Here is a 56,037-nt window from a genome sequence, read left to right as displayed (position 1 = left end):
CTGCTGGTACGTGCCGTAGGCGTCGGGCTGCTGCTGGTAGGCCGCGTACTGGTCCGGCTGGACGGCCTGCTGCTGGTAGCCGCCGTAGCCCTGGTCGTAGGCGAAGGCCGGCTGCTGCTGGGTCTGCCACTGCTGCTGTTGCTGGACGTTCTGGTCCCAGGCCTGCTGCTGCGGGGCGTCGTAGCCGGCCTGGTAGGCCTCGACGTACGGGTCCGGTTGGGCCTGCTGCGGCTGCTGCACCTGCTGCTCGTAGTACCCGGGCGCGTAGACGCCGTCCGCAGCGAGTTCCTGCATCTCGAAGGCGGCGGTCTGCTCGACGGCGGGGGCGTCCTCGGCGGCCGGTGCCGGCTCGGGGCTGCTCTCCTCGACCGCGCTGACCGTGCCGATCCGGTCGACGGCCACCGCGGTGGCCACCACCGCCCCGCCGGTCAGCGCTCCGAGCAGCGGCACCTTGGCGAGCGGGCCGGGCAGGCTGCCGTCGGCGCTGCGCAGCGACCAGCCGGCGGCGTAGCCGCGCTTCACGGCGAGGGTGACGAGGGTCTGGCCGAGCGCGAAGAGGGCCGCGCCGGCGCCGATCACCACGACCGAGCCGAGCGCCATCCCGGCGGGCACCCCGAGGAAGCCGGCCAAGGCCAGGGCCCGCCAGTGCACCGGGGCGCGGTTCTGCAGCAGCAGCTCGGCGACCAGCCAGAGCGCCACCACCGCCAACGCGGCGTACAGCAGCAGGTATCCGATGCCCATCCGCCCGCTACCTCCAGTCGCGTGCCCGCGCGCGCCGCGCGTGTGCGGCGACTGTACCGGTTCAACGGCCGGGGTACCGCATCGCGTTCCCGGCGGCTCCCGCCCGTGCGGGGTGCCGCCGGCCGTCGGCCCGGCCCGGCCGGCGGCGCAGCTCAGCGCTGGTGCAGACCGAGGTTCTGGTAGATCTCCAGGGTCGCGGTCGAGTGGTTGAGCGTGATGAAGTGCAGGCCGGGGGCGCCCTCCGCGAGCAGCCGCTCGGACATCGCGGTGGCGTGCTCCATGCCGACCTCGCGCAGGGCGGCCGGGTCGTCGACGGCCGCGCGCAGCCGGGCCTCCAGCTCGGCCGGGAAGGCCGAACCGCTCAGCTGCGGGAACCGGTCCAGCTGCTTGGCGTTGGTGACCGGCATGATCTCCGGGATGATCGGCGTCTCGCAGCCGGCCGCCGCGACCCGGTCGCGCAGCCGCAGGTAGTCGTCGACCTCGAAGAACATCTGGGTGATCGCGTAGTCGGCCCCGGAGCGGATCTTCGCCACGAAGTGGCGGATGTCCTCGTCCCAGTCGGTCGAGCGCGGGTGCATGTTCGGCGAGGCGGCCACGCCCACGCAGAAGTCGCCGATGCCCTTGATCAGCTCCACCAGCTCGTACGCGTAGGTCACCCCCTGCGGGTGCTTCACCCACTCGCCCATCGGGTCGCCGGGCGGGTCGCCGCGCACCGCGAGGACGTTGCGTACGCCCTGGTCGGCGTACTGGCCGATGATGTTGCGCAGCTCGGCGATCGAGTGGTCGACGGCGGTCAGGTGGGCGACCGGGGTCAGCGTGGTCTCGGTGGCGATCCGGCCGACCATGTTGACGGTGCGCTCGCGCGAGGAGCCGCCGGCCCCGTACGTCATGCAGACGAAGTTGGGGTCGAGCGGTTCGAGCCGGCGGATGGCGTCCCAGAGACGCTGTTCGCCGACCTCGGTGCGCGGGGGCATGAACTCGAAGGAGAAGGATCGCTTGCCGGCCGCCAGAAGCTCGCGGACCGTCAGCGCGCGGTCTGTTCTGGTGGAAGCGACGCCGAGTGCCATGCTGGCAGGTTAACCGCCGGTCGAAGGGCACGGACAACTCGGTCCCACCAATTGAGACAAGTGGTGGACGGGATTCCGCTTCCCAGCCCTGCCGCCCCGGGAGGCCCCGGAGGCTCGTCCGTACAGCTGTTCCCGGCCGCCCGGCTAGGCTTGTTGCACCCCCTGCCAAACTCCCGGAGCCTCATCGTGACCTCGTCCAGCAACCGGCCGGCCAACCCCATTGACGTGGAGGACGTGCGCGGGCGCGTCAACGCGGCCCTCGCCGGCTTCATGGACGGCCAGGCGGCCCTGCTCGGGAAGATCTCCCCGCAGCTGGCGCCCGCGGTCGAGGCGCTGCGCGACTTCCTGCTGGACGGCGGGAAGCGACTGCGCCCGGCGTTCTGCTACTGGGGCTGGCGCGGCGCCGGCGGCCCGGCGGCCGGCGGGGGCATCGCCAACGCGGCGGCCGCCTTGGAGCTCCTCCAGGCGAGCGCGCTGGTCCACGACGACCTGATGGACCGCAGCGACACCCGCCGCGGCCTGCCCTCGGTCCACCGCCGCTTCGAGGCCCTGCACCGCGACAGCGGCTGGCGCGGCGACCGCGAGCAGTACGGCGCCTCGGCCGCGGTGCTGCTCGGCGACCTGCTGCTGATCTGGTGCGACGAGCTGTTCCTGCGCTCGGGCCTGGACCCGGCGGCGGTGCTGGCCGCCAAGCCGATGTTCGACCTGATGCGCACCGAGGTCATGGTCGGCCAGTACCTGGACGTGCTGGAGCCGGTCGCCGGTGACTCCACCGACTCGGGCGCGCTGGACCGGGCGCAGACGGTGCTCCACTACAAGTCGGCCAAGTACACGATCGAGCGGCCGCTCCAGGTCGGCGCGCTGCTGGCCGGCGCGGGGCCGGAACTGGTCGAGGCGTACGGGGCGTTCGGCCTGCCGCTGGGCGAGGCTTTCCAGCTCCGGGACGACCTGCTCGGCGTCTTCGGCGACCCGGCGGTCACCGGCAAGCCCGCCGGGGACGACCTGCGCGAGGGCAAGCGGACCCTGCTGGTCGCGCACGCGATGCGCGGTCTGTCGGCCGCCGACGCCCGCCACCTGGACGAGCGCCTCGGTGCGCCGGACCTCGCGCCCGAGGAGGTGGCCCGGCTGCGGGCCCTGGTCGGGCGCAGCGGCGCGCCCGAGCTGGTGGAGCGGCGGATCGAGGAGCTGATGCGGCAGTCGCTGACCGCGCTGGAGGCCGCACCGCTGGCCGACGGACGGGCCCGCGAGGTGCTGCTGGCGCTGGCCGAGGCCGCCACCGTCCGCAAGTACTGAGGAGTACCCGGGGGCGCGGCGGCGGCCTCGTCCGGCGTCTGTGCGTCCGTACGTCTGTGCGTCTGCTGCGTCAGGCCTGGCGCAGCCGCCGGGCGAGCGCGGCCGCGGCCGCCCGCGGGTCCTCCGCGGCGGTGATGGCGCGCACCACGACGACCCGGCTCGCGCCGGCCGCGAGCACCTCGTCCAGGTTGCCGAGGTCGATGCCGCCGATGGCGAACCACGGCCGGTCGGCGGCCCGCCCGGCCGCGTACGAGACCAGGCCGAGGCCGGGCGCGTGGCGGCCGGGCTTGGTCGGGGTGGGCCAGACCGGGCCGGTGCAGAAGTAGTCCACGCCGGGCTCGGCGATCGCCGCGTCCACCTCCGCCTCGGCGTGGCAGGAGCGGCCGATCAGCACGTCCTCGCCGAGGATCGCCCGGGCGGCCGGCACCGGCAGGTCGCCCTGGCCGAGGTGCAGCACCTCGGGGCGGGCGGCGTGCGCGACGTCGGCGCGGTCGTTGACCGAGAGCAGCTTGCCGTGCCGGCGGCAGGCGTCGGCGAAGACCTCCAGCGCCGCCAGCTCCTGCTTGGCCTCCAGCCCCTTGTCACGGAGCTGCACGATGTCCACCCCACCGGCCAGCGCCGCGTCCAGGAACTCGGCGAGGTCGCCCTGCTCGCGCCGGGCGTCGGTGCACAGGTAGAGCCGGGCGTCGGCGAGCCGCCGGCGCAGCGTTTCCGCGGCCATCAGATCAGCATCGCCTGGGCGCGGCGCTTCACCTCGGTGCCGCGGTTCTCCCGGAGCGCCTGGATCGGGCTGCCCGGCAGCGACGGGTCCTCGGTGAAGAGCCACTCCAGGATCTCCACGTCGTTGTACCCGCAGTCGCGCAGGACGGTCAGGGTGCCGGACAGGTGCTTGACCAGGCCCGGGCCGTCGATGAACGCCGCCGGGACCTGCAGCGACCTGTTGGGGCCACGCCGGATCGCGATCAGCCCGCCGTTCTTGACCAGGTCACGCACCTCGGTGACCCGGACCCCCCACTGCTCCGAGATGTCGGGCAGGTACATCCACTCGGGGACCAGGGCTTCAATCTTGCTTTCGATCTCACTCACGCCACCAGACTGCCACCTCTGCGGCCCGCCGCGCACCAGCCGGCCGCCCGGGGGCTCGTCCGGCGGCCCCCGGCGCTACCCCGCGGCGGCCGACTTGAGCGGTACCGCCGGGTCCGCGGCCCGGGCCCGGTCCAGCACCGTGGCGCGTTCGACCAGCCGGCGGCCCTGGGTGAGGTCACGCGGACGGTCGACGGTGAGCAGGGCCCGAAGCGCGCCGTCGCGCAGCCAGAGCACGGCCCAGGTCGGGTCCGCCGGCGAGCCGCGCCAGACCAGCTCGTCTCCGTCGTCGTGCCGGCCGACGTACTGGACCATCCGGCCGAACTGCTCCGACCAGAAGTACGGCACCGGGTCGTACGGGGCGTCCGCGCCGAGCACCGCGGCGGCCGCGGCCTCGCCGGACTGCAGCGCGTGGTCCCAGTGCTGGACGGTCAGCCGGCCGCCCGTCCGGGCGGAGGGGTAGCTCGCGCAGTCGCCGGCCGCGTAGACGCCGGGCAGGCCGGTGCGCAGCCGCTCGTCCACCAGGACGGCGCCAGCCGCGTCCAGCTCGACGCCCGAGCCGGCCAGCCAGTCCGTCGCCGGGCGGGCACCGATGCCGACCACCACCTCGTCGGCCGGCAGGTGCGAGCCGTCCGCCAGCAGCACCGCACCCGGCTCGACGGCCGCGACGGCGGCGCCGCAGCGCAGCTCGACCCCGGCCTCGGCGTACCAGGCGGCCATCGCCCGGCCGATCTCGGTGGGCAGCGCGCCGGGGACGGGCGCCGGACCCGCCTCGACGACCGTCACCTCGCAGCCGGCCGTGCGGGCGGCGGTGGCGACCTCGGCGCCGATCCAGCCCGCGCCGACCAGCACCAGGCGCAGGCCCGGGCGGAGCAGGGCGCGCAGGGCGAGCGCATCGTCCAGGGTGTGCAGCAGGTGCGCGCGCTCGGCGCCGGGCAGGACGCGCGGAGTGGCGCCGGTGGCGATCACCAGGGCGCCGTACGGCAGGTCGCCGCCGTCGGTGTGCAGGAGGCCGGGGGTGAGGCCGGTGGCGCGGCGGCCGGTGAGCACCTCGATGCCGAGGTGCGCGAAGTCGATGTCCAGGGTGGTGGCGTCGGCCTTGCCGAGCAGCACCTCCTTGGAGAGCGGCGGCCGGTCGTAGGGCACGTGCGGCTCCTCGCCCACCAGCACGATCCGCCCCTGCCAGCCGCCCCGCCGCAGGCCCGAGGCGCACTGCGCCCCGGCCAGCCCGGCCCCGACCACGACCACCTGATCCGTCCCGCTCAGCTCTGCCACGCCGTCACTGTACTGGCGCCCGCCGGGCGCGCCAGGGGGCTTCCCACCTTTCGTACCCGCCCCTCGGCGGCACCGGCCACTCCCGCTCCTCCCGGCCCCGCGGCCCACTCCCGCCCCACCCTCGTGCGCGCCTTCGGCGCCCCGGCCGCCCCGGACTGCTCGGGCCCCGGCCGCCCGCGTCCCACCCTTCGTACGCGCCTTCGGCGGCTCGGACGCCCGGAGTTAAGGTGGGGGCACCATCACGGGAGCCCGGCGGACCGGGCTGAGAGGCGGGCTGACACGGCCTGCGACCGTCCGAACCTGATCCGGGTCATACCGGCGAAGGGAGAGCAGCGACTTTGACACGCTTGGCACCGGACGCCCACGCCGGCGTGCTGGTGATCGGCGGGGGCATCATCGGCCTCGCCGTCGCCTGGCGCGCCGCCCAGCGCGGGCTGGAGAACATCGTGGTGGCCGACCCGCGGCCCGGCGGCGGCGCCGCCCAGGTCGCGGCCGGCATGCTCGCCCCCGTCACCGAGCTCCAGTACGGCGAAGAGCCGCTGCTGCGCCTCGGCATGGCCTCCAACGAGCGGTACGCGGCCTTCGCCGCCGAGCTCACCGAGGCCAGTGGCGGCCAGGACACCGGCTACCGCCCGTGCGGCACCCTCGCCGTCGCCCTCGACTCGGACGACCGCGAGGAGCTGCGCGAGCTGCACGCCTTCCACCGTCGGCTCGGCCTGGACTCGCAGTGGCTCACCGGCCGCGAGGCCCGCCGGCTCGAACCGATGCTCGCCCCGGGCGTCCGCGGCGGCCTGCACGTCACCGACGACCACCAGGTCGACGGCCGCCGGCTCGCCAAGGCGCTCGTCCTCGCCTGCGAGCGGGCCGGCGTCCGGCTGCACCGCGCCGAGGCGACCGAGCTGCTGGCCGAGGGCGGCCGCGCCACCGGCGCCCGGCTCGCCACCGGCGAGACCGTCACCGCCGATCAGGTCGTCCTGGCCGCCGGCCCGTGGAGCCACCAGCTGCCCGGCCTGCCCGAGGGCGTGCTGCCGGCCATCCGCCCGGTGAAGGGCCAGATCCTGCGGCTGCGGATCCCGGAGGCGTACCGGCCGTTCCTCTCCCGCAACGTCCGCGCGGTGGTCCGCGGCCGGCACCTCTACCTGGTGCCCCGTGAGAACGGCGAGCTGGTGATCGGCGCCACCAGCGAGGAGCAGGGGTACGACACCACCGTCACCGCCGGCGGCGTGTACGAGCTGCTGCGCGACGCCCACGAGTTGGTCCCCGGCATCACCGAACTGCCGCTGGTGGAGACGTCGGCCGGGCTGCGCCCGGGCTCGCCCGACAACGCGCCGCTGCTCGGGCCGACCTCCCTGCCCGGCTTGGTCGCAGCCACCGGCCACTACCGCAACGGCGTGCTGCTCACCCCGGTGACCGCCGACGTGGTCGCCGAGTACCTGGCCACCGGCACGACGCCGGACCTCGCCGCGCCGTTCTCCCCCACTCGCTTCACGACGAAGGTCCCCGCATGAGCGACATCCCCCTCACCGTCAACGGCGAGCCCCGCCAAGTGCCCGCCGCGACCACCCTCGCCGAGGTGGTGGCCACCCTCAGCCGGGCCAACTCCGGCGTCGCCGCCGCGCTCAACGAGGCCGTGGTCCCGCGCAGTTCGTGGCCGCTCACCCAGCTCTCGGCCGGCGACCGGATCGAGATCCTCACCGCCGTGCAGGGAGGCTGACCATGGCTGACGACCTGCTCACCATCGCCGGCACCACCTTCGACTCGCGCCTGATCATGGGCACCGGCGGCGCCCCCAGCCTGGAGGTCCTGGAGCAGGCGCTGCGGGTCTCCGGCACCGAGCTGACGACCGTGGCGATGCGTCGGGTCGACGCCACCACCCAGGGCTCCGTCCTGGACGTGCTCACCCGCAACGGCATCCGCATCCTGCCCAACACGGCCGGCTGCTTCACCGCCGGAGAGGCCGTGCTGACCGCCCGGCTGGCCCGCGAGGCGCTCGGCACCGACTGGGTGAAGCTGGAGGTCATCGCCGACGAACGGACCCTGCTGCCCGACCCGATCGAGCTGCTGGACGCCGCCGAGACGCTGGTCGACGACGGTTTCACCGTCCTCCCCTACACCAACGACGACCCGGTGCTGGCCCGGAAGCTGGAGGACGTCGGCTGCGCGGCGATCATGCCGCTCGGCTCGCCGATCGGCTCCGGCCTGGGCATCCGCAACCCGCACAACTTCCAGCTGATCGTGGAGGGCGCCAACGTCCCGGTGATCCTGGACGCGGGCGCCGGCACGGCCTCGGACGTCGCGCTGGCGATGGAGCTGGGCTGCGCCGCCGTCATGCTCGCCTCGGCGGTGACCCGCGCCCAGGACCCGGTGCTGATGGCCGAGGCGATGCGGCACGCCGCCGAGGCCGGCCGGCTCGCCCACCGGGCCGGCCGCATCCCGCGCCGCTTCCACGCCGAGGCCTCCTCGGCGATGGCGGGCCTGGCCGACCTGGACACCCGCGAGCGCCCGGCGTTCTGACCCCGAAGGGCCCGGACGGTGTCACAACCCGGGTACAGAGAGCCCCGGGAGCGGTGCCGCCCGGGGCTGAGGGCCCGTCTGCGCCACTAGACTCGCCGGGTGGACAAGGCGGACATGGCATTGCACGACCCCCTGATCGGTTCCCTGCTCGACGGCCGGTACCGGGTCGAGCAGCGCATCGCGGCCGGCGGGATGTCCACCGTCTACCGCGCCACCGACACCCGGCTCGACCGGGTCGTGGCGCTGAAGGTGATGCACCCCTCGCTGGCCGGCGACGAGGGCTTCACCGGGCGGTTCATCCGCGAGGCCAAGGCGGTCGCCCGACTCGCGCACCCCAACGTGGTCAACGTGTTCGACCAGGGCGCGGACGGCGGAAACGTCTTCCTCGCCATGGAGTACGTCCCCGGCCGCACCCTGCGGGACCTGCTCCGCGACCGCGGCGCGCTCTCCATCCGCGCCGCCCTGGACATCCTGGAGCCGGTGCTCGCCGCGCTCGGCGCCGCCCACCGGGCCGGTCTGGTCCACCGCGACGTCAAGCCGGAGAACGTCCTGATCACCGACGGCGGCCTGGTCAAGGTCGCCGACTTCGGCCTGGTCCGGGTGCTGAACGCCGCCGACGGCGCGGCCACCTCCACCACCGCGACCACCGGCACCGTCCTCGGCACCGTCTCCTACCTGGCCCCCGAGCAGATCCGCCCCGGCGACGGGACCGACCAGCGGGTGGACGTCTACGCCGCCGGCATCCTGCTGTACGAGATGCTCACCGGCCACCGCCCGCACACCGGCGAGAACCCCGTCCAGGTGATGTACCGCCACCTGCACGAGGACGTCCCCGCACCCTCGCTGACCGTGCCCGGCGTCGTCCCCGAGCTGGACGCCATAGTGGCCGGCGCCTGCGCACGCGACCCGCGGGCCCGCCCGTACGACGCGGTCGAGCTGCTGGCCGCGCTCCAGCGGGTGCGCCGCACGCTCACCCCGGCCCAGCTGGACGCCGAGCCGCCCGCCTCCACGCTGGCCAGCCCGCAGTACCCGACCAACGAGCCGACCTCGGTGATCCGGCCCGCCGTCACGGCCCGGGCCGTCTCCGCGCAGGCCGTCTCCGCACAGGCCCACGCGACGGACACCGCGACGGACGCCGCGACGGACGCCGCGCCGCCGGTCGAGCGGACCAGCGTGCTGGACGTCCCGCCGGAGGTCATGGAGCAGCTGCTCACCGAGCCGCGCCCGTACGACGAGCCGCCGCCGGTGCGCACCGGCCGCCCCGGCCTGCTGCGCCGCCTCCCCCGCAAGCCGCTGGTCTGGGCATCCGTCCTGGCCGCCTTGGTGCTGCTGGTCGGCGGCACCACCTACGCGCTCTCCGGCGCCCTGTACACGACGGTGCCGGGCGTGCTCGGCAAGGACCGCGCCGAGGCGCAGCGGATCCTGGACGGCGCGGGCATGCACGGGCGGTTCACCGAGGTCTACAGCGAGACCGTCCCCGCAGGGCAGGTGATCTCCACCGACCCGGGGGTCGGCGCCCGGGCCCGCAAGAGCGACGCCGTCGGCGTCACCGTCTCCCGCGGCCCGAAGCGGATCGCCGTACCGGAGCTGGCCGGAAAGCCGGCCGACCAGGCCGCCGCCGCACTGGCCGGCGTCCAGCTGGCCCGCGGCAACGTCACCGAGACGTACAACGACACCGTTCCCGAGGGCGCGGTGATCAGCAGCTCGCCGGCGGCCGGGCAGCAGCTGGCGGAGAACTCGCCGGTCTCGCTGGTGGTCAGCAAGGGCATGGTGCCCGTCCCGGACGTGACCGGGATGTCCAAGGACGATGCCGCCAAGGCGCTCCAGGCCGCCGGCTTCGCGATGCAGAGCAGCGGCGTCAACCTGTTCGGCACCGGCAAGGTCTCCAGCCAGTCCCCCGCCCCCGGCGAGCGCCGCCCGCAGCACACCGTGGTGACGGTCAACTTCCCCTTCATCTAAGGACTTTGCCAGGCGCCTTGGGGACATACGGCGTAGCGTGGAGCCAGGCCTGCCCGGCCCCGCCCGCCGTAGTCGGGAGGGCTGCGGCGCCGGGACCTCCGGACGGGGCTGCGCGGCGGCCGGTATCCGAGGATGTGGTCGTCATGGGCGGACCCACCGTCGACGGCTTGAGGGAGCGCGTGCGGGGCGCGGTGATCACCCCCGCGGACGAGGGGTACGAGGAGGCCCGCCGGGTCTACAACGGCATGGTGGACCGCCGGCCGGCCGTGATCGTCCGGGTGGCCAACACCGGCGACGTGATGTCCACGGTCGACTTCGCCCGGGACAACGCGCTGGACCTCGCGGTGCGCGGCGGCGCCCACAGCGCGCCGGGCTTCGGCACCTGCGACGACGGCGTGGTGATCGACTTCTCCGGGCGGCGGGGCGTGCGGATCGACCCGGAGCGCCGGACGGCACACTGCGAGGGCGGCGTCACCTGGGGCGACCTCAACGCCGCCGGGTACGCCTTCGGCCTCGGGGTCACCGGCGGGATCATCTCCACCACCGGCATCGCCGGGCTGACCCTCAACGGCGGCTTCGGCCACCTGGCCCGCGGGCTGGGCCTGAGCTGCGACAACCTGCTCTCGGCCGACGTGGTCACCGCCGACGGACGGTTCCACACGGTGAGCGAGGAGAAGGAGCCGGACCTCTTCTGGGCGCTGCGCGGCGGTGGCGGCAACTTCGGCGCGGTGACGTCCTTCGAGTACCGGCTGAGCCCGGTGGCCGACGTGATCGCCGGGCCCATGGTCTACGAGCTGGAGCACACGGCCGAGGTGCTGCGGTTCTACCGCGAGTACATCCGGGACGCCCCCGAGCAGCTGGGCCTCTTCCCCGGGTTCCACCTCGCGCCGCCGCTGCCGTTCATCCCGGAGGACCGGGTCGGCGACCCCTTCATCCTGCTGGTCCCCTGCTGGGCCGGGCCGCCGGCCGATGCGGAGAAGGTGCTCGCCGCGCTGCGGGACGCGGCGCCGGTGGTGGCCGAGGGCGTCGGCCCGGCGCCGTACCCGGCGTTCGCCGCCGTCTTCGACCCGCTGCTGCCGCCGGGCCTCCAGCAGTACTGGAAGGGCCTCTTCGCGACCGAGCTCACCGACGGGGCGATCGCCGCCCACATGGAGTACGGCCCGCGGGTGCCGGCGGTCAACTCGGCGGTGCACATCTACCCGATCAACGGCGCCTGCCACCGCGTCCCCGCCGACGCGACGGCCTTCTCCCACCGGGACGCGACCTTCGCCACCGTGATCGCCGGCGTCTGGCCGGACCCGGCCGACAACGCCGCGAACACCGCCTGGGTCCGCGACTACTACGCCGCCCTCGCCCCGCACTCCGACGAAGCCGGCTACATCGGCTTCATGGACCACGACGACCAGCACCGGATCGAGGCCAACTACCGGGGCAACTACGACCGCCTGGTGGAGCTGAAGCGGCGGTACGACCCCGGCAACCTGTTCCACCTCAACCAGAACATCCGGGCCTGACCTGCCGACGACCTAGCGCAGCGGCCCGTCGCCCGGCTCCTCCTGGTAGGAGTAGCGCTGCTCCTGCCAGGGGTCGGCGAGGTTGTGGTAGCCGCGCTCCTCCCAGAAGCCGCGCCGGTCGGCCCGCATGTACTCGACCGCCCGGACCCACTTGGGCCCCTTCCAGGCGTACAGCTGCGGGACCACCAGCCGGACGGGGAAGCCGTGCTCGGCGGTGAGCGGCTCGCCGTTGCGGTGGGTGGCGAAGACGGTCCGCGGGTCGGCGAAGTCGGCCAGCCGCAGGTTGGCGCTGTAGCCGTACTCGGCCCAGACCATGACGTGGGTGACGTCGGGCGCGGGGGGCACCTGCTCCAGTACGGCGGCGGCGGACACGCCCGTCCACTCGTTGCCGAGCATCGAGAACTTGGTGACGCAGTGCAGGTCGGCCCGGACGGTGGCGCGCGGAAGGGCGCTGAAGCCGGCGAAGTCCCAGCTGTGCTTCTCCGCCGAGGCGGTCGCCCCGAACACCTGGAAGTCCCAGGTCAGCGGCTTGAAGCGGGGCACCGGGCCGTAGTGCAGGGCGGGCCAGCCGCGTTGCGGGCGCTGCCCCGGAGGGAGCCTCGGGTCAGACGGGGGAAGCGGTTCTTGTTCGGACTGACCCATGGGTCCATGGTGACAGACGGCGGACAACGCCCGGTGCGCGCCCCTTTCCGGCGCTGCACGCCCGCCCGTACGGGTCAATAGCCGACCGAATCGGATATTCCGACACATGTCCTACTGAGTGTGAACTTACTGGAATTTCGTCCCATCGCGATGCCAGGATGCGTGCAGCCGCAGGCACGGCCGAGGTTCCCGGACGCACAGCAGGAAGGCAGCGCCATGAAGGGCGACGCAGAGGTCATCGAATTCCTCAACGAGCAGCTCACCGCCGAGCTGACCGCCATCAACCAGTACTTCCTGCACGCGAAGATGCAGGAGAACTTCGGCTGGACCAAGCTCGCCAAGTACACCCGGCACGAGTCCTTCGACGAGATGAAGCACGCCGAGGTGCTCACCGACCGGATCCTCTTCCTGGACGGACTGCCCAACTACCAGCGGCTCTTCCACGTCCGGATCGGCCAGACCGTCAAGGAGATGTTCGAGGCGGACCGCCAGGTCGAGGTCGAGGCGATCGACCGGCTCAAGCGCGGGATCGTGGTGATGCGGGCCAAGAACGACGTCACCTCGGCGAACATCTTCGAGTCCATCCTGGCGGACGAGGAGCACCACATCGACTACCTCGACACCCAGCTCGAGCTGCTGGAGAAGCTCGGGGAGGCGCTCTACATCGCCCAGCTGGTCGAGCAGCCGGAGTCCTGAGGGCGGCGGGCGCCCCGAACCGTCAGGCTGCGCGCAGCGGCGCGAGCGGGGTTGCTTCCGACGGCGCGGCCTCCGAGGGGGCGGCCTCCGGGTCGGCCAGCCCCAGCCTGGCGGCCAGCCGGGCGGTCGGGCAGGGCCGCGCGCCGTGCTCGCCCAGCAGGGCCTGGATCCGCCGGACGCAGGAGCCACAGTCGGTGCCGGCCTTGCAGCCCTTGGCGATCTGGCGCGGGCTGTTGGCACCCGCGTCGATCTCCTTCTTCACCTGGGCCTCGGTGACCGCATGGCACATGCACACGTACATCGCGGTCTCTCCCGGGGGTGCGGCGGAGTGGATCTTGACTAAGGCATGCCTTAGCTCACTAAGCCTCACCTTACCCGGCGATCCGGGCACGAAAAAGCCCCTCCGGGCTCGGGAATCCCGAATCCGGAGGGGCCTTCGTCACATCAGGGGCCGGCCGGGGCCGGTCCGAGCCTCGCGGGCTCAGTGGCCGCCGCGGTACATCTCGGCCACCAGGAACGCCAGGTCCAGCGACTGGCTGCGGTTGAGCCGCGGGTCGCAAGCCGTCTCGTAGCGCTGGTGCAGGTCGTCGACCAGCACCTCGTCGCCACCGCCGACGCACTCGGTGACGTCGTCGCCGGTCAGCTCCACGTGGATGCCGCCCGGGTGGGTGCCGAGAGCGCGGTGCACCTCGAAGAAGCCCTTGACCTCGTCGAGCACGTCGTCGAAGCGGCGGGTCTTGTGGCCGCTGGAGGCCTCGAAGGTGTTGCCGTGCATCGGGTCGCAGATCCAGACCGGCTGTGCACCGGAGGCCGTGACCTTCTCCACCAGGGTGGGCAGGTGCTCGCGGATCTTGCCCGCGCCCATCCGGGTGATGAAGGTGAGCCGGCCGGGCTCGCGCTCCGGGTCCAGCTTCTCGATCAGGGTGAGCGCCTCGTCGACCGAGGTGGTCGGGCCGAGCTTCACGCCGATCGGGTTGCGGATCCGGGAGGCGAACTCGATGTGCGCTTGGTCCAGCTGGCGGGTGCGCTCGCCGATCCAGACCATGTGGCCGGAGACGTCGTACAGCTCGCCGGTGCGCGAGTCCACGCGGGTCAGCGCGGTCTCGTAGTCGAGGATCAGCGCCTCGTGCGAGGAGTAGAACTCGACCGTCTTGAACTCCTCCGGCGCCACGCCACAGGCGTTCATGAACGCCAGCGCGTTGTCGATCTCGCGGGCGAGCTGCTCGTAGCGCTGGCCGGCCGGCGAGTTCCGCACGAAGTCCTGGTTCCAGGCGTGCACCTGGCGCAGGTCCGCGTAACCACCGGTGGTGAACGCGCGCACCAGGTTGAGCGTCGCGGCGGACGCGTTGTACATCCGCTTCAGCCGCTCCGGGTCCGGGATGCGGGACTCGGGGGTGAAGTCGAAGCCGTTCACCGAGTCGCCCCGGTAGACCGGCAGGGTCACGCCGTCACGGGTCTCGGTCGACTTGGAGCGCGGCTTGGAGTACTGGCCGGCGATCCGGCCGACCTTCACCACGGGGACGGAGGCGGCGTACGTCAGCACGGCCGCCATCTGCAGCAGGGTCTTCAGCTTGTTGCGGATGTGCTCGGCCGAAACGCCGTCGAAGGCCTCGGCGCAGTCGCCGCCCTGCAGGAGGAACGCTTCACCACGCGCCACGGCAGCGAGCCGGGCGCGCAGCTGGTCGCACTCGCCGGCGAAGACGAGCGGCGGATAGGCGGCGAGCTCAGCAAGGGTCTTGCGCAGAGCCTCTTGGTCCGGCCACTCAGGCTGCTGCGCCGCGGGCAGGGACTGCCAGGGGTGATTTGTCACGGTCACACGGCAAGGCTACGGGGTGCGACAACCGATTTGTGACCACTGCCCGAGGGGTGAGACACCTGCCGGACATCCGTGTGACGGCCCCGCCCGGTCCTCCGCATCCGCTACGCTCGACGCATGAACGCGCCGCACACCTACTCCTGGTGGTGGGCCGACCCCCCGGGTGGCCCGCAGATCCCGCGTTCCTAGACGAACACGACGGCCGCCCCTCGGGGCGGCCGTCGGCGTATGAGCAGACGGCCCTCCCGGGAGCGGAACTCCAGTACCGCCCCCCGCCTCCACCCGGAAGGAAGCCGCCACCGTGACCACCGCCACCGACCTGCTCGCCCGACTGACCGGCCCGGACGCCCCCGCGTTCGCCCTGCTGCACCGCCGCACCCCCCGGCTCGCCCCGGACACCGTCGAGGTGCTGCTGGGCACCGTCGGCAGCTACGAGCGGCTGGCCGACCTGCCGGTCCGCGAGGGCGTCCCGGCCGGCGGCCCGGTGCACGACCTGCTCGCCCTCGTCCCGTACCGGCAGATCCGCGAGCGCGGCTTCGAGGCGCACGACGACGCCACCCCGCTGCAGGCCCTCGCGGTGACCGAGCAGTACGCCCTTCCGCTGGCCGAGCTGACGCCCGCCCTCCCGCAGCTGCCGGTGTCCCTGTCCGGCGGTGCGTTCGACATCGACGACCAGGAGTACGCCGGCATCGTCCGCCGGGTGATCGAGGACGAGATCGGGCGCGGCGAGGGCGCCAACTTCGTGATCCGGCGGGACTTCACCGCCACCCTGGAGGCCCGCGACGGAGCCGCCGACGGACATTGCTCCCCCGCCCTCGCGCTCGCGCTCTTCCGCCGGCTGCTCCAGCAGGAGCGCGGCGCCTACTGGACCTTCCTGGTGCACACCGGTGACCGCGTCCTGGTCGGCGCCTCCCCCGAGGTGCACGTGCGCCAGAGCGGCGGGACGGTCGTGATGAACCCGATCTCCGGCACCTACCGCTATCCGGCGGGCGGCGCCGACCTCGACTCGCTGATCGCCTTCCTCCACGACCCCAAGGAGCTGGAGGAGCTCACCATGGTGGTCGACGAGGAGCTCAAGATGATGTGCACCGTCGGCGACCTCGGCGGCCAGGTGCTCGGGCCGCGCCTCAAGGAGATGTCCCACCTCGCGCACACCGAGTACGAGCTGCGCGGGCGCACCTCGCTGGACGTCCGCGAGGTGCTGAAGGAGACGATGTTCGCCGCCACCGTCACCGGCAGCCCGGTGCAGAACGCCACCCGGGTGATCAGCCGGTACGAGCGCGGCGGCCGCGGCTACTACGCCGGCGCGCTCGCCCTGATCGGCCGCTCGGCCAGCGGCGGCCAGCAGCTGGACTCCCCGATCTGCATCCGCGCCGCCGACATCGACCCCGCCACCGGCCGTCTGGTCGTCCGGGTCGGCGCGACCCTGGTGCGCCACTCCGACCCGGAGTCCGAGGTCGCCGAGACGCACGCCAAGGCCGCTGGGGTGCTCACCGCGATCGGTGCCCGCCCCGCGCCCGCCCGGCTGCCGAACCCGTCCGGCCCGCGGCTCGCCGACGACCACCGGGTCCAGGCGGCGCTGGACGCCCGGCGCGCCAACCTGGCCCCGTTCTGGCTGCGGATGCAGGAGCCGGCCAGGATCACCCAGGCCGAGCCGACCCTGGTGGTTGACGGCGAGGACACCTTCACCTCGATGCTCGCCCACCTGCTGACCTCGCTCGGCCACCAGGTCACCGTCGTCCGCTTCGACGAGCCCGGCCTGCGCGAGCGGGTCGCCGCCCACCGCGGCCCGCTGGTGCTCGGCCCCGGCCCGGGCGACCCGGCCGCGGCCGACGACCCCAAAATGGCCGTGCTCCGCCCGATCGTCGCCGACGCGCTGGCCGCGGCCCGCTCCGGCGCCCGCACCGCGCCGCTGCTCGCCGTCTGCCTCAGCCACCAGCTGCTCTCGGACGTCCTCGGGCTGCCGCTGGCCCGCAAGGCCGTGCCGTTCCAGGGCGCGCAGGAGAGCGTCGACCTGTTCGGGGTGAAGCGCACGGTGGGCTTCTACAACACGTTCACCGCGCGCTGCTCGGACGTGGACGCCGCCCGGCTGGCCGCCGAGGGCGTCGAGGTCTCGCGCGACCCGCTGACCGGCGACGTCCACGCGCTGCGCGGCCCCGGCTTCGCCGGCCTGCAGTTCCACCCGGAGTCGGTGCTCACCCGCGACGGGGTGGACATCGTCGCCGGGCTGCTCCGGGAGGCCTCCGCCGTCCGCGGCTGAGGTTCCCCGCAGGTCCCCGAGCGGTGCGCCGCCCGTGCGGCGCGGCGTACCGCTCAGATCTCGTCGTCCAGGCCCTGCTCTATCGCGTACCGGACCAGCTCGACGCGGTTGTGCAGCTGGAGCTTGCCGAGGGTGTTCTGGACGTGGTTCTGCACCGTGCGGTGGGAGAGCACCAGCCGGTCGGCGATCTGCCGGTAGGACAGCCCCTTGGCGACCAGCCGCAGGACCTCGGTCTCCCGGGCCGTCAGCTGCGGGACGGCGGGGGCGGTCGGCGCGGCGGGCTCGGCGGCCAGCCGGCGGAACTCGCCGAGCACCAGGCCGGCCAGGCCCGGGGTGAAGACCGCGTCGCCGACGGCGGTACGGCGCACCGCGTCCAGAAGCTCGTCCCGGCCGGCCGACTTCACCAGGTAGCCGGTCGCGCCGGACTTCACCGCCTCCAGCACGTCCGCGTGCTCACCGCTCGCGGAGAGCACCAGGACGCGCACCGACGGGTCCTGGGCCACCACCTGGCGGCAGGCCTCGGCGCCGGAGAGCCCGGGCAGGTTGAGGTCCAGCACCACCACCTGCGGGGCGCAGGCGCGGGCCCGGCGGACGGCCTCCTCGCCGTCACCGGCGGTGGCCACCACGTCCAGCCCGGCTTCGGCGAGGTCCCGCGAGACGGCGTCGCGCCACATCGGGTGGTCGTCCACGACCATGACCCGCACCGGCCGGTCGGCCGTCGGCAGGTCGGTCGTCGGCCGGTCAGTCGTCGGCCGGTCAGTCGGCTGGTCGGTCATCAGAGCCCTTCCTCGGGACGCGGAGTTCGACCTCGACGCCCTCCCCGGGCACCGAGTACAGCTCGGCCGTGCCGCCGAGGTCCAGCAGCCGGCCGCGGATCGACTGGGAGACACCGAGCCGGCCGGCCTGCTCCGCCTCGCCGAGCCGCCCGGGAGCGAAGCCCGGGCCGTCGTCGCGGATGCTGACCGTGACGGCCTCCGGCTCGTCCTCGACCAGGATCCAGGCGCGGGCCCCGGAGCCGGCGTGCTTGCGGACGTTGTCCACGGCGGCGCCGACGGCCGCGGCCAGCTCACCGGCGGCCGGAGCGGGCAGCAGCACCGGGGTGCCGGGGGCGGAGAGCGTGATCCGCTCGTCCGCGTACGCGCCGAGCAGGGTGCGGAGGTCCCGCGGCTCCAGCGGTGCGCGCTGGGCCGGCAGCGGGCCACCGCTCATCAGTGCCCGCAGCGCGCGCTCCTGCTCTCCGGCCAGCCGGCCCAGCTCGGCGAAGTCGGCGCTCCGGCCGTCACCCTTCTCGCCGCCCTTGCGCTGGACCAGCGCGAGCACCTGGAGCACGCCGTCGTGGATGTCCCGGGAGAGCCGCTCGCGCTCCCGGTTGGCGGCCTCCACCTGGAGCGCGCGGGTGAGCGTCGCCTCGCTGGCCCGGGCCAGTTCGATCACGTAGCCGATCGCACAGCCGGCCACCATCAGCAGCACGATGTTGTGGATATTGTCGCCGGTCGGACCGCCGTGGCCGAGGATGTTGGCCACCCCGATCACCGAACCGGCCGCCGCCGCCCAGCGCCAGCCGCCCCGGCCGGCGAAGCCGAGCACGGTGCCCGCCGCCCAGATGGTCGGCAGGGTGGGCGCGCCGTGGCTGATCCGGGCCGGGTCGTCGGTCAGACCGCTCATCACGATGCCGGTGACGGCGAGCGTGAGGTCGGTGCCCAGCACGTACCAGGTGCAGCGCTGCGGCCCGGCGAAGGCACGGGTGCTGGCCAGCGTCCAGAGCGTCAGCGCGCCGAGGTAGATCCAGCCGGCGACGGGGTGCAGGAACTCCAGGTACGAGTTGAAGAAGCGCAGCACCGCATAGCAGAGCGCCAGGACCCGGAAGAAGGAAATGGCCCGCCAGAGCGGCAGTTCGACGGACATGCCGCCGGCCGCGACCGCCCCGCCGACCGCAGCCGTTCTGCCGCCGTCCGTCATCGTCCCCGCCCCTCCCTCGGCGGCCGGGGGCGTGTCCGACGGTCCCCGTCGCGCGCCGGGGCGGGAACGGTCGGACACGCCCTCAGGCCGGGCCGCTCTCCTGCTGGTCCTACTCGGCGGCCTTCTGGTCCTGCTCGGCGGCCTTCTGCGTCTTCTCCGCCTCGGCCTTCTCGGCCTTGGCGGCGGCCTGCTCGGCCTTCTGGACCGCCTTGCGCTCGGCGTCCGCGCGCTTCTTGTCGTCGGCGATCTGCCGCTTGGCGGCCGTCGCGTAGATGTCCACGTACTCCTGGCCGGAGAGCCGCATGATCTCGTACATCACCTCGTCCGTCACCGAACGGAGGATGAAGCGGTCGTTCTCCATGCCGTGGTAGCGGGAGAAGTCCAGCGGCCGGCCGATCCGGATGCCCGGGCGGATGCCGAAGTTGGGGATCACCTGGCCGGGCGGCTGCACCTTCTCGGTGTCGATCATCGCGACCGGGATCACCGGCGCGCCGGTGGCCAGCGCGACGCGGGCCAGTCCGCCGACCTTGCCGCGGTACAGCTTGCCGTCGGGCGACCGGGTGCCCTCCGGGTAGACGCCGAACAGCTCGCCGCGGTCCAGCACCGCGATCGCGGAGCGGATCGCCGCCTCGCCGGCGCCGCGCACGCCCGAACGGTCCACCGGCAGCTGGCCGACGCCCTTGAAGAAGGCGGCCGTCAGCTTGCCCTTCACACCGGGCGTGTTGAAGTACTCGGCCTTCGCGATGAAGGTCACCCGGCGCTTGATCAGCGCGGGGAAGAAGAAGGAGTCCGAGAAGGACAGGTGGTTGCTCGCGATGATCGCGGCACCCTCGGTGGGGATGTTCTCCTCACCCTCGATCCACGGCCGGAAGAAGATCCGAAGCAGTGGCGCGACGATCATCTTCATCAGTCGGTAGAACAACCCGGGCCTCCTGTTATGCGGACCGGTCGATCCTAATGCCCCGCGGCGGCCGCCCGCGCCCCGCCCCGCCCCGGCGGGGCGTCCGGAGGGGTGTACGGCGGGGGTGTACGGCGTGGGCAGGCACATGGGACGATGCGGTTTCCGCAGCCTGCCGTTGCCGTACCGCCCTTTCCCGCGTCCTCTTCTCAGCGCCCCCGCCCGCGAAGGAGCCCGCCATGCCGCTGCTGCCCGGTGCCGAACCGTACCGCCACCGGGGCGGACCGGTGGGTGTGCTGCTCTGCCACGGCTTCACCGGCTCGCCGCAGTCGCTGCGCCCGTGGGCCGAGGAGCTGGCCGCGGCCGGGTACACCGTCGCACTGCCGCTGCTGCCCGGGCACGGCACCCGCTGGCAGGACATGCAGGTGACCCGTTGGGAGGACTGGTACGCCGAGGTCGAGCGGGAGTTGCTGGCGCTGTCCGCCGAGTGCGAGCAGGTCTTCGTCTTCGCCCTGTCGATGGGCTCCTCGCTGGCGCTGCGGCTGGCCGCCGTGCACGGGCCGGCCGTCTCGGGGCTGGTGCTGGTCAACCCGTCGGTGCGTTCCGACAACCCCGCAAGTGTGCTGCTTCCGGTGCTGCGTCACCTGGTGCCCAGCCTGCCCGGGATCGCCAACGACATCGCCCGCCCGGGCTCGGCCGAGCTCGGCTACGACCGGACGCCGCTGCACGCGGCCTGGTCGCTGACCAGGCTCTGGAAGGACGTCCAGGGCCGGCTGCCGCAGGTGACCCAGCCGGTGCTGCTCTTCCACAGTCCGCAGGACCACGTCGTCTCGGCGGCCAACTCGGAACTGGTGCTGGCCCGGATATCCTCGACCGACGTGACGGAGCGGTTGTGCCAGCGCAGCTACCACGTCGCGACGCTGGACCACGACGCGGCGGAAATATTCACGGCCAGCCAGGACTTCATCCGACGGCTGGCTCCCGCACACGCGGCGGGCGTCACCCGGGTCGAATCCGACGATCACCAAGGCTGAAGGGCCGGAAGTGCACGAGAGCAGCACGGCGGGCGGCGAGGACGAGGCGCCCCGCGAGGACGCGGAGAACGAGAAGGCCGACGCCGCCGAGGGCGCCGACGGCGGTAAGGACACCGGCGCGAACCGTGGCCCGGGCACCGGTGCGGACGCCGGCAAGGGCGCCACCGGCGCCGCCGAGCCGCCCCGGGTGCGGCGCGCGCCCGAACGCAGCCAGGCCGAACAGGACGAGATCTTCGCCGCGCTGGTCGCCCAGTTCGACGACCCCGTCGACCTCAACAACCCGAACTGGCCGGAGATCGAGGACCTCAGGGCGCGCGGCGAGCTGAAGGGCGGTTTCAAGGACGCCACCGAGCGCCGCACCGACCCGGACGACCTCTCCGACCTGGCGCCGCAGCCCCGCCCCCGCTCCACCAGGCCCGTGATGCCGGCCGCCGCCTCCGGCCCGCGCGACTTCGAGCTGGCCGAGGAGACGGACGAGGGCCACTTCGTCCCGCCGGAGCCGCCGCCGCTGCCCGCCGCCGACGTCACCGCCAAGTTCGCGTGGCTGGCCGTGCTCGGCGGCCCGGCGCTGCTGCTGTTCGACGCGGTGGTCTGGCGCGAGGTCTCCGGCTGGCCGGCCTGGGTCGGGGTGACGGCCTTCCTGGGCGGCTTCGTCACCCTGGTGGTCCGGATGAAGGAGCGCGACGAGGACGAGCCCGAGGACCCGCACGGCGGTGCGGTCGTCTGACTCCCGGCCGGCCCCGTCCGCCGTTCAGCCGACCGGCAGTTCCAGGACGGCGAGCACCGGGAGATGGTCGGTGGCGGCCCGCAGGTCGGCCTCGGTGACGCCGGGCAGGCCGTGCGGGACGCCGCAGGCCAGGACGCGTACGCCGGGGGTGGCGAAGACGGCGTCGATCCGCTGGTAGGGGTTCTCCGGGACGGACGTGAACTCGCCGCCCCAGGGCGCGACCACATGGCCGTCCTGGAGCCGCCCGGCCAGCAGCCGCCAGCCGGGGCCGTCCGGGTGTTCGTTGAAGTCGCCTGCCACCACGCCGAGTTCGGCGTGCCTCAGCTGGTCGAGCAGCAGCTCGAACTGCCCGTACCGCTCCGCCCGGTCCAGGCTCAGGTGGCAGGCGGTGACGGAGAACGGCACCGAGCCGGCCACCCTGACCACGGCGCCGGCGAAGCCGCGGGCGTGCAGGCCGCGGGTCTTGGGCAGCAGCCGGTCGTGGACGCCGAGCACGTCCACCCCCAGCCGGCCGAGCAGCAGCGGTCCGGCGGCGGTCCGGCCGCCGCCGGACAGGACGACCGTGCCGGTCTGCCGGGCGAGCCACGCCGCCTGGCCCTCCGGCCGCCAGTAGCGCGGCGACTCCTGGACGCAGACCACGTCCGGTCCGCAGGCCCGGATCACCCGGACCAGGGCGTGCCGGTCGTCGCGCAGCGAGCGGACGTTGTAGCTGAGCAGTCGCAGCCGCCCCGGCCCGGGCGGCGGCAGCTCGGCCGGGCCGGCGCTCGTCGGTTCACTCGTCATGGCGGTCCTCCCCTGGCGTCCGGTGGTGATCCGTTGACGACCGTACGGCAGCGGGGCGGCCCGGCAGCGGGAGAACACGAAGGCAGGGGAACGCGGGGACAGCGCTCTGGGGAACGCGAGGGCGGGGGAACACGCGCCGGCGGCGGCACGGCCGTGGCCCGGAGGCCGTGGCCGCGCCGCCGCCGGCGCGCGCGTGGTGGGGTCAGACGGTGCGGGCCAGGTCGGCCGCGCCGGAGATGCCGGCGGCCGACCCCATCGAGGCGAGCACCACCTCGGCGCGCGGGCGGTGCACCCCGCCGGTCAGGTAGTACTCGAAGGCCTTGGCGACCGGGTCGAGCAGCAGCCGGCCGGAGTCGGAGACGCCGCCGCCGAGCACGAAGACGCCCGGGTCGAAGAGCGCGGCGAGGTCGGCCATGCCCCGGCCCAGCCAGTCGGCCAGCTCGGCGTAGCACTCCAGGGCGAGCGGGTCGCCCTCCTCGGCGGCCTGGGTGATGTGGATGCCGCGGATGGTCTCGGCGACGCCGTCGTTGAGCTCCAGCATCCGCTTGCCGTGGATCGGGTCGGCGGCGGCCTTCTCGCGGCCGTAGCGGCGCAGCGCCCGGCCCGAGCCGTACTGCTCCCAGCAGCCCCTGCCGCCGCAGCCGCAGGCCAAGCCGTCGGGGACCATGTTGAGGTGGCCGATCTCGCCGGCCACGCCGAACCGGCCGCGGTGCATCCGGCCGTCCAGGACGAGGCCGCCGCCGATGCCGGTGCCGACGGTGATCAGCACCATGTCGTCGTGCCCGGCGGCCGCGCCGAAGCGGTACTCGGCCCAGGCAGCGCAGTTGGCGTCGTTCTCGACCACGGTGTCCAGGCCGGTGAGCTCCTCGATCCGGGTGCGCAGCGGCTCGTCCTCCCAGTCGATGTTGGGGGCGAAGATCACCGTCGAGCGGCCGCGGTCGACGAAGCCGGGGGCACCGACGCCGGCCGCGACCACGTCGGGGTACTGCTCCTTGAGCTCGCGCACGGCCTGCGCGATGGCGTCGACCGCCCACTGCGGGTCGGCCGGGGTGGGCACCCTGGTCCGGGCCAGGATCTCGCCCGCCTCGTTGACCACGCCTGCCGCGATCTTGGTCCCGCCGACGTCGACGCCGATGGTCAGAGCCATGTGTCCCTCAGCTATTCACTCGTTCCCGCTGGACGGAACGGTACCGCCCAACCCTGCCCCCGTATACACCGTCGCATACATTAACCGAAGACAATCGACGGCCAAGCTCGCCGATCCCCTTCAAAAGTCGTACATTCTTACCCGCACCGTCGCAGCGAGCAGCCACTTGGTGACTCTTTCGGGATCAGGGCTTCACAGCTTGTCGGACGGCCCGTCAGGCGTGTCGAGATCGATCCGCTCGCTGCGGGCGCCCTCGCCGGCAGTCCAGCGGTGCTCGTGACCGGCCACGGCGGCCCGGTAGGCGGCCAGCAGCTCGCCGCCGGCCGCGGCCAGCCCGCTGCCCGCTGCGGCCAGGTGCTCGTACACGTCGGGCTGCTTCTCGCGCAGGCGGTCGGCGAGGCCGGCCAGCGAGATCAGGGTCTCGGCACCGGTCTCCTGGGCCTTCTGGCCGACGGCGCCGGCGAACCGGCGGACCTCGTCCACCAGCGGGCCCAGCTCCGGGCCGAAGGGGTGCTCGGCGGCCTGCTCGGTGCGGTCGTCGGCGGTGGTCATCGCGGGCGTCTCCTCGGCTCCGGCCGCGCCTGCGGCCACTGGCCCCGACGCTACCGGACCGGGCCCGCACCCCCGGGGCCGCTCGGAAGCCCCTGGCCACCCGGGAGTCTCAGCCGCGCGGCCAGACCGCTGGGTCCGGCGCGAAGCGGACGGCGAGCGCCCCGTCGTGCAGGCCGGCGCCCGCGACGGTGCAGCGGCGCAGCGCCGAGGGCAGGGTGAGGACGCGCCGGTGGGCGCCGAGGCCGACCACCAGCTCGTCGCCGCGTCGCACCAGGTCCAGATCGGCCCGGTCGGCGCCGGGCAGGGCGAGGTGCCAGACCAGCAGGCCGTCCTCGGCCAGCCGGTCCTCGACCGGCCACGGCTCGGGGGCGAGCGGCGCCGGGCCGGGCCCGGCCCCGTAGAGACGGTCGGCGACGGCCTCCAGGGTGACCTCGGCGAGGCCTGTGACCAGCACCGGCACGTCGTCGGCGGCGGCCAGGGCGGCCAGCTCCTCCTGCCGGCGGCGGGCCAGCCCGGCCAGCCACGGGTCGGGCGAGTCGGCGGCGCCGTCCGGCAGTGCGCCGTGCACCACGACGGCGTCCGGCCGGTGCCCGTGCAGGGCCAGCCCGGCCCGGATCCGGCGCAGTTCCTCGTACGGGTGTCCGTCCGCGGCGGTGACCAGACGGACGCTGGTGCCGGGCGCGGTGATCGCGGCGCGGGCCTCGGCGAGCGCGGCGGCCGCCTTGGTCCGGGTCTCGTAAAGCCAGTCGGCGGGCATCGGGACCCCGGCGAGGCCGGCCAGCAGCGGGCGCAGCGCCCGGGCGGCCTGGCGTTGCTCGGGGACGAGCCGGGCCAGGTAGCGCTCCAGCTGCTCGGGCAGGGCGAGCGTGCCGATCAGTTCGGCGGGCGGCGGGGCGAGCACCACCAGGACGTCCGCGTCGGCGGCGGGCAGGGCGCGCAGCAGGGCGAGCCGGGCGGTGCCGGGGAGAGCGGTGAGCTCCTCGGGGTCGAGCGGCTCGGCGCCGAGCAGGTCGAGGGCGGGCTTGAGCCGGCCGCCGATCTCGCCGAGGGCGTGCCGGAAGGCGGCCTGCTCGTCGGCCCGGGCCACGGTCAACCCGGGCGCGTAGGCGGCGGGTTCGGCCTCCAGCCGGCTGCCCAGGACGGTGTCCAGGGCGCGGTGCGGGTCGTCGGCGGCCAGCAGCAGGGTGCGGTGACCCTGCCGGGCGGCGTGCAGGGCGGTGGCGGCGGCCACCATGGGCGCCGCAGCGTCGCCGCTGACCAGGATGGTGCGTGTGGCCGTCATGCCGTGCTGCCCCGCTTTCCGGGCGTCAGCCCTCGACGCGCTTCTTCAGGCCGGCCAGCGCCCGGTCGATGATGACCTTCTCGGCCTTGCGCTTGATCATGCCGAGCATCGGGATCTTGACGTCGACGGCGAGCTGGTAGGTGACCTCGGTCCGGCCGCCGTCGAGCGGGGCGAGCGCGTAGGAGCCGTCCAGCGAGCGGAGCATCTGGCTGCGCACCAGCGTCCAGCTGACCTCGCGGTCGTCGTCCCAGGTGTAGGCGAGGACGTGCTCGTCGCGGATGGCGCCGGCGTCGAGCAGCAGGCGCACCTGGGCGGCGCGGCCGTTCTCGGCGTTCTCCAGTACCTCGATCTCCTTGACCTCGCCGGTCCAGGCCGGGTAGGCGGCGAAGTCGGCGATCACGGCCATGACCGTCGCCGGGGTCGCGTCGATGGTGATGCTCGACCTGGTGTGCTCCGCCATGGAATGGCCCTCCGCGTCGTCCCTTGCTGCCGGCCCGGCCGAGCCTGCTCGGTCGGGTGCGCCCGGAGCAGGCTATCGCGCCCGGGGGCGCCCTCCGGTCCAGGGCCCGGTGGCCTGCCGCGCCGCCGGGGCCCGGGCTCCGGCGGCGCCGCAGGCTACCGGTCGGTCACCCCGGGGCTGCCGTAGGGTGCCATTCGAACGACCCGGTCACGGCCTGGTCGGACCGGGTAAAGGTGTGACACTTCGAACACCGGAGCCGACCCCCCTGGTCGAAGCTGCCTACCGGGCAGTAACGTCCTGCCGTCCCGCAGCGTCGCGAACGAGGAGCAGTCTTGCTCGACTTCAGCCTTCCGGCCCTCTACCAGGTACCGAGCGGCGGTAACCTCTCCGACCTCGTGCACCAGAACGCCGAGCGGCACCCGAACGTCGCGGTGCTCAGTCGTAAGGTGGACGGCCAGTGGCAGGAGTTGACCGCCACCCAGTTCCTGGTCGAGGTGCACGCCGCGGCCAAGGGCCTGATCGCCGCGGGCATCGAGCCCGGCGACCGGGTGGGCATCATGTCCCGCACCCGGTACGAGTGGACGCTGCTGGACTTCGCGATCTGGTCGGCCGGCGCGATCACCGTGCCGGTGTACGAGACGTCCTCCGCCGAGCAGGTCGAGTGGATCCTCGGCGACTCCGGCGCGGTGGCGGTCCTCACCGAGACCGACCGGCATGCCGAGGTGGTCGAGCAGGTCCGCGAGCGCCTGCCGGAGCTGAAGCACACCTGGCAGATCGAGGCCGGCGCCCTGGCCGCGCTGGCCGAGGCCGGGCAGCACGTCTCCGACGCCACCATCGACGAGCGCCGCTCGGTGGCGACCTCCGACTCGGTCGCGACCATCGTCTACACCTCGGGTACCACCGGCCGCCCCAAGGGCTGTCAGCTGACCCACGGCAACTTCCTGGCGGAGCTCGGCAACGTGACGGCCCGCATGGAGTCGCTGTTCCGGACCGGCGAGGGCTCCGTCCTGCTGTTCCTCCCCCTCGCGCACGTGCTCGGCCGGATCGCCGAGATCGCCGCCGCGATCGCCCCCATCAAGCTCGGCCACGTCTCGGACATCAAGGACGTCACGGCCGAGCTCGCGTCGTTCCGCCCGACGCTGATCCTGGGCGTGCCCAGAGTCTTCGAGAAGGTCTACAACACCGCCCGTGCCAAGGCCCAGGCCGACGGCAAGGGCAAGATCTTCGACAGGGCCGCCGACACCGCGATCGCGTACAGCCGGGCGCTGGACGGCGGGGGTGCGGGCCTGGGCCTGCGGATCAAGCACGCCGTCTTCGACAAGCTGGTCTACAGCAAGCTGCGCGCCGCCCTCGGCGGCCGGGCCACCCACGCGATCTCCGGCGGCGCCCCGCTCGGCGAGCGCCTCGGCCACTTCTACCGGGGCATCGGCTTCACCGTCCTGGAGGGCTACGGCCTGACCGAGACCTGCGCGGCCACCGCCTTCAACCCGCACGACAAGCCGAAGATCGGCACCGTCGGCCAGCCGCTGCCCGGCTCGGCCGTGCGGATCGCCGAGGACGGCGAGGTGCTGCTGAAGGGCCCGCAGATCTTCACCGGCTACTGGAACAACCCGCAGGCCACCGCGGACGCCCTGCAGGACGGCTGGTTCGCCACCGGCGACATCGGCTCGCTGGACGACGAGGGCTACCTGACCATCACCGGCCGGAAGAAGGAGATCATCGTCACCGCGGGCGGCAAGAACGTCGCCCCTGCGGTGATCGAGGACCGGATCCGGGCGCACGCGCTGATCGGCGAGGTGATGGTGGTCGGCGACCGCAAGCCGTTCATCGGCTGCCTGGTCACCGTCGACGAGGACTTCTTCCCCAAGTGGAAGGAGCTGAACGGCAAGCCGGCCACCGCCACGGTCGCCGAGCTGCGCGAGGACGCCGACCTGCTGGCCGCCCTCCAGGCCGCGGTGGACGACGGCAACGCGGCCGTGTCGCACGCCGAGGCGGTCAAGAAGTTCCGCCTGCTGGACACCGTCTTCTCCGAGGAGAGCGGGCACCTGACGCCCTCCCTCAAGCTCAAGCGCAACGTCGTGCTGAAGGACTTCGCGGCCGACGTCGAGGCCATCTACCAGCGCTGAGGCCACACGCCGAAGGGCCCCCGCCTCGGCAGGGGCCCTTCGGCGTGCGCTCAGCCCGCCAGCAGCGAGGTGAGCCGGCCGGCCAGCAGGTCCCACCGCCAGGACCGGTCCACCCAGCGCCGGCCGGCCTCGCCGAGGCGTCGGCGCAGCTCCTCGTCGTTCAGCAGCCGGACGATCCGCTCGGCCGCCGCGGCCGGCGAGCCGCCCGGCACCACGTAGCCGGTCTCGCCCTCCAGCACCGCGTCCGGCGCACCGCCGGAGTCCCCGGCCACCACCGGCAGGCCGGTCGCCGAGGCTTCCAGGTAGACGATGCCCAGGCCCTCGACGTCCAGCCCGCCCCGGCGGGTGCGGCAGGGCATCGCGAAGACGTCCCCGGCGCCGTAGTGCGCGGGCAGCTCCTCCCACGGCACCGACCCGGTGAAGCGCACCGAGGCGCGGACGCCCCGGGCGTCGGCGAGCTTCTCGAGGTCCGCCCGGTACGGGCCGTCGCCGACGATCAGCAGCACGGCGTCCGGCACGTCCGCGAGGATCTGCGGCATGGCCTCGATCAGGGTGTCCTGGCCCTTGCGCGGCACCAGCCGGGAGACGCAGACCACCACCGGCCGGTCCGCCAGGCCGAGCCGGCGGCGCAGCTCGGCGCCGCCCGACTCCGGGTGGAAGGTCTGCTCGTCCACGCCCGGCGGCAGCTGCACCATCCGCGCGGCCGCCTCCGGGCCGACCGCACCGGCGATCCGGGAGCGGGTGTACTCGCCGAGGTAGGTCATGGTGTCGGTGCCCGCGCCGATCCGGCGCAGCAGCTGCCGCGCCGCCGGGAGCTGGGCCCAGGCGGCCTCGTGCCCGTGCGTCATGCCGAGCAGCCGGCCGGCCCCGGCACGGCGCAGCGCGGGCGCCATCAGCCCGAGCGGGGCGGCCGCGCCGAACCAGACGGAGTCGCACTTCTCGGCCCGGAGGATCTCGGCGGCCCGCCGGGTGACCCGCGGTGTGGGAACCATCACCTTCGTCCGGTCGCGGATCACCGGGAACGGCTGCTCGGCGTCGAACCGGGCGGCCTCGCTGCCGTCGCGCCAGGTCGAGGCGTACACCACGATGCTCCCGGCGGGCTGACGGACAGCCATGTTGTGGACGAAGGCCTGGATACCGCCGGGTCGCGGCGGGAAGTCGTTGGTGACGATCAAGGTCTTGTGCATCAGGCCACGGCTCGCTCGGTCGGGGGGTGCTCGGTGTACCGCTGGGTGATCCGTACGATAGGTCAACACCATGACCCGCCGGGAACGGAACCGTGCACGGCAACCGTTTCACCCCCGGGTCTGTCCTAGTACCTAGGCAGCCGGTGGGGCCCGCCCGGACGACGGCGCAGTGCCCGACACCGACCGCCCGGGCGTCCGTCTCGCGACGCCTCCGGTGGGACGTCCGAGACGAACGAGGGAGCGCAGTGGAGTTGGCCCCGGCCACCGAGTCCGGTAACCCCAGCGGCGCGGACGGCCCCGGCACGGCCCTGGCCGTCCGCCAGGAGCCCGTCCATGCCCCCGCCCGCCCCGCCGGGCGTGCCGGGGCGCTCTGCGCGCTCGGCGGAAGCTGGCTGGCCACCCGGGCACTGCTGCTCCTGCTGGTGACCGGCGTGCTGCGGATGCCCGGCGGGGACGTCACCACCGACGTATGGCTGATCTACCACGGCTGGTACGGCGTCCTGCAGACCGGCACCTTCCCGCTGGACGACGTCACGTGGCAGTACCCGCCCGGCGCCGCCCTGGTGATCATGCTGCCGGGGCTGCTGCCCTGGTCGTACCTGGTCTCCTTCTGGGTGATCTGCGGGATCGCGGACGCCGCCGCGATGGCCCTGCTGGTGCGGACCGGGCTGCGCAGGGGCCGGGCGCTGACCGGCGCCTGGGTCTGGGTGGCCGGAGTCCCGCTGCTCGGCCCGATGATCTACAACCGGTACGACGTCATCGTCACCGCGGTCGCGGTGGCCGGCCTGCTGGCGCTGATCCGCCGCCCGGCGATCGGCGGACTGCTGCTGGGCCTGGGCGGGATCATCAAGATCTGGCCGCTGATCGGCCTGATCGGCACCCCGTCCGGCCGGCGCACCCGCCGCGCCTGGACGGCCGCGGCGGCCACCGCTGTCTCGGTGGGCTTCCTGCTCGCGGCCGGGATGAACGGCGCGTTCGAGTTCCTGACGTTCCAGAAGGACCGTGGCGTCGAGGTGGAGTCGGTGGGCGCGCTTCCGCTGCACTTCGCCCGGATCGCCGGGGCCTGGGACGGCAAGGTGATGATGAACTACGGCTCGGTGGAGATGCTCGGGCCGTGGGTCAACGTGGTCGGCAAGGTGATGATGGCCGGCACCCTGCTGGGCTTCGCCTGGCTGCTGCTCTGGCGCTTCACCGCCAAGCGCCGCAACGCCGCCACCATGTACGACGCGGCGCTGACCGCGCTGCTGATCTTCACCGTGACCAGCCGGGTGATCAGCCCGCAGTACCTGGTCTGGCTGGTCGGCGTGGCGGCGGTCTGCCTGACCGTACGCGGCAGCAGCCAGCGGCCGGTGGCGCTGCTGATCCTGGCCGCGACGCCGCTGACCCTGGTGGAGTTCCCGCTGATGTTCAGCGAGGTGGTCGGCAGCGAGCCGTGGGCGATCACCTGGCTCACCCTGCGCAACCTGCTGCTGGTGGCCGCCACCGTGCTCTCCTGCATCCGGCTCTGGCGCTCCACCCGCGGCCCCGAGCAGCTGCCGCCCACCGTGGTGCTGGCCCGCCCGGAGCCCGCCTCCGCCTACCCGGTGCGACCGGGTATCGCGTACGAGCAGGACCTCCTGGACGGCATCGACCGGCCGACGGCCGGCGAGCGGCGCTAGGTCCCTCCGGCGGCGGACGGGCCCTGGGTCCTGCCCGCGGCGGACGGGCCCTCGGTACCACCCGGTCGATCGCGCGCCCGGCGAGACCGGCGGGACGGCGTCTACCCCTTGAGCCGCCGGACCTCGGCGAGCCAGAGGTCGGTGAACTCGGCCAGCCCGAGGCCCAGTTCGGCCCGGAGCACGCGGTCCATCCACTGTTCCCGGTCATCCCCCCGGCCCGCCGCGCCGACCGCACGGTAGAGGGCGACCAGCCGCTCGGGCCCGTGACGGCGGGCGATCAGCTCACAGGCCAGCCAGGACTGCTCGTAGGCCTGGGCGATGCCGGCGGAGCCGGCGGTGAAGTCCTGGTCGACGGGCAGCGCCGTGGGCAGCCTCCCGGCGGCGACGTCGCGGGCCAGCTCGGGGGCGATCTGCTGCGGGGAGCGGCCCGAGCCCCGGTAGCCCGTCCAGTCGGCGACGCCTTCGGAGAGCCAGAGCGGCGTCCAGGAGCGGGTGTCGGCCCTGGTCGCCACGTGCGTGGCCTCGTGGGTGATCACCACCTGACGGCCGAAGTCGCTGAGCCCGCCGTACGCCTCGGGGTTGACCAGCACCCGGTCGGCCGGAGTGTGCCAGGGCGCGCCGGGCGCCGCGGTGGTGACGGCCGCCATGCCGGTCCAGCCGGCCGGGTCGGCCTCCAGCAGCCGGGCGAACTGTGCCTCGGTGGCGGGCAGTTCCAGCAGCAGCCGGCCCGCCCAGCCGGTGCCCCAGAGCACGCCGACGGCCGGGACGGCGCGGTCGGCCACGGCGGCGAGCCCGGCCGCGTCCGGTCCGCTCGCCAGGCCGAGCACCAAGGTGTGCTCACCACGGGCGGGCGCGACGGTGCCGAGGTCCCAGAACGGCGGCGGGCCCCCGACGCTCTCCTCCCGCTCGACCCGCCAGCCGCCGGGGGTGCGCAGCAGCGCGAGCCGGCGAGGGTACACCACGGGGTACTCGTCGTGCCCGGCCACCCGGACGGCCAGCTCGGCGGTGGCGCTCAGCCGGTCCGGCGCGCCGGCCGGGCCGAGTACAAGGTTGCGGTAGCCCGCCTCGGCCAGCGGCAGCGCGGGCGGCCCGGCGGCCAGGGCCCGGGCGCGTTCGGCCAGCAGTGCCGTCACCTCGGCCTGCTGGTCCGCCGCCGCCCGCACGGGCGCCGCCGGGGCGGCCCCGGGCAGCGAGAGCTGGGCCAGCCCGCCGGCGGCGAGCAGCAGGGCACCGCGCCGGGACAGCGTGCAGCGGCGTGCCCCGGCGGCGGTGGAGGAAGGTCTCGGCCCGGACCGGCTCAGAGCCGGATCACCCCCGCGACGGGCATCGCGTTGACGCTCTCGTACCGGACCTTGGCACCCGGGTACGGGGCATGCACGATCACCCCGCCGCCGGCGTACATGCCGACGTGGTGCATGTCCCGGTAGAAGATCACCAGGTCTCCCGGTCGCGCGTCGGAGATGCTGACCCGCTGACCGGCGTACGCCTGGGCCTGCGAGGTGCGCGGCAGGGTCACTCCGGCCTGCCGCCAGCTCCAGTACATCAGACCGGAACAGTCGAACGCGCGGGGCCCGGTGGATCCGTACACATAGGGCGAGCCGATCATCTTCACGGCGGCGGCCAGCGCGGCGGCGCCGCGTTCGGAGGCGGGCGGGGCGGTGCCCAGGTCGAGCCGGTCGGTGCCGCGGGTGGCGCGCTGCTCGGCCTCGCGGGCGTCCTGGGCGGCCATCCGGGCCCGTTCGCCGGCGCCCAGGCTGTTGAGCAGCTTCTGCGCCTTGGCCAGCCGCTGCTGGATCTGCTGTTTGCTGTCGGCCAGGGCGCGGCGGATCTGGTCCAGCTCGGAGAGCTTGGCGGAGGTCTCGGCGCGGCGCTGGTCGAGCCGGCGCTGACGGGCCACCACCTCGTGCAGCGTCTCGTTCTGCCGCTCGGCCGCCTGGTCCAGACTGCGGGCCCGGGAGAGGTAGCCCTCGGGGTCGGTGGAGAGCATCAGCTGGACGGTCTGCGCCATGCCGCCGCCGCGGTACTCGGCGCCGGCCACGGTGGCGAGGTCGCCGCGCAGCTGGTTGAGCTCGTCCTGGGCGACGGCGACCTGCTGCTGGAGGGTGCCGGTCTCGTGCTGGAGCCGCTGCTGGGCGTCGAGCGCCGCGTTGTGCTTCTCCGAGGCCTGCTCGGCCTCGTCGTAGAGCTGCTCGACCTGCGTCTTGACGTCCGTGCGGCTGGAGGGCGTGTCCGGCGGGCCCGGCGCGGCCTGGGCGGTGCCGTCACCGGCCATGCCGAGCACGGTGGTGGCCGCCGCTGTCAGCACCAGCGCACGGGCGAGCGCGTGCGCTCCTGACAGCGGGGAACGGCGGTGCACGGCCATGCGACGGTGGCTCCAATCCTGCGGCCCGGCCCCGCCGCCGCACCGGGGGCGGGCGGCTCGTGAGCGGGAGTCCGGTGGCAGACGTTAGCGAGTCCGGGCGATCGAGTCCAAACCCCTCCCAACCCAAATATTTGACCCTCAATCGGACATCTGCCCGAGCCGCCGGAAAAGCCGCAGGCCCGGCCTCCCACGAGGGGAGGCCGGGCCTGTCGGGGCCGATGCGGATCAGACGCGCACGATGGCGGAGATCGGCAGCATGGTGGCGGTCTCGTACCGGACCACCGCGCCGGGCTTCGGCGCGTGGATGACCTGGCCGCCGCCCACGTACAGGGCGACGTGGCTGGCGTCGGCACGGTAGATGATCAGGTCGCCGGGCTGGGCGTTGGCGATGTTGGTGCCGACGTTGGTCCCGTAACCGGCCTGCTGCTGCGAGGTGCGCGGCAGCGAGACGCCCGCCTGCGCATAGGCCCAGCCGGTGAGGCCGGAGCAGTCGAAGGAGCTCGGGCCGGTGGCGCCGTAGACGTACGGCGAACCGAGCTTGCTCTCCGCGGCGGCGATCGCGGCGGCGGCGCGCGAGCCGTTGGCGGCCGGCGCGGCGGGCTTGGCGGCGGCCGGCGCCGAGGACGACGCACCGAGGTCGGTGCGGCTGTTGTCGCGGGAGGCGCGGTCGGCGTCGGCCTTGGCCTTCGCCTCGGCCTTGGCGGCGTCCGCCTTGGCCTTCGCCTCGGCGGCGGCCTTCTCCTCGGCCGCGCGCAGCGCCTGGCGCTCCTGCTCGGTCAGCGTGTTGAGCAGGTCCTGGGCCTTGGCCAGCTTGCCCTGGACCTCCTCCTTGGAGGCCTTCAGCTGCTGGGTGGTGGTCTCCAGCTCGCCGAGCTTGGCCTGGGCCTCGTTGCGGTCCTGGTCGAGCTTGCGCTGCTGCTCCTGGAGGTCCTTCAGCGCACCGGACTGGGTGCTGCTGGCCTGGGTCAGCGCACCAGCCTGGTTCAGGAAGTTGTCCGGGCTGGACGAGAGCATCAGCTGGACGGTCGACGATATGCCGCCGTTGCGGTACTGCTCGCCGGCGATCTCGGCGAGGCCGCCCTGGGCCTCGGTCACCGAGGCCTGCTGACGGGCCACCTGGTCCTGGAGCTCGCCGACCTGCTTCTGCAGCTCCTGCTGCTTGGCCTGGGCGCCGTTGTACTTCTCGGTCGCCTGCTCGGCCTGCTCGTTGAGCTGGTCGACCTGCTCCTTGACCTGGTCCTTGGTCGGCGTCGGGTCGGCGTGGGCGCCGGACTGCGCAGAGAGGGCGACGGCAGCGGCGGCGACACCGGTCAGGATCGAGACCCGGGCGCGGCCGGCAGGCTTGGGACGACGATGGGACGCCACGAAGGCGGACTCCTTCTTCCAACGCCCGCCTACCGGGTGAGCTGACGGGTTCGGGCCGGAAGCGTGCCCTACGACGCCTCACCGGCCGTTCCAGCGGCCGACCTGGCGCCGATTCACCCCGGAGGAACATGGTTCCCCGGCTCCGCTCCACAGCGCCCCCGACTGCTGGGCTCCCCGTCGGACCGGTCTGCGACCCGTCCCGCTGCTTCACGAACTCGGCGGTAAACCCCCGCCGCCACCCAGGCTGGGTGATCGACTGTGCGGTGGTTCGAGGCACGACCCTAGTAACAGAACCGTGATCCGTTCAAATCCTTGTCAGAAAAAAGACGGAAGAATACCCAAGTTCATTTGTGAATATGACCGGGTGTGACCAGCAACCTACGCGGAGCTGATCATTTCTCACATACGGCCGGGAACGCCGACGCCACCCCCGCTCGGAGGTGGCGCGGATCACAGGGCCGGATCCCGGCCCCTGGGCGTGTCGGTCCGTCAGACCCGGCGGATGGTGTTGATCTTCATCGCGTCGGCCTTCATCACCTTCACCACATCGCCGGTGTGCGGCGCGTGCACCACCATGCCGTTGCCGATGTACATCCCGACGTGGCTGCGGTCGTCGCGGTAGATGATCAGGTCACCCGGCTGGGCCTCGGCGAGCGAGGGCACCCGCGAGCCGTAGTTGGCCTGCGCCTGCGAGGTGCGCGGCAGCGAGACGCCGGCCTTCCCGTACGCCCAGACCATCAGGCCGGAGCAGTCGAAGCTGTTCGGCCCGGTGGCGCTCCAGACGTACGGCGAGCCCTGCTTGCTCATCGCGTTGGAGACGGCCGCCCCGGCGAGACCGGAGGCCTGCGGCAGGCTGCCGAGGTCGGCACGCTCGCTACCGCGCGAGGCCCGGTCGTCCTGCTGCTGGGCGGCCTTCAGCGCGGCCCGGTCCGCCGCACTCAGCGAGTTCAGCAGGTCCTGGGCCTCCTTCAGCTTCTTGTTGACCTCGGCCTTGGACTGGTTCAGGTCCTTGGTCGTGGTGTCCAGCGAGGCGAGGATCGCGGCGGCCTCGGTCTTCTGCTGGTCCAGCCGGCGCTGCTGGTCCTGGAGGCCCTTGAGCGCGTCGGCCTGGCTGGAGCTGGCCTGCTGCACGCTGGAGGCCTTGTCCAGGTAGCCGGACGGGTCGGAGGAGAGCATCAGCTGCACGGACGGGTCGATGCCACCGGTGCGGTACTGCTCGCCGGCCACCGCGGCCAGCCCGCCCTGAAGCTGGGTCATCTGGTCCTGGCCGCGCGCCACCTGGTCCTGGAGCTGGTCGGCCTGCTTGCGGAGCTGGTCGGCCCGCTCCTTGGCGCCGTTGTACTTCTCGGTCGCCTGCTCGGCCTCCTCCTGGAGCTGGTCGATCTGCGCCTTCACGTCCTCCTTCTTGGGGGACGGGGTCGGCGCGGCGTGGGCGGCGACCTGGGCGGAGAGGGCGACCGCGGTCGCCGCGGCAGCGGTGAGCACGGAGACCCGCGCGCGGCTCGGCTGCTTGGGACGGCGGTGGGAGGCCAAGTGACCGGCTCCTTCTTTTTACGGACTCACCCAATCGAGTGAGAATCCGGAAAATAGGTTTGACGCCAGACCCTAGTGAAGATCCAGGCTTTGCGCCACTCCCCCGTTGGCGTGAACTCCGCCCCGCCGCCATGACTTCACGAGATCGCCACAGCATCGCAAGCCCGGCTCTGACCAGGCGTCACCCCGTCCGGTGGGGCCCGGGACAGCCTACGGCCGGGCCAGCCGGTTCAGCAGCAGCACCGAGGCGACAGGGCGCGCACCAGCCTTGCGCACGCCCTCCGCAACCTCCCGGTCGGTGGAGACCACGACCACCGGCCGGCCCTGGGGCTCGGCCCGCACCAGGCGTCTGATCAGCTCGTCCGCCGTCTCCCCGGTCCGGCTGAACCGCACCCGGACCCCGCGCGGCGGCGCCATGATCACCGGTACGTCCAGGTCCTGGCCGTCGAACACACAGGTGACCTCCGCCTGGGTGCGCTGCGCCAGCATCGCCAGCCCGCCCAGCAGCCGGATCCGCTGCTGCTCCAGCGGCAGCGCCGGATAGCCGGTCTTGGTCACGTTGTAGCCGTCCACCACCAGATGGACCTGCGGGATCGCCAGCAGCTGGTCCAGCAGCGCCGGATCGTCCTCGGCCAGCCCGCGCCGGGCCACGTCGTGCGGCGAGGCCGCACCCGGCACCACCGCCTCCACCAGGTCGGCCGGCCGGATCTGGGAGACCGGCAGGGCCAGCTCCCGCTGGAGGCCCTGCGCCGACTGCAGCACGGTGTCCAGCAGCAACCGCAGCCGCATGTCCTCGACGCTGCGCCCCTCACGGGCCGACCGGCGGCCCTGCTCGGCGGCGTTCTCCAGCTCCGAGATCCGGTGCCGCAGCCGGCGCGCCTCGTTCTCGGCCGCGCTGCGCTCGGCTCCCGACTGCGTCTTCAGCGCCTCCAGTTCGGCGCTGAGCCGGCGGGTCTCGGCCTGGGCCCGGCGGGTGTCGCTCTCCAGCGACCGCACCTTCCGGCGCAGCGAGTCGGCCTCCTTGCGGACGTCCTCGGACTCGGTCCGCTGCCGGTCCAGATCGGAGCGCGCCGCGGACCGCACCTCGGCCAGCTCCGCCTGCAGCTTCTCCACCAGCCGGGCCGCCTCGGCGGCCGCGCCCTCGGCGCCGGCCCGCTCCGCCTCCTCGCCGGCCTCGGACACCAGCCGGCTCCAGCCCGCCGAACGCACCAGGTAGGCGGCGGCCGCGACGTCCATCGGATCGGCGGCCCCGGGCACGCTGCCGGACTCCAGCGCCTTGACCAGATCGGGCTGGCCCAGCCGCAGCCGCTCCGCTATCCGCACCCGGAAGGCCGGCTCGGACTCCAGCGCGGCGGCCAGCGCGGTGGCCGCGTACTTGGCCCGCCGGGCCGGAGTGAACTTGGCGTACTGGCGCAGCGTCTGCGGCAGCTCGCCCGGCGGCAGCCCTCCGAGCGCGTCCGCGGCGAGGCCGACCACCCGGCGGCGCACGCCCTCGGGCAGCGGCCGGTCGAGCTTCTCCGACGCCCGCTCCGCGGCCTTCTCGGCAGCCGCCGCCGTCCCGTCGGCGTGCTCTGCCGCCGGCTCGTCACCGCCGGACTCCTCGGCGTCGGCCGTCCCCTCCGACACCGGGTCTCCGGCCGGGGCGGGCGCGGACGGGGCTGCCTCGGCCGCGTCCGGCGCCTGCGCGTCCACAGCGGGCTGCCGCCCCTGCGGCCCGGCGGGCTCCTTCGCTGCGTCCACCACGTCCTCGGCTCCGATCCTGTTCCAGCGGCACGGCCAACGGCGGCCGCCCTCGTCCTCACGCTCCGTGCGCTCTGTCTGTATTGTCCCGTGCGGCGGGCGGCCGTGCCCCGCACCGCCGCCCTCCGCACGGGCCGGGCATCAACCCTGCTCGGCGGCCTCGGCGTCCTCGGCCCCGGGGCGGGCCACGAGCTCGACCTGGTCCACCGCGTTGCACCAGCGGCAGCGCACCGACTCGATGGTCTCGCTGAGCACCTCGGTCTCCTCCACCTTGGACTCGCCGGCCAGGTCGAAGTGGAGGAACTCGGTGACCCGGGCAGAACGGGTCACGTCGAAACGGGTCAGGTTGCCGCACAGGGTGCAGCGCCAACGCGTCTCGGCAGTCAGGGCGGGGACGGTCATCGGGGGTCCTCTCGGGTGGTCCCTGGGTGGGCTCAGGCGCTCCCCCCGGAGCCCCGGCATCGGCGGCGGGAGGCGGGAATGCCCGCCCCAAGCCTATTGCCTGAGGCAACCGTCCCGGCCACCGGTCACAGCGATCGGGCGGCCCGGACGCGCCCCCGGGGCAGGTCCGCGAACTCCCGCTCGCGGGCGACGCCAGGAGTCCGCGGACAACCCCTCGACCGGACAGGACGTAGCCCACCTGCCGTAAGCCCGGTGCCGCCCGTGCCGGGCGGAGGGATGCTTGGGCGCATGGCGATCCCGGTCCTCGACCACACCGGTGCGCGGGCCGGCCGCCCGGCCGCTCCCGTCCCGGCCGTCAGCTACGCGCTGATCGCGCTCAACACCCTGGTCTTCCTGGTCGGCCCGGCCGCCGGGCTCAACCCGCTGTACGGGCGCGGCCAGGACCGGGTCTGCGCGGAGCAGCGGTACGAGCAGCGCTGGGGCGCCGTCCCGGCCGAGCTGCTGGCCGGGCGCCCGCTGACCGCCGAACAGCTCGCCGAGGCCCCCGACCCGGTGCCCGGCTGCCCGGCCCGGCCGACCCCCGGCAAGCACCCGGCGCTCGCGGTGCTCAGCGCGCTCTTCCTGCACGCCGGCTGGCTGCACCTGCTGGGCAACCTGCTCTTCCTCTATGTCTTCGGCCCCACTGTCGAGGAACGGCTCGGCCGGGCCCGCTTCGCCCTCTTCTACCTGGCCGCCGGCTCGCTCGCCACGTACGGCTTCGCGCTGGCCGAGGCGCACTCGCCGGACTCCACCCGGGTGCTGATCGGCGCCTCGGGGGCGATCTCGGCCGTCCTCGGCGCCTACCTGAGGCTACATCCGCACGCCCGCGTCACCACGCTCGTACCACTCCTGCTCTTCCTCCCGCTGCGGTTCCCGGCCTGGCTGGTGCTCGGTCTCTGGTTCGCCCTTCAGTGGTGGTCGGTGCACTCGGCCGGGCCCGGGGTGGCCTACCTCGTCCACGTGATCGGCTTCTCGGCCGGCTTCCTGTACGCCTGCACGGTGGCCACCCGCCCCCCGCGACGGTCCGGCTGACGCCCGATACCCTGGCCGCACCTCACAAAGGAGCCCGAACAGTGATCACCGCCATCGTCCTGATCAAGACCAGCGTCGACCGCATCCCGGAGATCGCCGAGGCGATCGCGGCCATCGAGGGCGTCAGCGAGGTCTACTCGGTCACCGGCGGCTACGACCTGGTGGCGATGGTCCGGGTGCGCCGGCACGACGACCTGGCCGAGGTGATCCCCGGCCGGCTGAACAAGGTCCCGGGCGTGGCCCACACCGAGACCCAGATCGCCTTCCGCACGTACTCCCAGCACGACCTCGAGGCCGCCTTCGCGCTCGGCCTCGACGAGTAGGGCTCAGCCCTCCCGCCGCGTGTCCACGACGCAGCGGCCGCCCTCGTTGCGGTAGTTCCAGGCCGCGCCGTCCGTGACCAGCTCGCGGACGGCGGTCAGGAAGCGCTCGATGTGCTCGTCCGGGGTGCCGGCGCCGAAGCTGACCCGGATCGCGTTCAGGCTCCGCTCACCCGGCAGCGACGGCTCCGGCGCGCCGCACTCGGACGGTGCCACCTCCTCGTCACCGAGCAGCGTGCGCAGCAGCGGGTGCGCGCAGAACAGGCCGTCGCGCACCCCGATGCCGTACTCGGCGGAGAGCGCGGCCGAGAAGTGCGAGCTGTTCCAGCCCTGGACGACGAAGGAGAGCACGCCCACCCGGGCCGAGTCGGCGCCGAACAGGTTGAGCACCTTGACCTGCGGGACCTCAGCCAGACCGGCCTTCAGCCGGGCGACCAGCTGCTGCTCGCGGGCCTCGAGCGCGTCGAAGCCGGCGCCGGTCAGCGCCCGGCAGGCCGAGGCGATGGCGTAGGCGCCGATCACGTTCGGCGAGCCGGCCTCGTGCCGGGCCGGGCCGGTGTGCCACTGGACGGCCACCGAGCCGTCGGTCTCCCGGGCCACCGTACGGGTGGCGCCGCCGCCGGCCAGGTACGGCTCGGCCGCGTCCAGCCAGTCGGCCCGGCCGGCCAGCACGCCGGCGCCGAACGGCGCGTAGATCTTGTGCCCGGAGAAGGCGATCCAGTCCACGTCCAGCTCGCGCACCGAGACCCGGTGGTGCGGGGCGAGCTGCGCGGCGTCCAGCACCACCCGGGCGCCGTACCGGTGCGCGGTCGCGGTCAGCTCGGCGACCGGCCAGAGCTCGCCGGTGACGTTGGAGGCGCCGGTGACGCAGAGCAGCTTGGGGCCCTCGGGGGCCGCGGCCAGTGCGGCGTCCAGGGCGGCGACCGCCTCGGCCCGCGAGCGCGGGGCGCGCAGGTAGGTGACGTCCAGTCCGGCGTGCGCCCAGGGCAGCAGCGAGGCGTGGTGCTCGGTCTCGAACGCGAAGACCCGGGTGCCGGCTGGGACGGCACCGGCCAGCAGGTTCAGCGAGTCGGTGGTGGCCCGGGTGAAGACCACCTGGTCGCCCTCGCGCAGGCCGAGGAACTCGGCGACGGTACGGCGGCTCTGCTCGAACAGGTCGGTGGAGAGCTGCGACAGGTAGCCGGCGCCGCGGTGCACGCTGCCGTAGTAGGGGGCGTAGGCGGCGACGTCGTCCCAGACCCGCTGGAGCGCCGGGGAGCTGGCCGCGTAGTCGAGCGCCGCATAGGTGACCTTCTCGCCGCTGGCCAGCGGGACCAGGACGTCGTGGCCGAGGACGGGGAGCGGGGCGCAGAGTTCGGTGGCGACGGACATGGGGATGCACTCCTCCTGGGTGAAGGACCCCGGGGAGTGCGTGTCGCCGGCGTCCGCGCTTGTCACGCGGACGGATTGCCGCGGGACCCGGTCCTCACCCAGGGCACCCCGCCACGGACGGAGGGTTGCCGGACAGCAAGCTGGGGCTTGGCGCTGTCACTCATGACCTGCCGAGGACTCTAGGTCGCGTCCGCCGGGTGGTCAAACACGGGTCCACCATCCGGACGGGGCTCGCCCTCCCGCCTGCGGGCCGCCCGGGCCCGGCGCGCTCATGCGGCGGGGCCCGCCCGGGGTCACTCCCCCGCGCGGGCCCCAACTACCGCCTCACGCCTTGCTGGTGGCCTCCGACCAGCGGTTCAGCAGGTCCAGTGCGGCGCCCGAGTCGATGGCGGCCGCGGCCCGCTCCATGGCCGCCGCCAGCTGCTCGGTGAGCGGCGCGTCGGTGAGGTCCAGCGCCACCAGCGCCGCCGCCGTGTTCAGCAGGACGGCGTCCCTCACCGGCCCGCGCTCCCCGGCCAGCAGCCGGCGGGCGGCGTCCGCGTTGTACGCCGGGTCCGCGCCGCGCAGCGCCTCGATGCCGACCAGCCCGATGCCGACCTCGCGCGGGTCGAAGGTGGTCTCGCGGACCTCGCCGCCACGCACGATCCAGACCCGCGAGGTGGTGGTGATGGTCAGCTCGTCCAGACCGTCGTCGCCGCGGAAGACCAGCGCACTGGAGCCGCGCCGGGCCAGCACCCCGGCGATCAGCCCGGCCAGCCGCGTGTCGAAGCAGCCGATCGCGTGGGCCGTCACCTTGGCCGGGTTGGTCAGCGGGCCCAGGATGTTGAACGCCGTCGGCACCCCGAGGTCGCGCCGGGCCGTGGCGGCGTGCCGCATCGACGGATGGAACATGGCGGCGGAGCAGAAGGTGAGCCCGATCTCCTCGGCCACCTCGGCGACCCTCCGGGCGGAGAGGTCGAGGGCGATGCCCAGCTTCTCCAGCACGTCCGAGGAGCCGCTCGCCGAGGAGGCGGCCCGGTTGCCGTGCTTGACCACCTTGGCACCGGCCGCCGCCGCGACGATCGCCGACATGGTCGAGATGTTGACGGTCTTGGCGCGGTCTCCGCCGGTACCGACGACGTCCACCGCCGGGCCGGGGATGGAGAGCGGCTCGGCGTGCGCGTACATCGCGTCCACCAGGCCGGCGATCTCCCCGACCGTCTCGCCCTTGGCCCGCAGCGCCACCATGAAGCCGGCCACCTGGGCCGGGGAGGCCTCGCCGCTCATGATCCGGTCCATCGCCCACGCGGTGTCCGCCTGACCGAGGTCCTCGCCCCGCAGCAGCACCGACAGGATGTCCGGCCAGGTGCGGACCACCTGCACGGGGTCCTTGCCGCCGTTCGCAGGGTTCACGTTCACCATGGCTGACTCCAGCTCTCGTCGGTTCCCGGAAAGGGATCTCCGTAGGGTTGGAGTCAGCCTATCGAGCGGCGGGACGCCACCGTCCCGCCGCGACCCTTCTTCTCTCCTGGTGAGATGCGCCCCCTTTTACCGGGCCACCGGTGTCCGCCTTCTACCGGGTGGCCGGTGTCCGCTTCGCCAGCCGGGCCCGGAGCAGGGTGGCGGCGGCCTCGGCCAGCGCCACCGGGTCCACCGGCTGGGAGATCGCCGCGTCGGCCCGGCTCCAGGCGGCCAGCCAGGAGTCCTGCGGCCGGCCGATCAGCACCAGCACGGGCGGGCAGCCGTAGATCTCGTCCTTCAGCTGCCGCCCGAGCCCCAGCCCTCCGGCCGGCACCGCCTCGCCGTCCAGCACGCAGAGGTCCACGCCCCCCTTCTCCAGTGCCTTCAGCACCGCGGGGGTCGTCGCGCACTCCAGGTAGGACAGCTCCGGCAGGTCCGCGGCCGGCCGGCGGCCGAGCGCCGTCAGCACCTGCTCGCGGGTGTTGCGGTCGTGGCTGTAGACGAGAACGGTCAGCGTCTCGTCGGTCGTGTACGCCATGGGCCCTGCTCCCTCAAAGTGTGATCCGGACCACGTTCGCCTCAACCCGGATGCTACTCCCGATCACCGGCCGCCGAGCCCCTCCCGCGAGATCCATCTCAAGCCGCCGCGCCCACGACTCACCCGCCCGGAGGACGGCGCGTCACCCTCAGCGGTGCGGTCCACCCGTACGGCCGACAGAACGGCCCTCCCCTTACTCCCCGCGGGCCGCACGGGCGTGCAGCGACACGCAGGGCAAGAGGGTCGAAGAGGCCTTCGAAGAACCATCAGAAAAGGGACATGCCGCTGCTCAGCCCCCGTCCGGACGCTCCGTCGGGTCCCACTGGGGCATACCGCACGCACCGGACACTCCGAGGGACACCCCCCGGCGTGAAGACGGAATAAGGGACCGACATAATGTCCGTCGTGGCGACAGCAACAGCAGTAGAAACCGGGCACGCGCACGGATCGGTCAACCGGCCGAACATGGTCAGCGTCGGAACGATCGTCTGGCTCAGTTCCGAGTTGATGTTCTTCGCGGCCCTCTTCGCGATGTACTTCACGCTCCGCTCCGTCAAGGGAGCCGAGTTCTGGAGCGAGAAGGCGCACGCCCTCAACGTGCCCTTCTCCTCGGTCAACACCACGATCCTGGTGCTCTCCTCGCTCACCTGCCAGCTCGGCGTGTTCGCTGCCGAGCGCGGGGACGTGAAGAAGCTCCGGTCGTGGTTCGTCATCACCTTCGTGATGGGCGCGATCTTCATCGGCGGCCAGATCTTCGAGTACACCGAGCTGGTCAAGAAGGACGGCCTCTCGCTGTCCTCCGACCCGTACGGCACGGTGTTCTACCTCACCACCGGTTTCCACGGTATGCACGTGACGGGTGGTCTGATCGCCTTCCTGCTGGTCCTGGGACGGACGTACGCAGCCAAGCGCTTCACGCACGAGCAGGCCACCGCCGCGATCGTGGTGTCGTACTACTGGCACTTCGTCGACGTCGTGTGGATCGGCCTGTTCGCGACCATCTACCTGATCAAGTAACCAGCTGATCAGGTCGCTGGCCACCGGCCTCGGGCCCCCGCCCTCACCGGCGACGGGCCTCTTTGCCGGTGCCGACGCTCCCACCGACCGACCGCGCGCGCAGCCCTAGACAGGCAGCCTCGTGCCGGCCAGACCGGCCGCCGGGTGCACCCACCAGTCGACCAGATCCTGACACCGGGGTTATTCCGTGAAAAAGCTCTCCGCACGACGGCGCCACCCACTGGCGGCGCTGGTCGTCCTACTTCTCGCCCTGGCGGCAACCGGGGGGCTGTACGCCGCGTTCGCGCCCGCCGACAAGGCGCAGGCCGATGTCGCCGCGCAGTCGCTCGCGATCGATGAGGGCAAGAAGCTCTTCGCCGTGGGCTGCTCCTCCTGCCACGGCCTGAACGGCCAGGGCAGCAGCGACGGTCCCAGCCTGGTCGGCGTCGGCTCCGCCGCGGTCGACTTCCAGGTCGGCACCGGCCGCATGCCGGCCCAGCAGCCCGGCGCTCAGGTGCCGCGCAAGAAGAACATCTACTCGCAGGCGGAGATCGACCAGCTCGCCGCGTTCGTGGCCTCGCTCGGCCCCGGCCCGGTGACTCCGAGGGAGGAGCAGTTCACCTCGACCAACCCCGAGGACATCTCCAAGGGCGGCGAGCTGTTCCGCACCAACTGCGCCCAGTGCCACAACTTCGCCGGTCAGGGCGGTGCCCTGACCAAGGGCAAGTACGCCCCGTCGCTGGAGGGTGTGGACGCCAAGCACATCTACGAGGCCATGCAGACCGGCCCGCAGCAAATGCCGTCGTTCCCGGACACCACCATGCCCGAGGAGCAGAAGAAGCAGATCGTGGCCTTCGTCCGCCACACCACCAACGATGAGCCGAACCCCGGTGGTCTCACGCTCGGCAGCCTCGGTCCGGTGACCGAGGGTCTGTTCGGCTGGATCTTCGGTCTCGGCGCACTCATCGCGGTCGCGATCTGGGTCGCCGCCCACACCACCAAGGCCAAGAAGTCATGAGCCAGGACATGCCAGAAGAGAAGCTCCCGGAGTCGCACGGCTCCGCCGGGCACCACGAGGTGGCCGCCCACGGCGATCCGTTCGCCGACCCGGGCCTGCCGGCCCACGAACCGCGTCGCACCGACATCGACGAGCGGGCCGCCAAGCGCGCGGAGCGCCAGGTCTCGCTGATGTTCGTGATCTCGATGCTCGCCACGGTGGGCTTCATCGCCTCCTACGTGGCCATCGACCCGGACAAGATCGTCTACGTCTTCCCGCTGGGCCACATCAGCGCGCTGAACTTCGCGCTGGGCCTGACCCTGGGCGTGGCGCTGTTCATGATCGGCGCGGGCGCGGTCCACTGGGCCCGCACGCTGATGTCGGACCACGAGATCCCGGCCGAGCGTCACCCGATCGAGGCCGACGACGAGGTCCGCAACGACGTCATCGAGCAGTTCAGGACCGGCGCCGCCGAGTCCGGCTTCGGCCGCCGCAAGATGATCCGCAACACCCTCATCGGCTCGATGGCCCTGGTGCCGCTCTCCGGTGTGGTGCTGCTGCGCGACCTCGGCCCGCTGCCCGAGGACAAGCTGGAGCACACCGGCTGGGACGAGGCCACCCCGGCCAAGCCCCTGGCGCTCATCAACATGAACACCAACCTGCCGATGAAGGCCGAGGACGTCATCCAGGGGTCGCTGACCTTCGCGATGCCGCAGGGTCTGCACACCCACGACGAGGACTTCCAGCAGCGCATCGCCAAGGACGCCCTGATGCTGGTGCGCATCGCGCCGGAGGACATCAAGGACAACGCGTCCCGGGAGCTGGGCTTCGAGGGCATCCTCGCCTACTCGAAGATCTGCACCCACGTCGGCTGCCCGATCAGCCTCTACGAGCAGCAGACCCACCACGCGCTCTGCCCCTGCCACCAGTCGACCTTCGATCTGGCGGACGGCGCGCGCGTCATCTTCGGCCCGGCCGGCCACCCGCTGCCGCAGCTGAAGATCACCACTGACGAGAAGGGCTTCCTGGTCGCCACCGGCGACTTCGACGAGCCCGTCGGCCCGAGCTACTGGGAGCGTGCTCGATGAGTAGCGCGAGCAGCACCACCTCCGGTGCCTCCAAGCCGGCCAGCACGCGCGCCAAGCCCGCCAACAAGTGGGAGCAGGCCGCTGACTGGACGGACGGCCGGCTGGGGATCTACTCCCTCGCCAAGGCCAACCTGCGGAAGATCTTCCCGGACCACTGGTCCTTCATGCTGGGCGAGATCTGCCTCTACACCTTCATCATCATCATCCTGACGGGCGTCTATCTGACGCTCTTCTTCAAGCCCTCGATGGGCGAGGTCATCTACGACGGGTCGTACGTCCCGCTCAAGGGCATCCCGATGTCCGAGGCGTACGCGTCGACGATGGACATCAGCTTCGAGGTCCGCGGCGGCCTGCTGGTCCGTCAGATCCACCACTGGGCCGCGCTGGTCTTCGTGGCCGCGATGCTCGTGCACATGCTGCGCGTCTTCTTCACCGGCGCGTTCCGCAAGCCGCGTGAGATCAACTGGGTCTTCGGCTTCCTGCTGCTGGTCCTGGGCATGTTCGACGGCTTCTTCGGCTACTCGCTGCCCGACGACCTGCTCTCCGGCACCGGCATCCGGTTCATGGAGGGCGCCGTCCTGGCGACCCCGCTGATCGGCACCTACATCCAGATGTTCCTGTTCGGGGGCGAGTTCCCCGGCCACGACATCGTGCCGCGGTTCTTCACCATCCACGTCCTGCTGATCCCGGGCATCATGCTCGGCCTGCTGGTCGCGCACCTGATCCTGGTCTTCTACCACAAGCACACCCAGTGGGCGGGCCCGGGCAAGACCGAGAAGAACGTCGTCGGCATGCCGCTGATGCCGGTCTACATGGCCAAGGCCGGTGGCTTCTTCTTCCTGGTCTTCGGCCTGATCGCGGTCATCTCCGCGGTCGCCTCGATCAACCCGATCTGGGCGTACGGCCCGTACCGCCCCGACCAGGTGTCCACCGACGCCCAGCCGGACTGGTACATGGGCTTCTCCGAGGGCCTGATCCGCATCATGCCGGGCTGGGAGATCGGCCTCTGGGGCCACACCCTGAACCTGGGTGTCTTCATCCCGCTGATGGTGGTCTTCCCGCTGGTCCTGGTCTCCATCGCCGCCTACCCGTTCATCGAAGGCTGGGTCACCGGCGACAAGCGCGAGCACCACATCCTGGACCGCCCGCGCAACGCCCCGGTCCGCACCGCGCTCGGTGCCGCCTGGATCAGCCTGTACCTGGTGCTGCTGGTCGCCGGTGGCAACGACCTCTTCGCCACCCACCTGCACCTGTCGCTCAACGACGTCACGTACTTCGTCCGGGTCGGCTTCTTCGTGGTGCCGGTGCTCACCTTCATCATCACCAAGCGCTGGTGCCTCGGCCTCCAGCGCCGGGACAAGGAGAAGGTGCTGCACGGCCGCGAGACGGGCGTCATCAAGCGCCTGCCGCACGGCGAGTTCGTCGAGGTGCACGCGCAGCTGCCGCAGGGCGACCTGCACAAGCTCACCGCACACGAGCAGCAGCAGCCGTTCGAGCTCCCGGCCCAGAGGGACGAGAACGGCGTGGCCCTCAAGGCCGGCATCCTCACCCGCACCCGGGCGAAGATCTCCCGCGGCTACTTCGGCGAGGGCAGCCAGATTCCCAAGCCCACCGCCGAGGAGCACCACGAGATCACCAGCGGCCACGGCCACCACTGATCCCGTACGCACCCCGCGTCACCCCCGAGGGCCGCTGACCAGACTTCGCTCTGGTCGGCGGCCCTCGGGCTTTCCGTCGTCCGTCCCGCCCTCGCCCCATCCTCAGGAGCCCTCGTGGAGCTGTCCGTCGACCCCGCCTCCGCCACTCCCCCGTACGAGCAGGTCCGCGCCCAGATCGCCGAGCGGGCCCGCAGCGGCGAGCTGCCGACCGGGCTGCGGCTGCCCACCGTCCGGGCCCTGGCCGAGCAGCTCGGGCTGGCCGCGGGGACGGTCGCCAAGGCCTACCGGGAGCTGGAGACCGACGGGGTGGTGGAGACCCACGGCCGGCGCGGCACCCTGATCGCCGCGACCGGCGACACCGGCCACCGGCTGGCCGCCGCGGCCGCCACCGAGTACGCCGAGCGGGCCCGGCGCCTCGGGGTGCCGCGAGCGGACGCCCTGGCGGCCGTGGAGACCGCGCTGCGGCTGGCGTACGAGGTGCCGGGCCGGGAGGGCTGAACGCCCCCGTGGCGGGCCCCGTCAGACCTCCGGGCGGATGATCCCGGTGGCGGGGGCCCGGGAGGACGGCGGGGTGGTGCTGACGGGCTGTCCGAGGGCGCTGTGCTTGACCCAGTCGGCCCAGGCGACGTTCCAGTCCCCGAAGCCGTTGCCGAACGGCTCCATGGCGGCGCCGTGGCTGTTGACCACCGTCACCAGGTCGCCGACCCGGGTGTTGTCGTAGAACCACTTGGCGTTCTCGGTGCTCATGCCGGTACAGCCGTGGCTGACGTTCGCCACGCCCTGCGAGGCGACCGACCAGGGTGCGGCGTGCACGTACTCGCCGCTCCAGGTCACCCGGGTGGCCCACTCGACATTGAGGTCGTAGGACTCCGAGCTGCCTGCGGCTATGCCGATCGTCTCGCCGCTCATCCGGACCTGGCGCTCCTGGCCGAGCACCACCTTGATGCCGTTGCGGGTGTCGAAACCGGGCTTGCCGGTGGTCACCGGGATCGTCCGGACGACCTCGCCGCCGCGCTTCAGGGTGAGCTCGTGGGCGGCGGCGTCCACCACCGACTCCACCCGCTCGCCGATCCGCAGGGCCAGAGCGGCACGGTCGCCGCCGTAGAGGCCGTCCGAGATCCGGCTGCCGGTGTCGTCGAAGACCAGGCTGACGGTCGTCCCGGTCGGCCAGTACTCCTCCGGTCGGAAGTGCAGGTTCTTGTCGTCCACCCAGTACCAGCCGCCGGTGACGGCGGGCTGCGAGGTGACCGTCAGGGCGCGCTCGACCTCCTGGCGGGCCTGCGGGTCCTTCACCGCCTCGGAGAGCTGCACGGTGAGCGGCTGGCCGACGCCGTAGAGACCGCTGCCGGAGGAGTCCGGGCCGAGCTTGGCCGTCAGCAGGCGCTGCCCGGCGAGGGTGGAGAAGCCCGCGGTGGTCTCGCCGCGGCCGCCGTTGCCGTCGGCGGCGGCGATCCTGACGGTGTAGGCGGTGGCCGCCTTGAGCCGCCCGGTGGTCTGCCAGCTGCGCTGGTCCTCCGAGAGCTTCCCGGCCACCACCCGGCCGTCCGGGCCGACCACGGTGACATCGGTGAGCCGGCTGCCGGGGACGGCGGTCACCGTGACGGGCTGGGACGGGTCCACCGTGCCTTCGGCCGAGACGTGTACGAGCGGGGCCGCGTCGACCTTGTGGACGGCGCCGGTGACGTCTCCGTCCCCACCGGACGTGCAGGCCGCCAGCGGGGCCAGTACTGCGAGAGCCAGCGAGATGCTGCCTATACCTGCGATTCCGCGCCTGTCGGCCATGACCGCCTCCGAGGGTTCGCACGATTGATCAGATCGTAGGAACGGTCGACGGAAGAGCGACATCCGGGGGACCCGCCGTTGACCCACCGGAGTGAGCGCCTCACTCCGGGGACGCAACAGGGCCGGGCATCCCGTGCGGGATGCCCGGCCCTGTGCGAGAGGGAGAGGACCTACTGGTTCTGGTTCTCGCCCCGGTAGAACTCGAAGACCCAGCCGAAGAGGCCGATCATGATGATCGGGATCGACCAGTACAGCAGCCACCAGCCGAAGATCACTCCCATGAAGGCGAGCGCACCGCCGATCGCGAGCGAGAGCGGCTGCCAGCTGTGCGGGGCGAAGAAGCCCAGCTCGCCGGCGTCGTCCGCGACCTCGGCCTCGGGGTTGTCACCGGCGCCGCTGTCCACCCGGCGGGCGGTGAAGGCGAGGTAGTACCCGATGAAGGCGCAGAGCGCGAAGGCGAGGAACAGCGCCGTCGTGCCCGCGGCCTCGATACCGAGGTCGGAGCTGTTGGTCCACAGGCCGTACGTGATCGCCATCGCGAGGATGAAGACCGCGAAGCCGAGGAAGATCTTGCCCTGTTCCTTCATCAGGCGTCGCCCTCCTTCTTGCCCTTGCCCAGCTGCGGGGCGTCGTACTTCGCCGGGGTCACGCCGGCGAGGTGCTTGGCCGGCTCACCGTGGTTCTCCAGGTAGTCCAGCGCCGCGATCTCCGGGTAGTGGAGGTCGAAGGCCGGGGATTCGGAGCGGATCCGCGGCAGCGTGAGGAAGTTGTGCCGCGGCGGCGGGCAGGAGGTCGCCCACTCCAGCGAGCGGCCGTAGCCCCACGGGTCGTCGACCTCGACCTTCTCGCCGTACTTGGCGGTCTTCCAGACGTTGTAGAGGAACGGCAGGATCGACAGACCGAGCAGGAACGAGCCGATGGTCGAGACGGTGTTCAGGGTGGTGAAACCGTCCGAGGCCAGGTAGTCGGCGTAGCGACGGGGCATGCCCTCGGCGCCGAGCCAGTGCTGCACCAGGAAGGTGGCGTGGAAGCCGATGAACAGCGTCCAGAAGGTGATCCGGCCGAGGCGCTCGTCCAGCATCTTGCCGGTCATCTTCGGCCACCAGAAGTGGAAGCCGGCGAACATCGCGAAGACGACGGTGCCGAAGACCACGTAGTGGAAGTGGGCGACGACGAAGTACGAGTCCGAGACGTGGAAGTCGATCGGCGGGGAGGCCAGCAGGACACCGGTCAGACCACCGAAGAGGAAGGTGACCAGGAAGCCGACCGTCCAGAGCATCGGGGTCTCGAAGCTCAGCGAGCCCTTCCACATGGTGCCGACCCAGTTGAAGAACTTCACACCGGTCGGGACCGCGATCAGGAAGGTCATGAAGGAGAAGAACGGCAGCAGCACCTGGCCGGTGACGTACATGTGGTGGGCCCACACCGTCACGGACAGACCGGCGATCGCGATGGTGGCCGCGATCAGGCCGGAGTAGCCGAACATCGGCTTGCGGCTGAAGACCGGGATGATCTCCGACACGATGCCGAAGAACGGCAGCGCGATGATGTACACCTCGGGGTGGCCGAAGAACCAGAACAGGTGCTGCCAGAGCAGCGCCCCTCCGTTCGCCGGGTCGAAGACGTGTGCCCCGAATTTACGGTCCGCCTCCAGGGCGAACAGCGCGGCGGCCAGCACCGGGAAGGCCAGCAGGACCAGCACGGCGGTCAGCAGGACGTTCCAGACGAAGATCGACATCCGGAACATCGTCATGCCGGGCGCGCGCATGCAGATGATCGTGGTGATGAAGTTGACCGCACCGAGGATCGTGCCGAAGCCGGAGAAGGCCAGACCCATGATCCACATGTCGGCGCCGACACCCGGCGAGCGGACGGCGTCCGACAGCGGGGAGTAGGCGAACCAGCCGAAGTCGGCCGCACCGTTCGGGGTGACGAAGCCGGCCACCGCGATGGTCGAACCGAAGAGGTACAGCCAGTACGCGAACATGTTCAGACGCGGGAAGGCCACGTCCGGGGCACCGATCTGCAGCGGCATGATCCAGTTCGCGAAGCCGGCGAAGAGCGGCGTCGCGAACATCAGCAGCATGATCGTGCCGTGCATGGTGAACGCCTGGTTGAACTGCTCGTTCGACAGGATCTGGGTCCCGGGACGAGCCAGCTCGGCGCGCATGACCAGGGCGAGGATGCCACCGATCAGGAAGAAGGCGAACGACGTGCCCAGGTAGAGCGTGCCGATCGTCTTGTGGTCAGTGGTGGTCAGCCACTTGATGATGGTCGAACCCGGCTTGCGGGTCCGCTGCGCCCCGACCGTGACGGCCCCGGCGCCCCCGCCGGCCGCGGCGGGCTCGTTGAGGATGGTCACTTCTCTTCACTTCCCATGGTCGTGATGCCGGAGGGCAACGCGCCGGTCTGGCCCTTGGCCCGCAGGTCCGCCAGGTGCTTGTCGTAGTCCGCGCGGTCGACGACCTTGACCTTGAACAGCATGCGCGAGTGGTCCACGCCGCAGAGCTCGGCACACTTGCCGTCGTACTCGCCCTTGACGTTCGGGGTGACCTCGAACTTGTTCACCACACCCGGCACGACGTCCATCTTCATCAGGAAGTTGATGGGCCAGAAGTCGTGGATGACATCACGCGAGGTCAGCCGGAACTCGACGGACTCGTTGACCGGGAGCCACAGCGTCGGCATCTCCGCAGGAGTGCCCACGTCGTACGCGGCGTCCTTGTTGGCCGGGTCCGGATTCTCGGTGTTCTCGTAGTTGAACGCCCAGCTCCACTGGAAGCCGACCACGTTGACCGTGTGCTGCGGCTTCTCGGAGACGGAGATCAGCTTCGACTCGTCGCGGGCGACGAAGTAGAAGAGGACCGAGACGATAATGATGGGGACCGCGGTGTAGAGCGCCTCGATGGGCACGTTGTACCGGGTCTGCGGGGGGATCTGCACACCGGTGCGGCTGCGCCGGTGGAAGATCACGCTCCAGAGGATCAGACCCCACATCAGTGCGCCCACTGCCAGAGCCGCAATCCAGGAGCCCTGCCACATGTGGAGGACCAGGGGTCCTTCCTCGGTGACGGGGCTCGGGAGGCCAAGCCTGGGGAGGTCGTTGGCCGAGCAGCCGGTAGCGGTCGCGATGACGAGGCCCAGTGCCAGCGCCTGAGGCAGCTTCCGCCGCATCGTGCGCCGCGGCGAGCGGTCGGAGCCGTTGGGACTCACGTAGCGCCTTCCCGAAGTCTCGCCCGCCTTCGCGTCGCCCCGCGGAGGATTGTGAGCCTCCCCGGCGACCCGTCCACGGGCACGGTTTGAATGCTTATGCGGGCCAAACCCTACTCCAGCCTTATGCGCTGCTGACGGGCAGGTCCCGGTAACGCGCCGCCCGGTCGCCCGATCAGGCCCCGCAAGGGCTGCGTCGCAGGTCATCGTAGGCATTCGAGGTCCGTACGCCCGATCGGGGGATGACCTCCGACAACGTGGGTGACGGTCCGTCGGACGAGGACGAATCGGACATTCGGGTTGATCGACTGACGGCCGGTGAGTCGGGCAAGGAGGCTGGAATACACCTGGGTGTGTCGTTAAATGTGACCGTGTACTTCGATGTGGCCTCCACCGCACCGCTTCACCCCGTCGCGCGGCAGGCGCTGACCGCCGCGCTGGACGAGGGTTGGGCCGACCCCGCCCGGCTCTACCGCTCCGGCCGGCAGGCCCGGATGCTGCTGGACGCCGCCCGCGAGACGGTGGCCGGGGTGCTCGGCGCCCGGCCGGACGAGATCGCGTTCACCGCGAGCGGGACACAGGCGGTGCAGCTGGGCATGCTCGGCGCGCTGGCCGGGAACCGGCGGCGGGGCGGGCACCTGGTGCACTCGGCCGTCGAGCACTCCAGCGTGCTGCACACCGCGGAGCGCTGGGGGTCCCCCCGGCCGGAGGCCTGGGGAGGGGCGGCGGGCGGCAGCGTCGCGGTCGTCCCGGTGGACCGGTACGGACGGGTGGACCCCGGGGAGTTCGCGGCGGCGCTGCGTCCCGACACCGCACTCGCCGTCCTGCAGTCGGCCAACCACGAGGTGGGCACGGTGCAGCCGGTGGCCGAGGTGGCGGGGCTCTGCAACGAGGTGCCGCTGCTGGTGGACGCCGCGCAGAGCGCCGGGCGGGTGGACGTCCCGGCGGGCTGGTCGCTGCTGACGGCCAGTGCGCACAAGTGGGGCGGACCGGCCGGTGTCGGGGTGCTGGCTGTGCGCAAGGGTGTCCGGTACGCCTCGCCGCTGCCGGCCGACGAGCGCGAGAACGGCCGGGTGCCGGGGTACGTCAACGTGCCGGCGATCGTGGCCGCCGCCGCCTCGCTGCGGGCGGTGCGGGCCGAGGCCGAGCGGGAGAACGCCCGGCTGCACGCCCTGGTCGAGCGGATCCGGGCCCGGGTGCCGCAGCTGGTACCCGAGGTGGAGGTGGTCGGCGACCCGGTACGGCGGCTGCCGCACCTCGTCACCTTCTCCTGCCTGTACGTGGACGGCGAGGTGCTGCTGACCGAGCTGGACAGGGCCGGCTTCGCGGTCTCCTCCGGCTCGTCCTGCACCTCGTCGACCCTGACGCCGAGCCATGTGCTGGCGGCGATGGGCGTGCTCACCGAGGGGAACGTCCGGGTCTCGCTGCCCTTCGGAGCGGCCGAGGAGGACGTCGAGCGGTTCCTCGCCGTACTGCCGGACGTGGTGGCCGGGGTCCGCGCCCCGCTCGGGCTGGACCTGCCGGCCCCGGCGGCGGCTGCGAGCGTCGGTGCCGGGCCCGAGCGCCCGGAGGCGAGCGGGCGGGTCACGGCCGCGCCAACGCCCCGAGCCGAAGGGCGCGCCGGTGCCGAAAGTGAGGAACGACAAGCGACCGACGAAGGAGGTCGCGCCGGAGAGAGGAGCGTCGGTGCCGGCGCCGAGCGCCCGGAGGCGAGCGAGCGGGTCACAGTGATCGACGCGCTCGGCAAGCGGTGCCCGCTGCCCGTCATCGAGCTGGCCAGGCGGATCGGCGAGGTGGCGCCGGGCGGGACGGTCGCCGTGCTGGCGGACGACGAGGCGGCCCGGCTGGACATCCCGGCCTGGTGCGGGATGCGGGAGCAGGAGTACCTGGGCGAGGCCCCGGCCGCCGACTACGGCGGCGACCGGGGCTCGGCCTACCTGGTGAGGCGAACGACCTGAGCCGGCAGGCTACTTGACCAGGTGCGCGCGGATCTCGGCGGCGGCCTCGGCGCCGTAGGCACCCTCGAAGCGCTGCAGGAAGGCGCTCGGGCGCAGCTCGTACTCCTGGGTGCCGACGGTCTCGATCACCAGGGTGGCGAGCATGCAGCCGAGCTGGGCCGAGCGCTCCAGGTCCAGCTCCCAGGAGAGACCGGCCAGGAAGCCGGCGCGGAAGGCGTCGCCGACGCCGGTCGGGTCGGCCTTGGTCTCCTCGGGGGCGCAGCCGACGACCACCGGGGGCTCGCCCTTGCGGTCGATCCGCACGCCCTTGTTGCCGAGGGTGGTGACCCGGGTGCCGACCCGGGTGAGGATCTCTTCGGCGTCCCAGCCCGTCTTGGTCTCGATCAGCGCGGCCTCGTACTCGTTGGTGAAGAGGTACGCGGCGCCGTCGACGATCTCCCGGATGTCCTCGCCGTCCAGGCGGGCCAGCTGCTGGGACGGGTCGGCCGCGAAGGCGTAGCCGCGGGTACGGCACTCCTGGGTGTGGCGGACCATGCCCTGCGGGTCGTCGGCACCGATCAGCACGAGGTCCAGGCCGCCGACGCGGTCGGCGATCGGCTTCAGCTCGATGTTGCGGGCCTCGGCCATCGCCCCGGTGTAGAACGAGGCGATCTGGTTGTGGTCCTCGTCCGTGGTGCACATGAAACGGGCGGTGTGCCGGGTCTCGGAGATGTGGACGGACTGGCAGTCCACGTTGTTGCGCTCCAGCCAGCTGCGGTACTCGGCGAAGTCCGCGCCGGCGGCGCCGACCAGGATCGGACGCAGGCCGAGCACACCCATGCCGAAGGCGATGTTCGGTGCGACACCGCCCCGACGGATGTCGAGGGTGTCGACCAGGAAGGACAGCGACACGGTGTGCAGCTGCTCGGCGACGAGCTGGTCGGCGAACCGGCCGGGGAACGTCATCAGGTGGTCGGTGGCGATCGAGCCGGCGACGGCGATACGCACGGGAGGTCTCCTCAGGATGGCGGCATGGCCACGGAAAGCAGGGGGCGAACCCACTCACGGTACCCGGCGGGGGGCGGGCGGCGGCAAGACCGCGGGAATTGGCACCGGCCACCGTCGAACGTGTACTACCCCCGGGTAGCTCTGGTGGGGGCCGGGTGGTCGGCCTAGGGTCGCTGGCAGGGGCCGGGTCCGGCCCCGACCGAGCCGTGGCAGTGCGGCCGCGGCACCGTGGATCGGAGCGATCACCGATGATGCCCAGCTACCACCCGCTGCGTGTTCCGCCGGCCCTGCGGGGTGACTCGGACGCCGAGACCCTGGACGCGCTGGTGGACTCCTCCCGGCAGCTGCGGCGGTTCTGGCCGCTGCTGGCGACCGGCCCCGAGCCGGCCACCCCCGCGCGGGCCGGCTTCCGGGTCTCCTCCGGGGCGCAGCGGCTGGTCGCGGGAATGGCCGAATACGGCATGTGAACCGTCCCGGGGGCGGCCTCGCAGCCGGCCCGGCGGAGGGGCCGCTCCGATGACGGGAACCGGATTGGTCCGGGGCACG

The 56,037-nt window shown here is 72.8% G+C and carries 52 protein-coding genes and 3 riboswitches (1 of these 55 running past the window's edge); of the genes, 21 read left to right on the top strand and 31 right to left on the bottom strand.

The features are described from left to right. Both OG286_RS28415 and metF read right to left on the bottom strand, forming a co-directional pair. A protein-coding gene (locus tag OG286_RS28415) for a hypothetical protein (RefSeq protein WP_405365859.1) crosses the window boundary here: on the bottom strand, nt 1-741 show its 5' portion. 147 nt of this gene lie to the left of the window's left edge; 741 of the gene's 888 nt are visible here — the first part of the coding sequence; its start codon is at nt 739-741; its stop codon lies off the left edge, out of view. Nucleotides 742-893: 152 nt separating this feature from the next. Then, nucleotides 894-1,808: a methylenetetrahydrofolate reductase [NAD(P)H] gene (metF, locus tag OG286_RS28410; RefSeq protein WP_396319391.1), complete on the bottom strand. Its 915-nt coding sequence runs from the start codon at nt 1,806-1,808 to the stop codon at nt 894-896. Nucleotides 1,809-1,994: 186 nt separating this feature from the next. On the opposite strand from metF, the gene OG286_RS28405 reads away from it, so the two are divergent. After that, complete coding sequence (locus OG286_RS28405; RefSeq protein ID WP_396319392.1) at nt 1,995-3,101, top strand: polyprenyl synthetase family protein; 1,107 nt, start codon at nt 1,995-1,997, stop codon at nt 3,099-3,101. A 70-nt stretch (nt 3,102-3,171) separates the two neighbouring features. On the opposite strand, the gene thiE is transcribed toward OG286_RS28405, so the two are convergent. The 3 genes from thiE to OG286_RS28390 form a co-directional block, all read right to left on the bottom strand. Next, nucleotides 3,172-3,822, bottom strand: coding sequence for a thiamine phosphate synthase (gene thiE / locus OG286_RS28400; protein ID WP_396319393.1), 651 nt, complete (start codon nt 3,820-3,822; stop codon nt 3,172-3,174). Beyond that, nucleotides 3,822-4,187 (bottom strand): Rv2175c family DNA-binding protein, encoded by a 366-nt coding sequence (locus tag OG286_RS28395; protein ID WP_396319394.1) that lies wholly within the window; start codon nt 4,185-4,187, stop codon nt 3,822-3,824. Before OG286_RS28395 ends, thiE begins: the two co-directional genes overlap by 1 nt. 75 nt (nt 4,188-4,262) lie before the next feature. Beyond that, nucleotides 4,263-5,459 (bottom strand): NAD(P)/FAD-dependent oxidoreductase, encoded by a 1,197-nt coding sequence (locus OG286_RS28390; protein ID WP_405359581.1) that lies wholly within the window; start codon nt 5,457-5,459, stop codon nt 4,263-4,265. 231 nt (nt 5,460-5,690) lie between these two features. Then, nucleotides 5,691-5,803, top strand: a riboswitch (TPP riboswitch). Between OG286_RS28390 and thiO the strand changes: the two genes are divergently transcribed. The 5 genes from thiO (at nt 5,798) to OG286_RS28365 (ending at nt 11,446) form a co-directional block, all read left to right on the top strand. Continuing rightward, a complete protein-coding gene (thiO, locus tag OG286_RS28385) occupies nt 5,798-6,967 on the top strand; it encodes a glycine oxidase ThiO (RefSeq protein ID WP_396319396.1) in 1,170 nt (389 codons plus the stop codon). It overlaps the preceding riboswitch by 6 nt. Continuing rightward, nucleotides 6,964-7,173 (top strand): sulfur carrier protein ThiS, encoded by a 210-nt coding sequence (thiS, locus tag OG286_RS28380; protein WP_396319397.1) that lies wholly within the window; start codon nt 6,964-6,966, stop codon nt 7,171-7,173. Before thiO ends, thiS begins: the two co-directional genes overlap by 4 nt. Nucleotides 7,174-7,175: 2 nt before the next feature. Further along, nucleotides 7,176-7,973: a thiazole synthase gene (locus OG286_RS28375; protein WP_396319398.1), complete on the top strand. Its 798-nt coding sequence runs from the start codon at nt 7,176-7,178 to the stop codon at nt 7,971-7,973. Between the two features lie 114 nt (nt 7,974-8,087). Further along, the gene (gene pknB / locus OG286_RS28370) at nt 8,088-9,932 is read left to right on the top strand and encodes a Stk1 family PASTA domain-containing Ser/Thr kinase (protein WP_405366083.1); all 1,845 of its coding nucleotides are present in this window, start codon (nt 8,088-8,090) and stop codon (nt 9,930-9,932) included. A 143-nt stretch (nt 9,933-10,075) separates the two neighbouring features. Further along, nucleotides 10,076-11,446 carry an FAD-binding oxidoreductase gene (locus tag OG286_RS28365; protein ID WP_396319400.1) on the top strand — a complete coding sequence of 457 codons (1,371 nt, stop codon included), beginning with the start codon at nt 10,076-10,078 and terminating at the stop codon, nt 11,444-11,446. Nucleotides 11,447-11,458: 12 nt separating this feature from the next. Here OG286_RS28365 and OG286_RS28360 read toward each other — a convergent pair whose 3' ends face one another. Further along, entirely contained in the window at nt 11,459-12,088 is a 630-nt protein-coding gene (locus tag OG286_RS28360) for a sulfite oxidase-like oxidoreductase (RefSeq protein WP_396319401.1), read from the bottom strand. 216 nt (nt 12,089-12,304) lie between these two features. Between OG286_RS28360 and bfr the strand changes: the two genes are divergently transcribed. Then, nucleotides 12,305-12,784, top strand: a complete 480-nt coding sequence (gene bfr, locus OG286_RS28355; RefSeq protein WP_396319402.1) for a bacterioferritin — start codon at nt 12,305-12,307, stop codon at nt 12,782-12,784. 22 nt (nt 12,785-12,806) lie between these two features. Here the strand turns inward: bfr and OG286_RS28350 are convergent, their stop codons facing one another. Both OG286_RS28350 and OG286_RS28345 read right to left on the bottom strand, forming a co-directional pair. Continuing rightward, nucleotides 12,807-13,085, bottom strand: a complete 279-nt coding sequence (locus OG286_RS28350) for a bacterioferritin-associated ferredoxin (RefSeq protein ID WP_396319403.1) — start codon at nt 13,083-13,085, stop codon at nt 12,807-12,809. 180 nt (nt 13,086-13,265) lie between these two features. Further along, nucleotides 13,266-14,600, bottom strand: a complete 1,335-nt coding sequence (locus OG286_RS28345) for a class II 3-deoxy-7-phosphoheptulonate synthase (RefSeq protein WP_396319404.1) — start codon at nt 14,598-14,600, stop codon at nt 13,266-13,268. 301 nt (nt 14,601-14,901) lie between these two features. Between OG286_RS28345 and OG286_RS28340 the strand changes: the two genes are divergently transcribed. Beyond that, nucleotides 14,902-16,860: an anthranilate synthase family protein gene (locus tag OG286_RS28340; protein ID WP_405359585.1), complete on the top strand. Its 1,959-nt coding sequence runs from the start codon at nt 14,902-14,904 to the stop codon at nt 16,858-16,860. A 53-nt stretch (nt 16,861-16,913) separates the two neighbouring features. Here OG286_RS28340 and OG286_RS28335 read toward each other — a convergent pair whose 3' ends face one another. From OG286_RS28335 to OG286_RS28325, 3 genes are all read right to left on the bottom strand, one after another. Next, nucleotides 16,914-17,555, bottom strand: a complete 642-nt coding sequence (locus OG286_RS28335; RefSeq protein ID WP_396319651.1) for a response regulator — start codon at nt 17,553-17,555, stop codon at nt 16,914-16,916. 61 nt (nt 17,556-17,616) lie between these two features. Further along, the gene (gene macS / locus OG286_RS28330) at nt 17,617-18,819 is read right to left on the bottom strand and encodes a MacS family sensor histidine kinase (protein WP_396319406.1); all 1,203 of its coding nucleotides are present in this window, start codon (nt 18,817-18,819) and stop codon (nt 17,617-17,619) included. Between the two features lie 109 nt (nt 18,820-18,928). Beyond that, nucleotides 18,929-19,726, bottom strand: a complete 798-nt coding sequence (locus tag OG286_RS28325; RefSeq protein WP_396319652.1) for a lysophospholipid acyltransferase family protein — start codon at nt 19,724-19,726, stop codon at nt 18,929-18,931. Nucleotides 19,727-19,956: 230 nt separating this feature from the next. On the opposite strand from OG286_RS28325, the gene OG286_RS28320 reads away from it, so the two are divergent. Then, nucleotides 19,957-20,751 carry an alpha/beta hydrolase gene (locus OG286_RS28320; RefSeq protein WP_396319407.1) on the top strand — a complete coding sequence of 265 codons (795 nt, stop codon included), beginning with the start codon at nt 19,957-19,959 and terminating at the stop codon, nt 20,749-20,751. Nucleotides 20,752-20,761: 10 nt separating this feature from the next. After that, nucleotides 20,762-21,478: a hypothetical protein gene (locus tag OG286_RS28315; protein WP_396319408.1), complete on the top strand. Its 717-nt coding sequence runs from the start codon at nt 20,762-20,764 to the stop codon at nt 21,476-21,478. Nucleotides 21,479-21,502: 24 nt separating this feature from the next. Here OG286_RS28315 and OG286_RS28310 read toward each other — a convergent pair whose 3' ends face one another. The 5 genes from OG286_RS28310 to OG286_RS28290 all read right to left on the bottom strand — a co-directional run bounded on the left by OG286_RS28310 (nt 21,503) and on the right by OG286_RS28290 (nt 25,702). Then, a complete protein-coding gene (locus OG286_RS28310) occupies nt 21,503-22,261 on the bottom strand; it encodes an endonuclease/exonuclease/phosphatase family protein (RefSeq protein WP_396319409.1) in 759 nt (252 codons plus the stop codon). Between the two features lie 202 nt (nt 22,262-22,463). Continuing rightward, nucleotides 22,464-23,408 (bottom strand): ROK family glucokinase, encoded by a 945-nt coding sequence (locus OG286_RS28305; RefSeq protein WP_396319410.1) that lies wholly within the window; start codon nt 23,406-23,408, stop codon nt 22,464-22,466. 192 nt (nt 23,409-23,600) lie between these two features. Beyond that, nucleotides 23,601-23,960, bottom strand: coding sequence for a DUF5304 family protein (locus tag OG286_RS28300; RefSeq protein WP_396319411.1), 360 nt, complete (start codon nt 23,958-23,960; stop codon nt 23,601-23,603). A gap of 109 nt (nt 23,961-24,069) precedes the next feature. Then, nucleotides 24,070-25,242 (bottom strand): ArsA family ATPase, encoded by a 1,173-nt coding sequence (locus OG286_RS28295; RefSeq protein WP_396319412.1) that lies wholly within the window; start codon nt 25,240-25,242, stop codon nt 24,070-24,072. A gap of 25 nt (nt 25,243-25,267) precedes the next feature. Then, entirely contained in the window at nt 25,268-25,702 is a 435-nt protein-coding gene (locus OG286_RS28290; protein WP_396319413.1) for an SRPBCC family protein, read from the bottom strand. A gap of 332 nt (nt 25,703-26,034) precedes the next feature. On the opposite strand from OG286_RS28290, the gene OG286_RS28285 reads away from it, so the two are divergent. Continuing rightward, complete coding sequence (locus tag OG286_RS28285; protein WP_396319414.1) at nt 26,035-27,828, top strand: AMP-dependent synthetase/ligase; 1,794 nt, start codon at nt 26,035-26,037, stop codon at nt 27,826-27,828. Between the two features lie 50 nt (nt 27,829-27,878). On the opposite strand, the gene OG286_RS28280 is transcribed toward OG286_RS28285, so the two are convergent. Continuing rightward, the gene (locus OG286_RS28280; protein WP_396319415.1) at nt 27,879-29,015 is read right to left on the bottom strand and encodes a glycosyltransferase family 4 protein; all 1,137 of its coding nucleotides are present in this window, start codon (nt 29,013-29,015) and stop codon (nt 27,879-27,881) included. A gap of 245 nt (nt 29,016-29,260) precedes the next feature. On the opposite strand from OG286_RS28280, the gene OG286_RS28275 reads away from it, so the two are divergent. After that, nucleotides 29,261-30,673 carry a glycosyltransferase 87 family protein gene (locus OG286_RS28275; RefSeq protein WP_396319416.1) on the top strand — a complete coding sequence of 471 codons (1,413 nt, stop codon included), beginning with the start codon at nt 29,261-29,263 and terminating at the stop codon, nt 30,671-30,673. 101 nt (nt 30,674-30,774) lie between these two features. Here the strand turns inward: OG286_RS28275 and OG286_RS28270 are convergent, their stop codons facing one another. The 6 genes from OG286_RS28270 to OG286_RS28245 all read right to left on the bottom strand — a co-directional run bounded on the left by OG286_RS28270 (nt 30,775) and on the right by OG286_RS28245 (nt 38,075). Next, complete coding sequence (locus OG286_RS28270) at nt 30,775-31,836, bottom strand: hypothetical protein (RefSeq protein ID WP_405365858.1); 1,062 nt, start codon at nt 31,834-31,836, stop codon at nt 30,775-30,777. A gap of 134 nt (nt 31,837-31,970) precedes the next feature. Further along, nucleotides 31,971-33,035, bottom strand: a complete 1,065-nt coding sequence (locus tag OG286_RS28265; protein WP_396319418.1) for an NlpC/P60 family protein — start codon at nt 33,033-33,035, stop codon at nt 31,971-31,973. 225 nt (nt 33,036-33,260) lie between these two features. After that, nucleotides 33,261-34,400 (bottom strand): NlpC/P60 family protein, encoded by a 1,140-nt coding sequence (locus OG286_RS28260; RefSeq protein WP_396319419.1) that lies wholly within the window; start codon nt 34,398-34,400, stop codon nt 33,261-33,263. A gap of 10 nt (nt 34,401-34,410) precedes the next feature. Beyond that, a riboswitch (cyclic di-AMP (ydaO/yuaA leader) is annotated at nt 34,411-34,565 on the bottom strand. Nucleotides 34,566-34,889: 324 nt separating this feature from the next. Next, a complete protein-coding gene (locus OG286_RS28255; RefSeq protein ID WP_396319420.1) occupies nt 34,890-35,933 on the bottom strand; it encodes an NlpC/P60 family protein in 1,044 nt (347 codons plus the stop codon). A gap of 210 nt (nt 35,934-36,143) precedes the next feature. Beyond that, a complete protein-coding gene (locus OG286_RS28250; protein ID WP_396319653.1) occupies nt 36,144-37,559 on the bottom strand; it encodes an NYN domain-containing protein in 1,416 nt (471 codons plus the stop codon). A gap of 255 nt (nt 37,560-37,814) precedes the next feature. Continuing rightward, the gene (locus OG286_RS28245) at nt 37,815-38,075 is read right to left on the bottom strand and encodes a hypothetical protein (protein ID WP_405365857.1); all 261 of its coding nucleotides are present in this window, start codon (nt 38,073-38,075) and stop codon (nt 37,815-37,817) included. A 288-nt stretch (nt 38,076-38,363) separates the two neighbouring features. Between OG286_RS28245 and OG286_RS28240 the strand changes: the two genes are divergently transcribed. Both OG286_RS28240 and OG286_RS28235 read left to right on the top strand, forming a co-directional pair. Further along, nucleotides 38,364-39,146 (top strand): rhomboid family intramembrane serine protease, encoded by a 783-nt coding sequence (locus OG286_RS28240; protein ID WP_396319422.1) that lies wholly within the window; start codon nt 38,364-38,366, stop codon nt 39,144-39,146. 41 nt (nt 39,147-39,187) lie between these two features. Then, the gene (locus OG286_RS28235; protein WP_030240061.1) at nt 39,188-39,469 is read left to right on the top strand and encodes an Lrp/AsnC ligand binding domain-containing protein; all 282 of its coding nucleotides are present in this window, start codon (nt 39,188-39,190) and stop codon (nt 39,467-39,469) included. A gap of 3 nt (nt 39,470-39,472) precedes the next feature. Here the strand turns inward: OG286_RS28235 and OG286_RS28230 are convergent, their stop codons facing one another. The 3 genes from OG286_RS28230 to OG286_RS28220 all read right to left on the bottom strand — a co-directional run bounded on the left by OG286_RS28230 (nt 39,473) and on the right by OG286_RS28220 (nt 42,815). Further along, a complete protein-coding gene (locus tag OG286_RS28230; RefSeq protein ID WP_396319423.1) occupies nt 39,473-40,837 on the bottom strand; it encodes an aminotransferase class V-fold PLP-dependent enzyme in 1,365 nt (454 codons plus the stop codon). 50 nt (nt 40,838-40,887) lie between these two features. Then, nucleotides 40,888-41,005, bottom strand: a riboswitch (SAM riboswitch). A 156-nt stretch (nt 41,006-41,161) separates the two neighbouring features. Continuing rightward, nucleotides 41,162-42,238: an anthranilate phosphoribosyltransferase gene (gene trpD / locus OG286_RS28225; RefSeq protein WP_405359593.1), complete on the bottom strand. Its 1,077-nt coding sequence runs from the start codon at nt 42,236-42,238 to the stop codon at nt 41,162-41,164. A gap of 151 nt (nt 42,239-42,389) precedes the next feature. Further along, nucleotides 42,390-42,815 carry a hypothetical protein gene (locus OG286_RS28220; RefSeq protein ID WP_396319425.1) on the bottom strand — a complete coding sequence of 142 codons (426 nt, stop codon included), beginning with the start codon at nt 42,813-42,815 and terminating at the stop codon, nt 42,390-42,392. A gap of 396 nt (nt 42,816-43,211) precedes the next feature. Between OG286_RS28220 and OG286_RS28215 the strand changes: the two genes are divergently transcribed. The 5 genes from OG286_RS28215 to OG286_RS28195 all read left to right on the top strand — a co-directional run bounded on the left by OG286_RS28215 (nt 43,212) and on the right by OG286_RS28195 (nt 48,052). Next, nucleotides 43,212-43,832 (top strand): heme-copper oxidase subunit III, encoded by a 621-nt coding sequence (locus OG286_RS28215; RefSeq protein WP_073923280.1) that lies wholly within the window; start codon nt 43,212-43,214, stop codon nt 43,830-43,832. 187 nt (nt 43,833-44,019) lie between these two features. Beyond that, on the top strand, nt 44,020-44,829 hold the full coding sequence (locus OG286_RS28210; RefSeq protein WP_396319426.1) for a c-type cytochrome: 810 nt from the start codon (nt 44,020-44,022) through the stop codon (nt 44,827-44,829). After that, a complete protein-coding gene (locus OG286_RS28205) occupies nt 44,826-45,896 on the top strand; it encodes a Rieske 2Fe-2S domain-containing protein (protein ID WP_396319427.1) in 1,071 nt (356 codons plus the stop codon). Before OG286_RS28210 ends, OG286_RS28205 begins: the two co-directional genes overlap by 4 nt. After that, nucleotides 45,893-47,554, top strand: a complete 1,662-nt coding sequence (locus OG286_RS28200; RefSeq protein ID WP_396319428.1) for a cytochrome bc complex cytochrome b subunit — start codon at nt 45,893-45,895, stop codon at nt 47,552-47,554. Before OG286_RS28205 ends, OG286_RS28200 begins: the two co-directional genes overlap by 4 nt. A 114-nt stretch (nt 47,555-47,668) precedes the next feature. Next, nucleotides 47,669-48,052, top strand: a complete 384-nt coding sequence (locus tag OG286_RS28195) for a GntR family transcriptional regulator (RefSeq protein WP_396319429.1) — start codon at nt 47,669-47,671, stop codon at nt 48,050-48,052. A 21-nt stretch (nt 48,053-48,073) separates the two neighbouring features. On the opposite strand, the gene OG286_RS28190 is transcribed toward OG286_RS28195, so the two are convergent. From OG286_RS28190 to coxB, 4 genes are all read right to left on the bottom strand, one after another. After that, nucleotides 48,074-49,336 carry an Ig-like domain-containing protein gene (locus tag OG286_RS28190; RefSeq protein ID WP_396319430.1) on the bottom strand — a complete coding sequence of 421 codons (1,263 nt, stop codon included), beginning with the start codon at nt 49,334-49,336 and terminating at the stop codon, nt 48,074-48,076. A 170-nt stretch (nt 49,337-49,506) separates the two neighbouring features. Then, nucleotides 49,507-49,923: a cytochrome c oxidase subunit 4 gene (locus tag OG286_RS28185; protein WP_396319431.1), complete on the bottom strand. Its 417-nt coding sequence runs from the start codon at nt 49,921-49,923 to the stop codon at nt 49,507-49,509. Further along, nucleotides 49,923-51,698: a cytochrome c oxidase subunit I gene (gene ctaD, locus OG286_RS28180; protein WP_396319432.1), complete on the bottom strand. Its 1,776-nt coding sequence runs from the start codon at nt 51,696-51,698 to the stop codon at nt 49,923-49,925. The genes OG286_RS28185 and ctaD overlap by 1 nt, the downstream gene beginning before the upstream one ends. Next, nucleotides 51,695-52,549 carry a cytochrome c oxidase subunit II gene (coxB, locus tag OG286_RS28175; protein ID WP_396319433.1) on the bottom strand — a complete coding sequence of 285 codons (855 nt, stop codon included), beginning with the start codon at nt 52,547-52,549 and terminating at the stop codon, nt 51,695-51,697. The genes ctaD and coxB overlap by 4 nt, the downstream gene beginning before the upstream one ends. A gap of 362 nt (nt 52,550-52,911) precedes the next feature. Between coxB and OG286_RS28170 the strand changes: the two genes are divergently transcribed. After that, complete coding sequence (locus OG286_RS28170; RefSeq protein WP_405363697.1) at nt 52,912-54,504, top strand: cysteine desulfurase/sulfurtransferase TusA family protein; 1,593 nt, start codon at nt 52,912-52,914, stop codon at nt 54,502-54,504. Between the two features lie 9 nt (nt 54,505-54,513). Here the strand turns inward: OG286_RS28170 and OG286_RS28165 are convergent, their stop codons facing one another. Next, nucleotides 54,514-55,491: a carbohydrate kinase family protein gene (locus OG286_RS28165; protein WP_396319435.1), complete on the bottom strand. Its 978-nt coding sequence runs from the start codon at nt 55,489-55,491 to the stop codon at nt 54,514-54,516. A gap of 248 nt (nt 55,492-55,739) precedes the next feature. On the opposite strand from OG286_RS28165, the gene OG286_RS28160 reads away from it, so the two are divergent. Beyond that, complete coding sequence (locus OG286_RS28160; RefSeq protein ID WP_396319436.1) at nt 55,740-55,958, top strand: hypothetical protein; 219 nt, start codon at nt 55,740-55,742, stop codon at nt 55,956-55,958. The last annotated feature ends 79 nt before the right edge of the window (nt 55,959-56,037 follow it).

The organism is Kitasatospora sp. NBC_00039 (genome assembly GCF_045160625.1).
Lineage (GTDB): Bacteria > Actinomycetota > Actinomycetes > Streptomycetales > Streptomycetaceae > Kitasatospora.
This window is presented reverse-complemented; position numbering and strand designations above follow the sequence as displayed.

Bases quoted from the DNA above. Each gene is read 5' to 3' on its own strand.
- metF (WP_396319391.1), bottom strand. From the start codon at position 1,808: ATGGCACTCGGCGTCGCTTCCACCAGAACAGACCGCGCGCTGACGGTC.
- thiE (WP_396319393.1), bottom strand. From the start codon at position 3,822: ATGGCCGCGGAAACGCTGCGCCGGCGGCTCGCCGACGCCCGGCTCTAC.
- thiS (WP_396319397.1), top strand. From the start codon at position 6,964: ATGAGCGACATCCCCCTCACCGTCAACGGCGAGCCCCGCCAAGTGCCC.
- OG286_RS28375 (WP_396319398.1), top strand. From the start codon at position 7,176: ATGGCTGACGACCTGCTCACCATCGCCGGCACCACCTTCGACTCGCGC.
- pknB (WP_405366083.1), top strand. From the start codon at position 8,088: ATGGCATTGCACGACCCCCTGATCGGTTCCCTGCTCGACGGCCGGTAC.
- OG286_RS28365 (WP_396319400.1), top strand. From the start codon at position 10,076: ATGGGCGGACCCACCGTCGACGGCTTGAGGGAGCGCGTGCGGGGCGCG.
- OG286_RS28360 (WP_396319401.1), bottom strand. From the start codon at position 12,088: ATGGGTCAGTCCGAACAAGAACCGCTTCCCCCGTCTGACCCGAGGCTC.
- bfr (WP_396319402.1), top strand. From the start codon at position 12,305: ATGAAGGGCGACGCAGAGGTCATCGAATTCCTCAACGAGCAGCTCACC.
- OG286_RS28350 (WP_396319403.1), bottom strand. From the start codon at position 13,085: ATGTACGTGTGCATGTGCCATGCGGTCACCGAGGCCCAGGTGAAGAAG.
- OG286_RS28335 (WP_396319651.1), bottom strand. From the start codon at position 17,555: ATGGTCGTGGACGACCACCCGATGTGGCGCGACGCCGTCTCGCGGGAC.
- macS (WP_396319406.1), bottom strand. From the start codon at position 18,819: ATGACGGACGGCGGCAGAACGGCTGCGGTCGGCGGGGCGGTCGCGGCC.
- OG286_RS28325 (WP_396319652.1), bottom strand. From the start codon at position 19,726: ATGAAGATGATCGTCGCGCCACTGCTTCGGATCTTCTTCCGGCCGTGG.
- OG286_RS28320 (WP_396319407.1), top strand. From the start codon at position 19,957: ATGCCGCTGCTGCCCGGTGCCGAACCGTACCGCCACCGGGGCGGACCG.
- OG286_RS28310 (WP_396319409.1), bottom strand. From the start codon at position 22,261: ATGACGAGTGAACCGACGAGCGCCGGCCCGGCCGAGCTGCCGCCGCCC.
- OG286_RS28305 (WP_396319410.1), bottom strand. From the start codon at position 23,408: ATGGCTCTGACCATCGGCGTCGACGTCGGCGGGACCAAGATCGCGGCA.
- OG286_RS28300 (WP_396319411.1), bottom strand. From the start codon at position 23,960: ATGACCACCGCCGACGACCGCACCGAGCAGGCCGCCGAGCACCCCTTC.
- OG286_RS28295 (WP_396319412.1), bottom strand. From the start codon at position 25,242: ATGACGGCCACACGCACCATCCTGGTCAGCGGCGACGCTGCGGCGCCC.
- OG286_RS28290 (WP_396319413.1), bottom strand. From the start codon at position 25,702: ATGGCGGAGCACACCAGGTCGAGCATCACCATCGACGCGACCCCGGCG.
- OG286_RS28280 (WP_396319415.1), bottom strand. From the start codon at position 29,015: ATGCACAAGACCTTGATCGTCACCAACGACTTCCCGCCGCGACCCGGC.
- OG286_RS28265 (WP_396319418.1), bottom strand. From the start codon at position 33,035: ATGGCCGTGCACCGCCGTTCCCCGCTGTCAGGAGCGCACGCGCTCGCC.
- OG286_RS28245 (WP_405365857.1), bottom strand. From the start codon at position 38,075: ATGACCGTCCCCGCCCTGACTGCCGAGACGCGTTGGCGCTGCACCCTG.
- OG286_RS28240 (WP_396319422.1), top strand. From the start codon at position 38,364: ATGGCGATCCCGGTCCTCGACCACACCGGTGCGCGGGCCGGCCGCCCG.
- OG286_RS28230 (WP_396319423.1), bottom strand. From the start codon at position 40,837: ATGTCCGTCGCCACCGAACTCTGCGCCCCGCTCCCCGTCCTCGGCCAC.
- trpD (WP_405359593.1), bottom strand. From the start codon at position 42,238: ATGGTGAACGTGAACCCTGCGAACGGCGGCAAGGACCCCGTGCAGGTG.
- OG286_RS28220 (WP_396319425.1), bottom strand. From the start codon at position 42,815: ATGGCGTACACGACCGACGAGACGCTGACCGTTCTCGTCTACAGCCAC.
- OG286_RS28215 (WP_073923280.1), top strand. From the start codon at position 43,212: ATGTCCGTCGTGGCGACAGCAACAGCAGTAGAAACCGGGCACGCGCAC.
- OG286_RS28205 (WP_396319427.1), top strand. From the start codon at position 44,826: ATGAGCCAGGACATGCCAGAAGAGAAGCTCCCGGAGTCGCACGGCTCC.
- OG286_RS28200 (WP_396319428.1), top strand. From the start codon at position 45,893: ATGAGTAGCGCGAGCAGCACCACCTCCGGTGCCTCCAAGCCGGCCAGC.
- OG286_RS28190 (WP_396319430.1), bottom strand. From the start codon at position 49,336: ATGGCCGACAGGCGCGGAATCGCAGGTATAGGCAGCATCTCGCTGGCT.
- OG286_RS28185 (WP_396319431.1), bottom strand. From the start codon at position 49,923: ATGAAGGAACAGGGCAAGATCTTCCTCGGCTTCGCGGTCTTCATCCTC.
- OG286_RS28160 (WP_396319436.1), top strand. From the start codon at position 55,740: ATGATGCCCAGCTACCACCCGCTGCGTGTTCCGCCGGCCCTGCGGGGT.